Genomic DNA, 57,671 nt, shown 5'->3' with positions numbered 1-57,671 from the left:
GATTGGGTTACAGCCAATCCTAAATAGGCGTTAACGTTGTTACGGTTCAGCTGGATAGCCCGACGGTAGCCTTCTTTTGCCCCAGGCGTGTCGCCCAAATTCGCTTTGATGTAAGCCACGGCGTAGTAAAAATCACTATTGTTAGGGCTGATGGCGATCGCACGACGATAAGATGTTAATGCTGCCTGGTAATTTCCCTGTTGAGCGTATAAATACCCAATACCTGAATGGATTTTAGCATTCTTCGGATCTAGCCTAGCTGCTTGCTGATAAGCTGCGATCGCACCACCATAATCGCCCGTATCCACTAACCTCCGTCCTTCTTCTAGTAATTGCTTTAACTCTGGGTTTTTGCCTTGCGCTACTAATACCTGAGACTGAGCCACAGAAGGTATAGTCAAGGAAAAACATCCTAATAACACCACACTCAGCACAATTGATGTTGACTTGTACACAGTAAATTTCCTGAAATTTTAGAGGACTTTTTTCTTGTACATTAAAACAAAAATATGGCCTTTTGAAAACTGTATTTCTTCGTATTGATTAAGATGTTAATAATTCATTGACTTTTTCTTTTACAATGGCACACATTACAGAGTTTTTACTGAATTATCAAGTGTAAGATATCAAGCTTAGATGAAGTTACTTACATATAAATCAGTAAGCTAGCAAAATAACACTTTTTTTGTCAGTAGTTATACGTGTTACTCAGAATCCAACAGGCCTTTAGCTTAATTTGAGAAAGCGACCCGCCAATTTAAGTTGTTTTATTTAATAATTTACTGAGTCTGTGTCCAATTGCTCACATGATACTACCTTTAGTAACCCTCTATCCAGGTGTTTATATCCTTATGGGACATGACACGGTAAGATAAATTTAACAAGCTAAATGTTTTTTCAAATACTAGTTTTTAGCCAGCAAGTGAAAGCGCAAATGCGAGCGATCGCAATCTAAAATAGTGTGAGAGAATGTTTATCAAGCTTATATCAATACCAACTAGTTTTGTCTGGGTATTTTAATAATAAATATCAACCTATATACCATCTGAGAGGCTAATTTATGATTATAACTACCACTGATGTAATTCAAGGAGCCGTTATTGAGTCCTACTTAGGCGTTGTGACAGCAGAAGTAGTCTACGGCAGCAATTTCTTGCGAGATTTTTTGGCGGGTATTCGAGATATTATTGGTGGACGGACTGGTAGCTATGAGCGTCTATTTGAGCAGGGTCAACGCAAGGCATTAGAAGAATTAGAACAACGAGCGCAACGTTTAGGAGCAAATGCTGTGATTGGGATTGAAATTGATACTGGCACAATCAATCTTGACCAGTCAGGAGTTCTTTTGCTGATTACTGCCACAGGTACTGCTGTGAGGATGCGTTAATTTTTGATTATCCTTACTTTTGAGAATCGTTACAAAATTTTCTCTTAAGTCTAATTCTGTACATAATTAAAGCTAGATTATCATAAAATTTAAGAATTAATTGTGTTTTAATTTTAAACTTTTAAAATTTATTTTATAAAAATTTATTAATATTTTAATAAATACTAAGATGTATAGATTTTTGTTAAATAAATCTGCTTCTTCTCACTAAAGATATACCTATTAACTCTTTCTATTGATAGATATAAAAGCAGATGATTTAGTTATTTAATTTTAAACATAAAGCATAAATATACCTGAAATAAGCTTTGCTGAAACAGCACTGGAGAACATAAGCTATGTCATACGTAAATCGGACAGGTAATGAAGGTATTGCTACTGAGCCTGTGGTAGCAGGCCGAGTAGCTGAATATCATGATCTTGTTCGCTGGGGTCCGATTATTTCTGGTTTGTTGGTTGCTTTAGCTACTCAATTAATTTTGAGCGCTATCATTGGTGCTTTTGCGGCAGGCGCAGTTGAAGGTTCAGGTGCACCCAGATCAATTGCCTCTAACGCTGCGGGTAATGCGGGGCTTTGGTCAACTATCGCTTTACTAATTTCCCTATTTACAGGTGGTTGGGTTACAGCCCGTGCTTGTGGCCCGATGAACCGCAATACAGCTCTTCTTAACGGTGCAATTCTTTGGGCAACGACCTTAGCAGTTAGCTCATGGCTGTTAGCAAGTGGAGTATCTGGTGCTTTTGGTGTTGCTGCTTCTAACGCTGGGGCAGTGATAAACCAGGTACAACAGCAAGGTGGTGTTAATGTACCACAAGCAAACATCAGCGCCCAACAAGCTCGTGATGCAGCAGCTAATTTACGTTCGGGATTGTGGTGGTTTGTGTTTGGTTCTTTGTTGGGTTTAATAGCCTCAATGATTGGAGCCGTAACTGGCGCTCGTAGTCCTCGGGCTAACAATTACAATGCTTAAATAATTGTTTGACAAACAAAATGTTATTAACTTTAAAAGCACCTTGGAAAAGGTGCTTTTTATTTAGGGACTTCCAAGAAATAAATCTAATAAACGAACCTTATTAGACGCAGAGAACGCAGAGAGAAGAAATAGAGAGAGTTTTTGCGTCAGTTTTGGAACATTTTTTTATTTGGAAGTCCCTTATAGCGGTTCCACATACAACCTACGAAGATTCAAAACATACGCAGTATTGAGATGCGCTAAACCTATTTAAGTACAAGAAAGAAGAACGAACCGCAAAGGGCGCATACGAAGTTTAGCACACCAAGAAAGAAGTTAAAAGAGTCTGGCGTAGCCTCACAAAGAAATGGTATAAAGTACAGAAAAAAATAATTAATCACAGATAAACATAGTTATTCGTAGGGATACGGCAATGCTGCGTCTCTCATTGAAATGAGACTTTTTTAGAAGCGAGATATTCTCTATGGCTATTTTATAAAAATCAATGAAATCCAAACTTTACCATTTCAGGTATGAACCTTCAATGCCCTGTTCACGTCGAATTTTACCATCTTTTTCAAACCAGGCAATTACTTGCTGCGCTGTTAAATCTTCAATAGCAACACTGTACTCTTGAGCGATATGTTTCAAAAGCTTATGTGATGAAATTGTCAATCTTGTTAAAAACTTTTCTGGGGAAGACAACAAAGCTGCGTCTACTTTTGCTGATTCTTCGAGAGTTAAAAATTGTGTTGATGGTTGCTGGGTTGGTACATCCATAAATGAAATGCTATCTCAAACTTAGTTGGGGATTGGAGATTGGGGATTGGCAATTCGGTATTAGAAAATGACTAATGACGAATGACTAATGACGAATTTGTACCAAATAGCCACAACGATGTTCGCCATCAATAATCCAGTGGGTGCGTTCTACGGTACAATCTGGTAAGACGGCTGCAAACATTTCTAATTCATGACCACAGATGCTGGGGAAAGACTCGGCAACGTTGGAAATGGCGCAGTTATGCTCCATTAAGATAAAGCGATCGCTCTCAAAGCAGTCATTCACATCAACAGGGTGATACTCCGCCATGAAGCCTTCCGCTTTTCTCAACTCTACTAAGTTGGCTACACGTTCTCGCAGTGAACCGTTACCCACGCGATGGCGGTATTCTTTGGCTTTCCTCTGCCACTGCTTCTCTAAAATCGATTTAAATTGATCGTGTCCTACCGTTTCGGCTAAGGTGTCTAGCAACGAAACCGCAAAATTGCCGCTTGCATCACCAAAGCGATCGCTCATTGTTCGATGCAAGCGATCGCGTCCCTGACGACTCAGTTGATAAAGGTGTTGCGGACGCCCCATTCCCGCCGCCTGTACTGATGTCGCATACAAAACTAGCTCCTCCGTCTCCAAATCTTTGAGATGGCGACGAATCGCTTGGGGGGTAACCTCTAAAAGTTCAGCTAGCTCTAAAGCCGTTGCTTTTTCGTGTTTGTGCAGATATTCTAGAATATCTTGCTTGGTTGAGGACTGGTGGGTAGTCGCCATCTTATGGTTGCTGCAAGACGTTCAGCGAACGTCCCAAAAATTTATTTGAAAATTTGACTGTACCGATTTGGGATTTGGGATTTGGGATTTGGGATTTGGGATTAAAAAAGTTTTTTGGTACATGCCCAGATGCCACTTACTTTATGCCTCTGGTAAACAAGAGGGTGCGCGATCGTCAATCTAAAACCCTTGAGCCAAGTACCCTTTTGGTTTATTTCAATCTAAAATTGCAAATCTAAAATCCAAAATTGTTTGACTTTGACAACATTGTTGTTGTTAATTTAGCGTAAAATGAAGATAGATTAAACAACATAGCTGTTGTTTTACTCTCCACAACTATTCTAGCAGCCGTGTAACCATTCCGTAACGGGAAATGGGAATCGGTTAGCCGCAGCCCGTCTCCCATCCTAAAAGAGTTCAGAACACGAGAGATTATTACTGATGAGTGCCACTGTCAAAACCTTAGTCAACCAACCCTACAAGTACGGCTTTGTTACAGATATTGAAGCCGACACAATTGAGCGTGGACTAGACGAGGACGTTATCCGCTTGATCTCCTCTAAGAAGAACGAGCCGCAGTTCATGCTGGACTTTCGCCTGAGAGCTTATCGCCAGTGGCAAAAAATGACGGAACCAACTTGGCCTAATGTCAAGTATCCGCCAATTAATTATCAGGATATCATTTATTACTCAGCACCAAAACGCAAGAAAGAAAAACTAAACAGTCTGGATGAAGTCGATCCAACCCTTTTAGAAACCTTCGAGAAGTTAGGTATTTCTCTATCTGAACAAAAGCGGCTGGCAAATGTCGCCGTCGATGCAATTTTCGATAGCGTTTCTGTCGCTACTACATTTAAAGAAAAGCTAGCGGAAGACGGCGTTATTTTCTGTTCGTTTTCCGAAGCATTGCAAGAACACCCAGAACTAATCAAAAAATATTTGGGTAGCGTTGTTCCCATCGCGGACAATTATTTTGCCGCATTGAACGCCGCCGTATTTAGCGATGGTTCTTTTGTCTATATTCCTAAAGGCGTAAAATGTCCAATGGAACTGTCTACCTACTTCCGCATCAACTCTGGTGATACGGGACAATTTGAGCGGACTTTAATTGTCGCTGAAGAAGGTAGTTATGTTTCTTACCTCGAAGGTTGCACTGCACCGATGTATGATAGCAACCAGCTACACGCCGCCGTTGTGGAACTTGTCGCCCTCGACAACGCCGAAATTAAATACTCCACTGTGCAAAACTGGTACGCTGGCGATGCTAACGGTAAAGGCGGTATTTACAACTTTGTCACCAAGCGCGGTTTATGTCAGGGCGTAAATTCCAAGATTTCTTGGACTCAAGTAGAAACAGGTTCGGCAATTACTTGGAAGTATCCTAGCTGTGTGTTGGTGGGTGATAACTCTGTGGGTGAGTTCTACTCGGTGGCGCTGACAAATCATCAGCAGCAAGCCGATACTGGCAGTAAGATGATTCACGTAGGTAAGAATACTCGTAGTACAATTATTTCTAAGGGAATCTCCGCAGGTAATTCTAGTAATAGCTATCGGGGTTTGGTGAAAGTCAATCCGACAGCTATTGGGGCGAGAAATTATTCTCAGTGCGACTCGATGCTAATTGGGGATAATGCCCATGCGAATACTTTCCCTTATATTCAGGTGCAAAATAACGGTGCGAAGGTGGAGCATGAAGCTTCTACTTCTAAAATTGGGGAAGATCAGTTATTTTACTTTGCTCAACGGGGTATTTCTTCTGAAGATGCGATTTCGATGATGATTAGCGGCTTCTGTAAGGATGTTTTCAATCAGCTACCGATGGAGTTTGCTGTGGAAGCTGATAAGTTGTTGAGTTTGAAGTTGGAAGGCAGTGTGGGATAAATGGAAGGAAGGATAAACACAGAGACATCGGTGTTCTGTGTTTATCTGGAAGAGTAAGGAACCGCAGAGGCGCAGAGAGCGCAGAGAGAAGAGAGAAGATGATTATTGAAAATAGTGAAGTTGTGCTGTCAGTACGGAATCTGACGGCTAATGTTGATGGGACACCGATTTTGATGGGTGTGAATCTTGATGTGCGATCCGGTGAAATTCATGCGATTATGGGGCCGAATGGTTCTGGTAAGAGTACTTTTTCTAAGGTGTTGGCTGGGCATCCGGCATATGAGGTGACTGGTGGTGAGGTGATTTTTCAGGGGCAAAATTTGTTGGAGTTGGAACCGGAGGAACGGGCTAGAAGTGGTGTGTTTTTGGCGTTTCAGTATCCGTTAGAAATTCCCGGTGTGAGCAATTTGGATTTCTTGCGGGTGGCGTATAATTCCCGGCGTAAGGCGCAAGGTTTGGAGGAAATAGACGCTTTTGATTTTGACGATTTGATTGAGGAAAAGCTGGATGTGGTGAAGATGAATCCCAGTTTTCTCAGTCGGAGTTTGAATGAAGGGTTTTCTGGTGGTGAGAAAAAGCGGAATGAAATTCTGCAAATGGCGCTGCTAGAACCAAAGTTAGGAATTTTGGATGAGACTGATTCGGGTTTGGATATTGACGCGCTCCGAATTGTGGCGAATGGGGTAAATCAATTGGCAACTCCAGAAAATTCGACAATTTTGATTACTCACTATCAACGCTTACTCGATTATATTGTGCCTGATTTTGTACATGTGATGGCACAGGGGCGGATTATCACCAGTGGTGGTAAGGAACTGGCATTAAAATTAGAGTCTGGCGGTTATGATTGGGTACTGGCAGAATTTGCAGCTGCTGAGGTGGGTGTGTAATGAGTATTCAAGTATCTCAAAGTCAGGCTTCCAACACCTTGGTAAATGGAGATCCTTACCTGAGTGAGTTGTTAAATCAATTTCAGGGATTGATTTTGGAGGAACTTCCTCAGCCGGAAACATTTGCTTGGTTACAACAACTGCGCGATCGCGCTGCTAATTTTGTCCGTCACTCAACTATCCCCACTACCCGTGAGGAAGAATGGCGATTTACTGATCTGTCGTCTCTACGGCAAGTAAAATTCAATGTAGAGACACGAGAGTTTTGGTCTATAAAATTTGATATCACACCACTGACTTTACCAGAAGCTGTTGATAGTAGGTTGGTGTTTGTCAACGGAGTTTTTGCGCCGGAACTCTCATCTGTTGCAGATTTGCCTGAAGGTATATGGGTGGAAGATTTACCTATACTTCCTTTAGAATATCGCTCTCGCCTAGAGAATTATTATTCAGTCCAAGAACAGGGTACAGAAGAAGTATTCACTGCGTTGAATACCGCTGCTTTCACAAATGCATCTGTAGTATGGGTGGGAAAAAATGTTGTGGTAGAAACGCCAATTCATTTACTATTCCTGTCTATTCCTGGTAATTCACCGATACTATCACAACCTCGTTCTTTAGTAGTGGCTGAATCTGGTAGTAGTGTTACGCTCATTGAAGATTATCTGTATCAACCAACAAACATAGAAGATCCAGAGCAAATAGAACTTGGGGAAGCAGTTCACTTTACTAACGCAGTTACACAAATCTGGATTGAGGAAAATGCCCAGGTTAACCATACTCGAATCCAACGTGATAGTGCAGAGGCTTTTCATATTGGTAAAACATCTGTCTTGCAAGCTCGTGATAGTCGATATACAAGTCATGCCATAAGTTTAGGGGCAAAGTTGTCGCGGCACAATTTAGAAATTTTGCAAACTGGTGAGCAAACAGAAACTACTCTCAATGGGTTGACGGTGATTTCTGGTAAGCAGTTGTCTGATACTCACAGTGCGATCGCACTTAACTATCCTCACGGTACAAGCGATCAATTGCATAAATGTATTGTAGGCGATCGCGCTCATGCGGTATTCAATGGTAAAGTTTTTGTACCCAAACTAGCGCAGTTGACAAATGCAGCCCAGTTGAATCGCAATTTGCTGTTATCACCTAAAGCCAGAGTTGATACCAAACCCCAATTAGAAATTACTGCGGATAATGTCAAATGCGCTCACGGTGCTACCGTTAGCCAATTGGAAGATGACGAAATATTCTATCTGCAAAGTCGCGGAATTGATGAAAATGATGCTCGGAAGTTGTTAATTAACGCCTTCGCGGCTGAAGTCATCAACCAAATACCAGTTCCTTCTCTGCGAGAAATCCTGTTAAACACAGTCAATAATCTTAAGTCTCTGACTAATGACTAATAACTAATCTACCAATGACTTTTACTCCTACCAAAACCCTTGCTGATAAAGTTCGCGCTGACTTCCCGATATTGCATCAGAAAGTCAACGATAAACCCCTGGTTTATCTCGATAATGCTGCGACATCACAAAAGCCTTTGTTCGTATTAAATACCCTGCAGGATTATTACGAACAATATAATGCTAACGTGCATCGAGGTGCTCATTCTCTGAGTGCTAAAGCAACTGATGCTTATGAAGGTGCTAGAGATAAAGTTGCCAAATTTATTAATGCTGCATCGCGTCAGGAAATCGTCTACACGCGCAACGCAAGTGAGGCGATTAACCTAGTAGCTTATAGCTGGGGAATGAATAATTTGCAGCCGGGAGATGAAATTATTCTCTCGGTGATGGAACACCACAGTAATATTGTGCCTTGGCAATTGGTGGCACAAAAAACGGGTACAGTACTGAAATTTGTAGAATTAACACCAGAAGAAAGTTTTGATTTGGAACAGTTTAAAAAACTGATTTCTGAAAAAACAAAGTTAGTGTCAGTGGTGCATATTTCTAATGCTTTGGGTTGTATTAATCCAGTAGAAGAAATTGGTGCGATCGCTCACAGTTACGGTGCTAAATTCTTAGTTGATGCTTGCCAAAGTGTTCCCCACTTCCCGATTGATGTACAGAAAATAGATTGTGACTGGTTGGTAGCTTCCGGGCATAAAATGTGTGCGCCAACTGGGATAGGATTTCTGTATGGCAAGTTAGAATTATTGGAATCAATGCCACCATTTTTTGGTGGTGGTGAGATGATTGCAGAAGTGTATTTAGACCATTCTACCTACGCAGAATTACCCCATAAATTTGAAGCTGGGACACCTGCAATTGGAGAAGCGATCGCACTTGGTGCTGCAATAGATTATCTTAAGCTAATCGGTATGGATAAAATCCACGCCTACGAAGCAGAATTAACAGCTTATTTGTTCCAACAATTAGAGCAAATTCCCCAAATTAGAATTTACGGCCCCAAACCAAATGCTAAAGGTGAAGGTAGAGCCGCTCTTGCGTCGTTCACAGCCGGAGAAGTTCACGCCAACGACTTATCTACATTATTAGATCAAGAAGGCGTTGCTATCCGTTCTGGACACCACTGCACTCAACCATTACACCGTTACTTAGGTCTTGCTGCAACCGCACGAGCAAGTCTATCTTTCTACAATACCCGCGAGGAAATTGATATTTTCATCAAAGCACTGAAAGAAACTCTGGACTTTTTTGCAGGTTTCCTTGCTTAAAGTTACAAAATATTCAGATAGTGATTGTGCCAATTATCAGCAACATATCTTGCTAATAATTGGCACAATTTAATTATATAGCGTTTTCCAGTCTGTTGAGATACAAGAACCCCAACCCCCTAAGAGCAAGCTCCTTGCTTGCTCTGATGTACCTCATTTGAGCGCGAAAAGCTATAGTAGTCCTATTTTATTCGTGAAAAATATAGATAAGAAACGAACCGCAAACGCGAGTGCGTCTCCAAGAGTTGAACGCCTTGGACGCAAAGGGAAGAAAGAAGAAAGAGATATATAATTTTCACAAAGGACGCAAAAGAAGAGAGATGGCAAGAAAAGAGTTTGATGTGGGTGAGTATGTTGATCAAATGGCGTTGTTATTGAATTTGCAGCTAAGAGATGAGTATCGTGATGGTGTGGTGGCAAATTTTGAGAGAATTAATGCGATCGCTAATCTTGTAAATTCTTTTCCTCTCGCGCAGGATATTGAAGTTGCACCAGTTTTTGAACCATGAATGATGCTGTATCGATAGCTGCTGCTGTACGCGAAGGCAAAGTTAGCGCGGTGGAAGTTACCAAGGCTGCGTTAGCACGAATAGCAGCGTGGGATAATCAACTCAACTGTTTTACGGCTGTCACTGCTGAGACAGCTTTAACAGATGCAGCCCGCATTGACAAGGAAATTGCCCAAGGTAATTATCTTGGAATGCTTGCTGGTGTGCCTTTTGCGGTGAAAAATCTCTTCGATATCGCTGGTTTAACGACTCTGGCGGGATCAAAAATCAATGCAGAAAACCCAGCAGCTAGTCAAGATGCAACCGCAGTAGCAAAGCTGAAACAAGCGGGTGCTGTGCTGGTTGGCGCTTTGAATATGGATGAGTACGCTTATGGGTTTGTGACGGAAAACTCCCATTACGGGGCTACTCACAACCCCCATGATTTACAGCGAGTTGCTGGTGGTTCATCGGGTGGTTCGGCGGCGGCTGTTGCTGCTGGGTTAGTACCGCTAACGCTGGGTTCTGATACTAATGGTTCAATTCGCGTTCCGGCGGCGTTGTGTGGCGTTTTTGGTTTGAAGCCGACTTACGGAAGGTTATCTCGGGCTGGGGTAGCTTTATTTTCTACCAGTTTTGACCATATTGGCCTTTTTGCGCGTTCGGTACAGGATATCGCTACGGTGTTTGATGTGCTTCAAGGAAAAGACGATCGCGATCCAATTTGCACAAAGCGTCCGCCTGAATTGGTTTTATCACAACTCAATCAAGATATCTCTAATATCAGAATTGCTATTGCAGCTGATTATTTCACCAAAGGCGCAGAACCGGAAGCTTTAGCAGCAGTGCAAAAGGTAGCTGATGCAATAGAAGTCACTGAATACGTAATAATACCAGAAGCACACCGCGCCCGGGCTGCGGCGTTTGTGATTACAGCTAGCGAGGGCGCAAATCTGCATTTGGATAAGTTGCGTAGGTGTCCTGAAGATTTTGATCCAGCGACACGCGAACGCTTTTTAGCTGGGGCGTTAATTCCTAGTAGCTGGTATCTGCAAGCCCAACGCTTTAGAAGATGGTACCGCGATCGCGTTCGGGAAGTCTTTCAAAATGTCGATGTAATTCTCGCCCCAACTACACCAATTTCCGCACCGCTAATTGGTCAAAAAACCATGATTTTGGATGGGGAAGAAATTCTTGTCCGTCCTCATTTAGGATTATTTACTCAACCATTATCTTTTATTGGTTTACCAGTTTTATCAGTACCAATTCAGCGTCAAAATGCTTTACCTTTGGGTGTGCAATTAATAGCAGCACCATATAATGAAGCGTTAATTTTAAGGGTTGCGGCTGCGTTAGAGGACAAAGGTGTAGTACAGGTAAACGTCTTATTTAATACATAAATATTATTCTTTTTGAATCAAATTAGTACAATAATACTATCAATAATATTTGATGAAATAATAATGAAACGCAAAAAGACAATCGATAGCTTGTATTACATTACACATCTTTATAATGTACCATCTATCCTAAAAAAAGGAGTTTTATCTCATGCAATTGTTGAACAAGAGAATATCCAACGTACACCTGTATATGACCAACAAATAGTTGCTAACCGTAGTAGCAAAAACACACCAGATGGCAAAAGTTTATGGGAATATGCTAATTTTTATTTTCAGCCAAGAAACCCGATGTTATACAGGGTGATAAATGAAAATAAAGATAATGGAATTGTTGTTTTGTCAATACAACCAAGTATACTCAATCGGAAAGACGCTTTTATAACAACTGGAAATGCGGCTAGCCACTTATCACAAATTCTACCTGCAAGTAGCTGGAAAGAGAAAGAAATTATCGCTAAAATAATCAAAGGTATAGATATTGAATGGTGGAAAGAAGAAGATGGGACAAAAAGAAAAATAATGGCTGAGTGTTTAGTGCCTAAGACAGTGACACCGGATTGTATACAAGCAATTTATGTACCAACAGAAAATACTGCAAAAAAACTAGAAGAAGTTATACAAAATTCTGAGTACAAAAATTTACCCAGACCACCAGTGAGCATAGAGCCAACTATGTTCTTCTTGCCTTACAACAGAATAGCTCTAACAAACACAGTTTCTATTGTAGAAGGTGATATGTTTTTCTCTAGAATGCAAACACTTACAATAAGTGTCAACTGCGTTGGAGTAATGGGAAAAGGACTAGCATCAACAGCTAAATATAGATTCCCAGATATGTATGTTCACTATGAAGATTTATGCAAGAATAAAATTTTACAAATGGGTAAACCAAAATTACATAAACGTGAATCTTCAATATTTAATCAACTAGCAGAAGAAACAACATCTTTGCCGTCTGAAAATGGAGAAACATGGTTTTTGTTATTTCCAACAAAACAGCATTGGAAAAATAATGCTGATATCGATGGAATTGAAGAAGGACTAAAATGGGTTCAAGATAATTACAAAAAAGAAGGTATTAAATCTTTAGCAATGCCTGCTTTAGGATGCGGACTAGGTAATTTGGAATGATCTGATGTTGGCCTACTAATGTGCAAATATTTAAAAAATTTAGATATCCACGTTTCCATATACTTACCGACTGATAGAAAAATTGCCGGAGAATTTCTTACCAAAGAATTCTTACTTTCATAAACTTGAATTATACTCCATGAAAAGCTGATGGGTAAACAACTTTTCCCTTGTACCTTTTTTGATAGCTTTGCAGTGGTTTAACCATGAAGACATCCTCTGGTACTGGAAAAGGAGACTCGATTTCATAAACAATAGAAGGCTGAAAGCTAAAACGATTATAGAAGTGGGGATGACCAAAGACAATCACTATGGCTTCTTTCTTTGCCTCTGCTATTTATAACCCTACTTTTATTAGTGTGCTGCCAATACCTTGTCTTTGAAACTGTGGCTGAATTGCCAAAGGTGCTAAACCGAGTATCTGTAGTTTTTCTTCACCCACTAAATCAATGTAGCTGAATAAAATATGACAGACCACAACATTTTCAAGCTCTGCAACCAGAGAAAGTTCTGGAATATAGTGGTCAAAACGGCGAATTTCCTCCACAAGTTTAGCCTCGTTTTCCTGCCCAAAGGCTAATGTATTCGCATCAGCTATTACTGTTTGGCAGAGTTTCACAACGGATATTGATCATTTTAAAATTACTTAGAATTGATATGTACTAATTAAAACTTAATAGCAAGCTCCGCCCCAAGGGTGAAGGACATTATACATTATAAATTTCTGTCGCAAAGAGTACGGCTTATAGCTAGCGTAAAGTGGACAATTTGACAATCTTTAATACTCAAACCACTTGGCGTATAGTCATAATCTGTCCGCACGCAACAAGAACGCAAGACACTTAGTATATGGTTCGAGAACTCGAAAGAAAACGCCAGAGTGCAAAGTTTCCCGAAACTGCACCGGCTGCTAATCCCGTATTTTTTAGAACCTATAGCCGCCGGACTAAGGCGGGACTAAGGGAAACATGGGATGAGGTATGCGATCGCACTCTACTCGGCTTAGTCGAGTTAGGAAAGCTCACTCCAGAAGAAGCTGTCATACTCGATAAGATGCAGCGCAACTTGAAAGCTATGCCCAGTGGGCGCTGGCTATGGGTAGGTGGTACAGACTGGATAACCAAGCCAAAGAATTTTTCCGGGGCTTATAATTGCACCTCTACCAATCTCCAAGACTGGAGCGCGTTCGGATTAATGATGGATTTGGCAATGATGGGCTGTGGTACTGGAGCCGTCATAGAAGCACAATTTATTAACCAGTTGCCCCCCATCCGTAATCAACTGAATGTCACTGTACAAGGCGAAATTGGCAGCACTCCTGCCCAAAAACGGCGTGAATATACTGAAACTCATATAGAAGGCAACAACGTCACTATTCACGTTGGAGATAGCCGTGAAGGTTGGGTTGAATCATATCAAGCCCTCTTAGAACTTTCCACTGACGAACAATTTGGCAAGGTACAGACGCAAAATTTTGCGTCTGTACAAGTATTAGTTGATATCAGCGATGTCCGAAAAGCAGGAGAAACTCTCAACGGCTTTGGAGGAGTTGCTAATCCTGTTAAATTGCCCGGACTTTATCAGCGTTGTGCTTCCATCCTGAATAAAGCTAGAGGAAGACAATTAAATTCAGTTGAATGCTGTCTATTAATCGACCAAGCTGCTGTCACAATTGTTGCTGGCAACATTCGGCGCTGTCTACCTGAAGATGCTTTAGTTCATACTTCCAAAGGTCTTGTTCCCATTTGCGATGTTCAAGTAGGTGATCTAGTACAAACTCCTTTAGGATTTCGGCGAGTTGTTGATAAATTCGACCAAGGATTTCAGGATGTCTATGAAGTTGAAACTAATGCGACTTACCCTAGAGCAACTTTAAACCACAGACAAGCAGTTCTTGCAGATGCTCAAGGGGGAATTACTTGGAAGTCAATTGCAAATCTAGTTGAGGGCGATCGCCTACTGCACAACACACAAGTTCTACCTGGTACAGTTACCCATCTACCCCCTGATTTTACTCAATCTCGACCCTCAAACAGTCGCACAGCTAAGTCATTTGTAATTCCCGAATTAACAGCTGAGGTTGCTTGGCTAATTGGCTTAACCCACGGTGACGGCTATGTTGCTCTGGGTCGCAATAAGTATGATAAGCCGTATGGCCGCGTTGAATGGACAATGAACAGTTTAGATACGGAACTCACAGCTAGAATTCAAGCCAAAATAGATGCTGCTTTAGCTTTATTTGGATTGACTGCTACTCATGGGATCATCAATGGCGAAAACACTGCCAAATCAATCTGTTCATCTATTCGACTAGCTGAGTACTTCCATAGCTATATCAAGCAACCTAATATTCGCCTAGCAATTCCTAGTTTTATTTTGCAGGGTTCAGTAGATATCAGGACGGCTTACCTAGCTGGATTAATGGACAGTAATGGTGCTGTCAATAACCGACCCCCTCACTTAGTTACCTCAGTCTATCGGTCATTTATTAGACAAGTTAGTGCAGTTTTATCCAGCTTGGGTATCGCTGGCAGAATTAGCATTACTCATCCACAGCAGTCGGGATGGCAAGTTAAGTACAACCTCACAATTCCAGCCTTAAAAGAACGTTATAACGCTCTTATTGCACCTCACTCAGTTAAGCGAGAACTCCGCCAAGGGCTGAAAATGTATGGTTTCACCGTGCCTGGTGCAATCATGCGGGAAGCTTACACCTATAGCGAGATGCGAGATATGGGATTTCAAGGTTCTCGCAGTGTTGATGCTAATTATGAACGCTATATCGTTGAAGCTGATATCTCGTTAGATATTCCAATCAGTGTTAAAGGACTGGGCAGTTATGATCATGTCCAGACTTACGATATTGAAGTCGAAGAAGCTCATTGTTTCTATTGTGATGGCTATCTGACACACAATAGTGCTGGTATGAGGCAAGGTTCTAGCGAAGATAGTTTATTCGCCAATGCCAAAGATAATTTATGGCAGCAAGATGAAAGTGGCAACTGGCGAATCGATCCAGAGCGTGATGCACTCAGGATGGCAAACCACACCAGAGTTTTTCACCGCAAGCCAACTTTAGAAGAATGCATTGATGCTGTCCGCAAACAATATTATAGTGGCGAGGGAGCGATTCAATGGGCTGGTGAAGCCGTGGCGCGATCGAACATTGATTTGCTGCCAACACAAGCTTTGAAAGTTGAGTTTTTACAAGCTTATGAACAAGAAATAGCAAAACAATGGTTACAGGAACGCTATCCTCAGCTTGATGCTAATGAGCTAGAACATCGTTTAGCTCGCTATGGGCTAAATCCGTGTGGTGAAATAGTAGGCGCTAACTTCCATTGTGTGAGCGGTGATACCTTACTGATCACTAGAGATGGAATGCCTAAAATCAAAGATGTTGTTGGAGATGAAATTGAGATTTGGAATGGTCAAAAATGGAGCCAGGTAACACCATTTAAAACTGGTAGCGAACGCAAGCTATATCGAGTAAAATTTGCAGATGGTACTTACTTGGATGTCACCGAATATCATCGCTTCTTTGTGAAAGATAGATTTGATAAAGAATACAAAGAAGTCCAAACAAAGGATTTGATGGATGTTAGTAGATATGACATTCATACTGAGCCTTTTACTATTGGCTATGAAGATGGATTAAACATCGATTCAAGTTATGCCTATACTTTGGGGATAGCTGTAGGAGATGGAACTACAGACCAAAATGGTAATGCCAAAATTAGACTCTATGAACAGAAAGCAACTTTATCTGTAATAGGAAGTAAGTCTCCTGAAAGAAACTATGACTACTCACCGACTTTTACAGATGTAACAGACTTAGGTTTTTCTGGAGAATTTTTAAAGAGCTTAAAAACAAATCCAGAGTCACTGAATGTAATTGCTAGTTGGAATCGCCAAGCAATTTTGCAATTTATCGCTGGTTTAGCGGATACAGATGGCACAAATACACATAGCAATGGCATTAGAATTTACATCTCTAATTACGAACGTGCGTATCGAGTGCAGTTATTGCTAACTAAATGCGGTATCCGTTCTTCTTTAAATCTCTGCGCTCATAAAGGGTCAGTAACTAACTATGGTGTTCGCAGTCAAGATTTATACTACTTGCAAATCATTGACTGTGGACAAATTCCTTGCCAGCGTTTGGATGTGAGCAAAGGATGTGACGCCAAATACAAAGGTAAATGGCAAATAGTTAGAGGTGTGGAAGAATTACCAGGTTTACACGATACTTATTGCTTTAATGAACCGGAACATCACAAAGGAGTATTTGGTAATACCCTAACTGGCAACTGCAATTTGTCAGAGGTTCACCTAAATCAAATTGACCCACATAACTACAAAGAACAGGAGGAAGCTTTCACTGCTGGGGCGCTATCTGTAGCAGCACTTTTAAATCACAAATTCCTGGAACCACGCTATCAATACAGCCGTGAATTAGACCCGATTGTAGGAGTTTCTTTTACAGGTTTATTTGATTTCTTTGTCCATGCTTTTGGTGTTGATTGGCTGCGCTGGTGGGAACAAGGAAGACCGGCAACTGCACAAGGATTAGCTTTTAAGCGTGAGGAAGAAAAATATCTAAGTTCCTGGAAAGATATTGTACATCGGGTAGTTTGGGATTATTGCGATCGCCACAATCTCAAACGTCCAAATCGTTGTACCACAGTCCAACCAAGTGGCACGAAGGCATTATTAACTAATGCTAGTTCAGGATGGCATCCCCCGAAAGCGCAAAGATTTATTCGCCGTATTACCTTCGGCAAAAATGACCCAGTAGCTTTAGCTTGTATTGACTACGGTTACAACGTCATTCCCTCTCAATCAGATAAAGATGAACAGGGCAATTTGCTCAACGATCCCTTTGATTCACGGGTGAGTGAGTGGTTAGTAGAAATTCCTGTTTCTGTATCTTGGGCTGATTTACTAGGGGCTGATGAAATTGATGTTTCTAAGTTTTCAGTCTTAGCCCAATTTGATTTTGTCCTCCAGGTTCAACGTTGGTATGTGACTCACAACACATCAGCTACTTTAGAACTTCGATCTGATGAAATTGAACCTTTAGCACAGAGGATCTACGAAACTATCGAGAATGATGAGGGATATATTTCAGCCGCTCTTTTAGCTCGTTTTGATGATTTGCAATCATTTCCACGTTTGCCATTTGAACCGATAGATAAAGCAACCTACGATCGCTTAAATCAAGAAGTGAAAGCACGGCGTAAAACAGATGATTTCTGTGCAGTCTTAAGCCGCTACGACTTAGGTGAAATGTCAGAGGCTGGCCCTAGTGGTTGCGATTCTGATAAGTGTATGTTTCCCGATCAGCAACCAAGCTCATAAGGCAAAATGACTATCAACTAAGAGTAGTCACTATTTATCTATTACAATAAACAGCAGTAGTTTAATTTCATATTAAACTACTGCTTTTTAATTATAAATTTTTCCCTCCTCATAGCATTTCTTTGTGCTGACAATTCAGGTTATGCAGAAAAGCCACGAAACACCTAACCCCCAACTCGTAGCGGGAGGGGGGAAAATTCTATTTCTCTCTCCTCAAAGGAAGAGAGAAATAGAAGTGAGGTTTTCCAGATGACCTGAATTGTCAGTTCTTTGTGAGGCTGCACCAAACCCTTTTAACTTCTTTCTTTCTTTCTTTCTTTCTTTCTTCTTTCTTTGTGTCCTTTGCGTCCTTTGCGGTTCGTTTTTCTTTTTTCTTTCTTGTACTTAAATATGATTTAGCGCATCTTCATACATAATTGCTACCAATAATTATTTTCGTCTAGAAAAGCAGCACAAAATTTCTCTAACACTATTATCCTTGGCAAAAGGAGTCCGCCAATGAAAGCTTACGAAATTCAAAGCAACGCCGGGATTGATACTCTTGCATTAGTCGATCGCCCTGAACCAAAACCAACTGCGGGACAAGTTCTCATTCAAGTCAAAGCAACATCCCTAAATTACCGCGATCTGCTTCTCATTGAAGCTTCTTACGGTTCTGGACAGAAATATCCCTTAATTCCCCTGTCTGACGGTGCAGGGGAAGTCGTGGCGGTAGGGGAAGGTGTGACACGAGTTAAAATAGGCGATCGCGTTGCTGGTATTTTCTTCCAAGACTGGATTTATGGCTCTTTAACCAAAGAGAAAATGAAATCTGATTTAGGAGGAGGTATCAATGGAATGCTAGCTGAGTATGTCGTATTACACCAAGATGGTTTAGTAATATTACCTGACCACATAACCTACATTGAAGGCGCAACCTTACCCTGTGCGGCAGTCACAGCTTGGCATGGACTAGTCACAAAAGGTAATATTCACGCAGGTGATAGTATTTTATTACTCGGTACAGGAGGAGTTTCGATTTTTGCTCTCCAGTTCGCCAAGATACATGGTGCTAGAGCGATTATTACTTCCAGCAGTGATGAGAAATTGGCACGAGCGAAACAGCTTGGTGCTGACGAAATAATCAACTACAAAACAACACCAGATTGGGAAAAACAAGTTTACCAATTGACTAATCGCACAGGTGTAGATCATGTAGTAGAAGTAGGCGGTGCAGGCACTTTGCCAAAATCACTACAAGCAGTCCGTATTGGAGGACGTATTAGTTTGATTGGCGTATTGTCAGGTAGAGGAAATGAAATTGACCCCATGCCAATACTTTTTAAAAGTTTAACAGTTCAGGGCATTTATGTTGGCAGTCGGGAAATGTTTGAGGCGATGAATCAGGCGATGCAAAAACATCAAATCAAACCGATTATTGATCGAGTTTTCCCCTTCATTGAAGCGCGAGAAGCTTATCATTACCTCAAAAGTGCGGCTCACTTTGGGAAAGTCGTAATTCGTAATTCGTAATACAACTCTTGGAGAGGCTGCGCCAACGGCTACGCTCACTACAAATTCGTAATTCGTTCCTATGCACCGCATAGGAATATCTATCATAAGGCTCGTTCAAACGGACTATAATATTTTCTCAGTCGTCTAAAGACGACTTTTGCTATTAGACTCAGAATGAATTCTGAGGCGGGCTATTTTGCTATGCATGTATTATTTTGCTCTCAAACTTTAGATAGATGCTTTAGCAGGCTATACCAACTTTTTTGATTTACATCAGGATTTATTTGCTACTGTAAATCCCTAATTTAATTATGTTATATTATATATAAGTATAAAAATAGAATCGTTTTATTAAAATCATTTTTAGGGAATACACCTTTTGACATTAGGATGAGATTCTTGATTTTCTCCTTATGCTGCGAGTTGCCTTTTCTAGAGACAGCTACATTCAGGAGAATCCCAATGTCATTAAACAAAAATGCCCTTGAGCAACCAGCAAATAATCTGCTGGCAGCTTTGCCACCCAGTGATTATGAGCGTCTTGTCCCCCATCTAAAGTTAGTTACGCTCCCACTTCGGAAAGTCCTTTACGAAGCAGGCCAACCGATCGCACAGGTATATTTTCCTAATAAGGCAGTGGTTTCTATAATCACCACTATGGAAGATGGCTCGACTGTAGAAGCTGGTTTAGTGAGCAATGAAGGCATGGTGGGTGTCCCAGTAATTTTAGGAGATGACACTACAACCACAACAGCATTTGTGCAGGTTGCAGGCGTTGGAATGCAGATGGATGCGGATATACTCGTCAGCGAGTTCAATCAGGGCGGAGCTATTCAAAGCCTGCTGCTTTGCTACGTGCAAGCTGTATACACGCAAATAGCACAAGGATCTGCCTGCAATCGTCTTCATAAATTAGAGGCGCGGCTGGCTCGGTGGTTGCTGACAGTTTCTGACCGTCTAGAATCAGAGGAATTTCCACTCACGCAAGAATTTATCTCACAGATGCTCGGTGTACGTCGTGCTGGTGTCACCGAAGCAGCTAACATCCTGAGCGAAGCCGGAACCATCAGCTACCACCGTGGTCAGATTAACATTTTGAATCGAGAGGCTTTAGAAAAAACCTCCTGCGAATGTTATCAGATTATAGAAGATGAATTTGTCCGTTTATTGGGCAATAAGCCCAATAAACGGCAAAAATAATTTTTTTGAAGCTTCTATGTACGAAACCGTACAGACTTCTGAGAGTCTGTTCATTTAAGATTCTTTAGATTTTCCCCGTGTTCCTTTAGAGAATACACCTTTCGACATTAGGATTAAATTCCGAAGTTCTTTCCTTGTGCCCTGAGTTAGGTTTTCTAAAGTCACCTACCTTAAGGAGAGTGACTTTTAATGCCATTAGATAAAAGCCTTTTTCAGCAACCACCAAATAAGCTGCTCGCAGCTTTACCAGCGAGTGATTATCAACGTCTTGTCCCCCATCTCAAGCTAGTTCCGCTCCCAGTCCAGCAAATCCTTTACGAAGCAGCCGAACCCATTACAAAAGTCTATTTTCCTGATAAGGCAATGGTTTCTATAGTCACCACTATGGAAGATGGCTCAACGGCGGAAGTTGGAATAGTAAGCAATGAAGGCATGGTGGGTATCCCAGTAATTTTAGGAGATAACACGACAACCACAACATCCTTTGTGCAAATTTCTGGTGCTGCTATGCAGATAAATGCAGATGTCCTGAGAGCCGAGTTCAATCGGAGGGGAGCTATTCAAAGTGTGCTGCTGCGCTATGTACAAGCTGTATACTCTGAACTGGCGCAAGGTGCTGCCTGCAACCGTCTCCATACACTAGAAGAACGACTGGCTCGTTGGTTACTCACAGTATCTGACCGTTTGGAATCAGAAGATTTTCCACTCACGCAAGAATTTATCTCCCAAATGCTCGGTGTACGTCGTTCCGGTGTGACAGTAGCAGCTAGCACCCTGAGCCGAGCCGGAATGATCAGCTACCAACGTGGTCATATTAGCATCCTGAACCGACAGGATTTGGAAGCAACTTCCTGCGAGTGTCATCGAGTCATCCAAAACGAATTTGCTCGGTTACTGGGCATGAAGCCCAGTAACCGAGCCAGAAAATTTTTTTGAGTTATGTGTGCGAAACCGGACAGACTCGCAAAAGTGACTTGATTTAAAGTATTGTGATTGAATTTCTCTTTTAATGTTCAGTGAGCCAAAACACTCTTAAGCCGCAAGTAAATAAGTTACTGGCGGCTTTGCCAACTAGTGATTATGAGCGTCTTGTTCCGCACCTGAAGTTAGTTTCGCTTTCCACTCGGCAAGTCATTTACGAACCAGGAGAACCCATTACACAAGTCTATTTTCCCCAACACGCAGTGGTTTCTATAGTCACTAGTATGAAAGATGGATCGACCGTGGAAGTTGGGATAGTGAGTAATGAAGGCATGGTGGGTATCCCAGTAATTTTAGGAGGCAACACAACAACCACAAAAGCGTTTGTCCAAGTTGCGGGCGCTGGAATGCAAATGGATGCAGATGTTTTGAGAACCGAATTCAATCGGGGCGGAGCTATTCAAAACCTGCTGCTGCGCTATGTCCGAGGTATATATACCGAACTTACACAATCATGTGCCTGCAACCGTCTTCATACACTAGAAGAACGGCTGGCTCGTTGGCTTCTCACAGTATCTGACCGTTTGGAATCAGAAGAATTTCCCCTCACGCAAGAATTTATCGCCCAGATGCTGGGTGTACGGCGTTCTGGTGTGACAGTAGCGGCTAGCGCCCTGAACCGAGCCGGAATGATTCGCTATCAGCGTGGTCAAATTAACATCCTGAACCGGGAAGATTTGGAAGCAACTTCTTGCGAGTGTTATCGAGTTATCCAAAACGAATTTGCTCGGTTGCTGGGGAATCAGCCAAGGCGCGATCGCTAGTGAATAATATTAACTTACAATGTCTGGAACCGGACAGACGCTTGCCAGTTAGTTCCATTAATATTTAGTAAAGTAGGCATCAAATGGCATTTACAAATACATCCCATTTGATGCATTTGCAACTCCAAGTGTTCTAGTTCCACGGCGGTGAGAATAATGTCTAATCAGTCGATATCTTTTAAAGGTCTGCGATTGCTCGTTGTGGATGACGACGCTGATACCAGAACCTTACTTACCTTTTTATTTGAATTAGACGGAGCAGAGATTATTACAGCTGCTTCGGCAAGTGATGCTTTAGAAATAATGTCATTTTTTAAACCAGATATCCTAATTAGTGACATTTATTTACCAGATGAGAACGGCTGCTCACTGCTCACGAAGATCAGAAAATTGGAAGCAAAGCGAGGGAGAAACATTCCAGCTATTGCTCTGACGGCATCTGCTTTCGACGAAGACCGTAATCGTGCCTTATTAGCAGGCTATGATATATACCGTTGCAAGCCGATAGACTTAGACGAATTAGCTGCTATGGTTGCTAGTTTAACTAGACTCGAACAATACGCTTGACGTATTTGCATGCCTAAGGGGGGAGTCTGTAAACAAGAAAGTTTTAACTAAATTTTATTTATTTTGAAAATGTGATGTCTACTACGGATTATGTCAACGCCTGGTGATTTTCATCATAAATCAGTGCCTTGGCGTAGTCCGTGGTAGACATCGCATTTTTGTAGGAATCTTTTAACTGATTTCAATGTGAATTCGACGGCTTATATAGTGTCCGCTTAATTAGCTCAATCAAAAAGACCTCTCCCTGATTTTTCTACGCAAAATCGTCCCTCTCCGAGTCGGAGAGGGACAGCGTTGAACTAAAGTTCAACGCAGGGAGAGGTTTGTCGAACTCACGTTGATTTTATCTTTTCTTAATTGCGCTACCAGCAAAAACCTTTTTAAAACACAGGGATATAAAATATACTAAGAATAAATACAGATAAGACTGAAGTAGTTCTCTGTGAGGACTCATTTTTTCATATATTGGGGTGCATTATGGAATATCTTGCTTATTCTCAAATGTTTATTGCTCAAGAAGAGGCATCTCGAAACACCAAATATAATCCGTCTAAATCTCAATTAGATAGCAAAAAACCTCTTACATCTTCTGACATAGTTATTACTAAAGAAGAGGCATCTGGAATCACCAAAGCTAAATTTAATTGGAAAAAACTTCTTAAATCTTCAGCTTGGTTAGCTTTAGCTGGTATTGGTGTATTACTTATTGCTGCTGCCCAAATTCAAATTAGTTCGGCTGCATTTGTCAAGACTAACGGCAGTTGTTTACGTATCCGTACAGGCCCAAGCTCTAACTACTCCTATGTGGATTGTGTACCAAATGGCGCAACACTTCCAGCAATTGAAAGGTATGAAAACGGTTTTGCTAGACTTTCTACGGGTAGATACGTTTTTGCTCGATGGGTTGGTGATAGACCTAACAATCCTCCTGTAACTAGACCTGGTGGTGTTGGCGGTTCGGTGATTCTTACCCCTGGTTCTAGAGGTCTGCTTGTCAGAGACGTTCAGACAGCTTTAGGTAATCTCAAAGTTGATGGAATTTACGGTCAAGAAACTGTTAACCGAGTCCGAAGCTTTCAGGCAAGTAAAGCTTTACTTGTAGATGGTACGGTGGGGCCAGAAACACGAGCCTCTCTGGGTATTTAGCCAAAAGTCACCTTTTGAAAATCTCGTTTCTAGATTCTACTATAGGACTTATAGCAATTCACGAAAATCCTGATACATATAGAAGATTTATCGTAAGGGCAATTCATGAATTGCCCTTACTTGAATTGTTTGCGTAAGTCCTGTACTATTTTCTTGTGAGATAGAGAGAAATCTAAGCTAAGGAAGTCTTAAATTAAAAAAAACTGGCAGAAAAACCAATTTTATGCACCTTGAAAAACAGAAATTTTGCATTTTGTTTAATCTAAGTTCCTAAGTTGATATTTCTGATGAAAGACCCAGGTAATTTTGTACAATCTGCAAAATGCGCTCTGCTGCATGACCATCCCCAAAGGGATTAATTGCATTTGCCATTGCTTCATAAGCATCTGCATCGCTAAGTAACTCAGCAGCATTTGCAAAAATGTTCTCACTCGTAGTCCCTACAAGTTTGGCTGTACCGGCTGCAACAGCTTCTGGTCTTTCAGTGGTATCTCTTAAAACTAATACTGGTTTTCCCAAACTGGGGGCTTCTTCTTGCAAGCCACCAGAATCAGTCAGCAAAAGATGCGATCGCCCAATTGCACCCACCAATTCTCCATAATCTAGAGGATCTGTCAAGAAAATTCGGGGATGATTCCCTAAAAGTTCTTGTAACGGAACTCGCACTGTCGGATTGCGGTGTAATGGTAATAGCATTGCTGTATCAGGAAACTTGTCTAATATCTGTAAAAAGCCTTGAGCGATCGCTAACAGAGGTTCTCCCCAATTCTCCCGACGATGAACTGTTGCTAACAGAACGCGGTATGAATCCCAGTCTAAGCCTGGTACATTACAAACTGCTTGGGTTGCAGCTACATTCAACAACGCATCAATTACCGTGTTACCCGTCATGTGAATTTCACCCAAAACACCAGAACGGTGCAAATTTTCCACAGCCCAAGGAGTCGGTGCAAAGTGCAACTGAGTAATTTGAGAAATCAACCGCCGATTAGCTTCTTCTGGGTAAGGATTTAAGATATCATCAGTTCTTAAACCTGCTTCTACATGACCGATAGGGATTTTTTGATAAAAAGCTGCCAAAGCTGCGGCAAAAGCCGTAGTAGTGTCTCCCTGCACCACCACCAAATCTGGTTTTTTCTCTTTAAATAACGCTTCTAACCCTTGTAAAGTACGGCAGGTAATATCATTTAGAGATTGCTGAACCTGCATAATTTCCAAGTCATAATCTGCCTTAATGTTGAACAGCTGCATAACTTGCTCAACCATCTCTCGATGCTGTCCAGTTAGAATTAGTTGCGACTCAAAACTTGAAGACTTTTGGAAAACCTGAATCACAGGAGCTAATTTAATCGCTTCTGGACGAGTACCCAAAATAATGCAAACACGTTTTTTATTAGTCATTAGTCATCTGTCATTTGCCAATGGTTATAGTCAATAGTCTATGGTCAATAGTCAATAGTTAGCGAGCAATCATCACACAAACCATAAATATAAAAGCACAAATCCCACAATAAGCATGAAAAAACCCGGCTTAGGAACGCGGATTTAATAAAGTACAAAACCTCACCCCCATCCCCTCTCCGTGAGTTCAAAGAGGGGAGACTTTGACTTTCGTCAAAGGCGGGGTGAGGTTAAAAACCATATTTGGATGTTATTTAATTCACATTCCTTAATCGGGTAGATGCACTGTTTATCGAATTTATCTATATACTACATTTTGATATCATAAGTAAAATCACAAACAGCATGAAAAAACCCGGCTTAACCGGGCAGACGCACTGTTTGTCGAATTCACCTGTAACGATTATTTAATCTCACAAGTTAAAGGGCAAGCAGCGTAAACAGTAGTCTGCATTTGGTCTGATTCTCCATGCAACCAGCTTAACCATTTAACTTCACTGGGATGAACTCCTTTAAGAGTTAGTACACCCGCAGCTAAGACAACTGCCATGACATTAAACATGATTAAAGCGCCTGCTACAAGCAAAACAGCACTAACAGGCATCACAGATTGTAAGATGATCGACAACAGACATCCGACCGTAGCCATCAAGACAACTAGTGGAAAACCGACAACCAACAAACATACTGCTAATGTAAAAGTCCATATTAAAAAGCTTTTAATCATCAACAAGGAGTAGGTCTTTCCTAGATTAGAGCTTTGAGCAGAAACCATGACTTTTCCTCCCAAAAATACACAACGAATTTTAATTTTCAGTGATCTCTCGCTTTTGGCGAGTAAACTGATTTTGTTTCTCTACGTGAAATTCAGTATATAAAAACTATTTGGGAAAATGAGCATTTATTTACTAAACTTTACAGTTAATTTTTTCTAATTATGAATTAAAAGTCAACGTTTATATCTATATCAAACAACTTGTTTTCGGCATCTGCCTTCAGGTATATAAGCTAAAAGGTATGAGCTTTTAACCTTGATCCCCACGATATTACTCCTATTCAACTTAACATTTCTTATAAAAACTAGTATTGGTTCTCATAATTCTTAGATAGTCTGAATAAATTATCTGCTGGTGTTTGTGCTGTTAATTGCTGGCAATTCGTGTCCATGCCTGGGATAAATTTCTCATCTAAAAAGCTCAGAATATTTATGTTTACTCATAAGTATTATAAATTACGAAACAATCTCTGTATTTTTTCTGAAGGAGTTTGAGTCCTTCCGTGTGTTAAACCAGTGTAGATAGGTTAAATAATTTATCTAAATAATCTGACTAGTGGAATTTCACGAAAAAAAGATACAAATTGAGGTCGATGAAATGGATTGAACATGGTTCAAGAGTTTCAATCGCCTCCTATCACCACTAAAGCTGGCGTGCAACCACTCTCCAAAAGTCATCAAAGTAAGTGACTTGACTTCTCGTTAATTCAACTTTTTAACTGCCAAATGTGAAGATATATGACACAATCACAGTCTCCATCAAATTCTAACTCTGCTGCTCCCCGTAACCTGCCACCAATGCCGCCGCCACCACCGCCAACCTCTAGTACCCAGAGGCAGATGACACAAACATTGGATATGTCAGATAGGAGTGCTAACCCGCCGGTTGCAGGTCATCGTCCGGTTAGTCCACCGCCAATACCTACTTCAGTTCTCTCTAAAAACAGCAGTGCCGGGCCTACTTTAGAGAAGTTAATCAGGGAAGCTTACGATGAGGGATATTCTGACTTGCACTTGGGTGTAGGTGAAGTACCCCGTTTCCGCAGCCGAGGAGAAATTCAATCATGGGATTATCCAGAAACAGATAAAGAAGCTTTCATGAATTGGTTGCGGGAGGTGATGAGTGAGGTAGAAATTCAGCGCTTTGAAGAACACTTAGAATTTGACGGAGCAACTCAATATGACTTTGCTCGCGTGCGGATTAATGTTTTTGGTACCCTTAGAGGACCTGCGATGGTGTTGCGGTTGATTCCGCTAAAAATCTTAACTATGGAACAGTTGAGATTACCCCCAATTTTTCGGGATATTTGCCATCATCACAAAGGTTTAATTTTAGTGACTGGGCCGACTGGTTCTGGTAAGTCCACCACAATGGCGGCGATGGTTGACTACATCAATAAGGAGATGGCCAAGCATATCATCACCATTGAAGACCCGATAGAATTTATCCATCAAAGCCGCAAGTCTTTAGTCAAACAACGGGAAGTAGGAATGCATACCCGGAAATTTGACAACGCTTTGAAAGCAGCTTTGCGGGAAGATCCAGATTTGATTCTGGTGGGGGAAATGCGGGATAAGGAAACAGTTAACACCGCCCTAAAAGCCGCTCAGACTGGTCACTTAGTTATGGGAACCCTGCACACCAATAGCGCTGTCAAAACCATTGAGCGGATTCTCAATCTCTACTCTGGTGACGAACAGGATGCAATGCGGGTGGCAATTTCTGAGTCTTTGGTGGCTGTAATTGCCCAAGGTTTGTGCCGCACAACTGACGGAAAGCGGGCTGCTTTCCACGATGTGCTGATTAATACTGAGGCTATTAAAGAATGGATCAAAGACGGTAAGTATGATGAAATTGGCGAGTTGATGAAACAAGCTAGCTTTGACGGCATGATTACTATGAATCAGTCGTTGCTCAATCTCTATCAAGACGGTCGCATCACTGAAGAGACTGCTTTAGAAATGTCGCCAACTCCAAACGAAATGGCACAGTTTCTCCGAGGTCGAGTTTAAGATTAGGCATTGGGCATTGGGCATTGGGCATTGGTTATTAATTATTCTCCTCTGCTCCCCCTGCTCCCCCTGCTCCCTCATCCCCCACTCCCCACTCCCCACTCCCAAATATCTTTCTCATCCTGGTTGAGGTTATAGCTAAGGTAAAAGGTAAAAGAGAGAATTTTTTACTTTTAGCTTCTTAACCTCTGTGAATAATTTGACGACAAACAAACTATCTACACCCCAGTTGTTTAAAGGCATTGCCCTATTTACACCTGGAGGAGATTTGATTTACTGCATCGACCCTAGCAAACAAGGTCGATGGCATTTGCATTTGTGTTCGGCTTTGCAAGAAATCCTAGATTTACCAGAGCTACCGCACTTTTTAGTGCCTTGTTATACTGCGACTATTGACCATTGGTTAGATCCACGTACTCAAAAAGTGCGTACTTTTGCTGAAGCTTATCCGGCTGTCATTAGACATCAAGCTTTACTTAATGCCATTTTTGGCACAGGGGAGTTAGTATGGCAAGCAGCTCCTTGGCAAGAGGGGTTGTGCGATCGCATGGTATTAACAAGTTATCGTTCGTCATTCCCGCAGCTTTGGGAGGATCACGATTTAATTGTCCGTCTAGACCTTTCTGAACCTGTGCCAAAATACCACCAGCCAGTAATTGTACAAAAAAAGGAAGCCATCACACAAGGTTATGTTCTGCGATTGTTTGTTGCTGGACATAGCAGTACCACCGAACGCATTCTGCAAAATTTACACGAATTGTTGGAGCGATCGCTGGGACATCCTTATACTCTAAAAGTGATTGATGTTTTAACTCATCCAGAACAAGCAGAACTCAATCAGGTTTCTGCAACTCCTACCCTTGTCAAAGTTTGGCCACACCCAATTCGGCGAATCGTTGGAGAGTTGGATCATGTAGAAAAAATTTTACAGATGTTAGCTGCTAAGGAAAAATTTTAAGTTTTATCACGAATTAAGGGTTAAAAGTGAAACGCAGAGGTTTAATAGATGGCAATTGCTTTCGCTAGAAATCAAAGAAAGTCTGTACTAAGCTCATGGATAAAAAACCGCTTTTCAATCAGACTAGTTTTTTGGATCAGTGCGCGAATGGGTAGGTGTTGGTGAAGAGGTGACTACAAAAATGCCTGAATTGCCGTGTATGCAACATTTGACGGCTGTAGAATCTTTAAACTATCCGCGCACCTTATGTGGACTGCCTTTCAGCTATTTTCGTTTAGCACAATTGCCACTTCTCATGTTATAATTTTCCTATTCGCGCTATTGAACCTTGAAAACCAAATAACACAGGGCTTTCAGACGCCAGCGATTGCAATCAACTAAAATCCCTATTAGGGATTGAAACCATGAAAAGGCAGGAATTGTCCATACTAAAGGAAATTGCAATCAACTAAAATCCCTATTAGGGATTGAAACTGGACAGTACAAAGAAGCAATGACAATTCAAATGGACTGAGTTAGCAAATTGATCAACTCAAGCGATCGCTTGCACTACAGTCAAATATTTTATGATAACTTTATGGCGATTTTGTTAAATTATAAAACTTGTCAGAACGCATCTGAGTGCCATTTCGCCAAACTTCCACTTTTTCAGGGGTAACTAAATAATAAAAACTACCATTATCTGCTCGATATCTGCCTTTGCCAATATTTAAAGCTGCAATTTTTATAGGCTTGGTAGGGTCTTGTTTCAACTGTCCAATATAAAATAACTGACCATTTTCTTCACAGACTTTTACACGAATACTTGCAGTCTCACCCTGAATAATGGTAACTCCATTGCATTTATTATCACTGCTAACAGGTGCAAAACCTATTGGAATTGGCTGTGAAGGTGAAACTTGTTTTGCTAGTAGGGGTGTTGAGACTGGGTGGTTCTGGTTATCCACTTGCTGTTTAGCAGCAGATGCAACACTTGCAGTTAAAGATGTTAGCATCCGAAGGGGGTCAACTGCTATTAGACCATTTGCATGAACTTCAAAGTGCAGATGAGGCGCTGTACTATTGCCTGTAGATCCCATCTCAGCAATAATTTGACCTTGAATGACCTCTTGACCTTTCCTCACCAACAAACGGCGATTGTGACCATAAACAGTGATACTGCCGTCAAGATGTTTAATAGTTATAGCATTGCCTAATCCCCAATTATCCCAACCGGCTTTGATGACTGTACCAGATGCAGCAGCAACAATTGGAGTACCAGATGCCCCTGCTATATCAATTCCTTCATGTTGATATTTGCGGAAGCCTTGAGAAATAAACCCTTGAGTCGGCCAGATTAAGTTAGAAGCAGGGATAGGAGTTTGCTTAATTGGAGAATCGTCTGCTAACTGTGTTAAGGCAGGTGTACTTGTACTTAATACGGCGGTTAAGGATATTAACCCAATTAGTCCATAAGTGCGGTATCGATAAAGGGTAACTTTTTTCATAGGAATACACGGGATGCGGGAAACTCAGCAATTCATGATTATTTGCTGTTTCAAGCTGACTCGGTAAATATCAGGAAATTTAGCAGATATAACACCTTGGCGCTACAAGTATAATCTTTTTACTGTATGCCAGCCACCGACGCATCGAACGCTGGCATACGTTTATTGTGATTCTTCCCTTCTGGCTCAGGACTTAGTGTAATTATTGATTACTTTGGCTAATTCTGGCACTGCTTCTTCTACGTGCTTTTTGGCTGAACCGCGAAGTTTTTCATAGGTTCCTCGCACGATTTGACGCTTGGCGTTCTTGACTCTAGCATCGGTGACACCCAGTAGCGCGTCTGCCGTCTGAGAACGATTTGCATTCAGGTATTCAATTGGATCGCCTTTCTGTACGCCTTGACTCCAGATGGGATCAAGTGCTGTGAAGCACTGCGGTAAAATCTGCTCAACCACGTAGGGGATATACCCTGGCTTAACCCCTTTCAGGGCGGCGAAGGCAGTTTTTAAAGCGATGCCACTGATGCCTGACTTGGATGCAAGCTGTCCTTCAATCATGTTGCAACAGTCATCTATGACCATAGCCTTTTTGGTCGGGTTCAAAAGTCCCTCACTCAGTCCCATTTCACTTTTCCTTATCTAAGTACTTAATTTCTATTCGACTAATTTTTTTAGCAAGCAGGAAATTACAGAAAATCGTATCAGAGTTAGAGGATGTTATGAATATAAGCTGTCTGTCTGGGTGTACATAGGTCAATTGGGGTCAATTTAAGTTTGCTGGGTAAGCAAGTTCGTAGTGAGTTAGTCGCTCAAAGGGGTTTCCCCCATGAGCGACTAACGAACCTGTTGGGTAACGACTTTAAGTCTTTATTTTCTAAGCACTAAAGTCGTTACTACAAACTTTTCAAAACTAGGCAGTTTGCTAGAGAGATTTAGGTAGGGACAAAAATTAGGTTATCCCATCTTGCTGAGACCTGAACTGTGTCTCTGGGTGACTTGAGCCAGCAGGCAAAATATGTTCAGATCCCGAAGCTCCATTTGGAGAATCTGGAGGTTTTGAGCCACCCGATCGCTTCGGATAAAATATAGCCTCAGCCAAGCTCTTAACCAAAATATACAAAATTGGCACTAAGAACAAACTTAAGAACGTTGAAAGCATCAGCCCCCCAAAGAGCGCTGTTCCTAAAGACCAACGACTGCTGGCTCCAGCCCCTTGAGAGATCACCAAGGGCAAAAATCCTAACAGCGCTGCAAAGGAAGTCATTAAGATGGGTCGCAGACGTTCTTGCCCCGCTTTCACCGCCGCCCGTGTGTAGCTCATGCCTTGCTCATGCTGCTGATTGGCAAATTCCACGACTAAAATCGCGTTCTTTGCGGCTAGACCAATCAAAGTCACTAGACCTACCTGGCAATAAATATCATCCACCACTTTGGGGAAGAGGCTACCTGCCATGAAAATATTAGAACGTACCCAAATCGCCGTCATTGCTCCCAATACTGCGAGGGGAACTGTCAGCAAAATAATGATCGGGTCAATGTAGCTTTCATACTGAGCCGCTAGCACCAGAAAGACAATAACGAAGGCGAAGGCAAAAATTAAGCCGGTAGATCCCCCAGATGTCTTTTCCTGGAGATAAGTCCCAGTCCACTCATAACCAAACCCTTGAGGTAAGACCTCTGCTGCTAGTTTCTCCATTGCTTGAATCGCCTGTCCAGAACTAGCGCCAGGAGCCGGAGAACCCTGGACTTTGATTGACCTGTATAAGTTGTAATGGGAGATAGTTTTCGGCCCTACAAAGGGAGTAACTTTCACCAGATTGCTCAATGGAATCATCGCCCCACTTGCAGAGCGAACGTACAGCTTGCCAATATCATCTGGATTAGAGCGGAAAATTCCATCTGCTTGGACATATACTCGATACTGTCGCTGTCCCTGCACAAAGTCATTCACATATTGCGACCCCAAGTAACTTTGCAATGCCCCAAAGATGTCGTTGAGTTCAACGCCGAGAGCTTTGGCTTGGTTGCGGTTCACTTGGATGTCAAACTGAGGAGTGTCTGCGGTGAACTGAGTGAAGACTCGTTGCAGAGCAGGGTTTTTATTGGCCGCCCCAATAAATTTTTGAGCAGTATCAAGCAGGGTTTGAATCGGCGCACTTCCGGTTTTATCTTGAATGATAAACTCAAAACCACCTGTACTACTTAATCCTCTAACTGGAGGAGCATTCACAGCGATCGCTCTAGCATCTGTAATTGTAGAGAGCTTTTTGTTCATCCTCTGAAGGATTCCATAGACAGACTGAGATTCTTCAGTTCTCTCTTTCCAGGGTTTCAGGTTAGCAAAGGCAATGCCTAAATTGGAAGCATTGCCATCGAAACCAAAGCCACTGATCATAAAACTAACTTTAACTTCGGGAATCGATGTTACTTCTTTGGCAACCCGCTCCATCACAGATTCGGTGTATTTCAAAGAAACCCCATCAGGCCCTTGGACAACTACAAAGAAGTACCCCTGATCTTCCTCTGGAATAAACCCAGTCGGAACTGCTTTGTACATGAAAACCGTTGCTACTAAACCAGCAATGAAAACCCCAATTACAATCGGCTTGATATGGGTAAGGTAACTAACAAACCCAACATAGCGGCGTGTAAACCAGCTAAATCCCCGATTAAACAGCCCAAAAAACCACCCCAAAGGCCCGCGTGGAGTCTGAGCAGGGCGCATGAGGATGGCTGCCATACTCGGAGAGAAAGTTAAAGCATTGAAGGTCGAAATGGCAATAGAGCAAGCAACCGTTAACCCAAATTGCTTGTAGACAATCCCAGTTGTACCGGGAATGAATGTAACTGGAATGAATACTGCCATGAGTACAAGTGAAGTAGCAATGACTGCCCCAGTTAACTCTTTCATGGCTTCCATCGCAGCCTCCAAGGGCCTCAACCCCTGCTCCAGTTTGACTGCAACTGCCTCTACCACAATAATGGCATCATCGACAACAAGACCGATCGCCAGCACAAAACCAAATAAAGTTAGTGTATTAATCTGAAATCCTAAAACCAACAGAGCCGCACACGTCCCTACCAGGGAAACGGGGATCGCTACAGTGGGAATGATCGTGGTACGCCAGTCTTGCAAAAAGACAAAAATTACCAAGACCACCAGGATAATCGCTTCAACCAGAGTCTGGAGAACTTCTTCTAAAGAAATTTCTACAAATGGAGTCGTATCAAATGCCACTTGTCCTTTGAGTCCAGGTGGAAAATTCTTCTCTAGTATTTTGATTTGGTCTTCAACAGCATGGGCAACATCCAGGGCATTACTACCGGGAAGTTGATATATCCCCAAACCGACGGCTGGCTTGGGAGCATTTCCTGGAATGGTAAATTTGGCATCAGCCAGATAGCTCTCGGCTCCTAGTTCAACTCGACCGATATCTCTGAGCTTAACTAGGGTGCTATTGGTGCTATTGGTGCTATTGGTGCTATTAGTAGTGCCATTAGTGCCACCTTGACTCACCTTCAGCACCATATCCTCAAATTCAGCCGCATCTTTAAATCGACTGGTTGCCCGTAAAGCAAATTCAAAGCTTTGATTATCTGGTGCTGGTTCCTTACCAATAGCCCCTGCACCCACCTGTATATTTTGTTCTTGCAGGGCAGTTGTCACATCTTGAGGAGTTAGTTGATGTTGGGCAAGCTTGTTAGGATCAAGCCAAAGACGCATCGCATATTTGCGCTCCCCAAAAATCGTAGCTTTTCCTACACCAGGAAGCCGTTTAACCTGATCGAGAATATACAGATCGACATAGTTGCTGATAAAAATGTTGTCATACTCATTATTATCTGAGTAAAACCCATAGACCAGAAGCAGACTGCTTGATGCCGTTTCAACGGTGACACCTGTTCGCTGAATAGTATCTGGCAATTGAGGTGAAGCAAGTCCTTCTTTATTTTGAACGTTTACTTGAGCAATATCGCTATTGACATCAGTTGGGAAGGAGACAGTTATATTGCTGGAACCATCATTACCCGTATTAGAAGATATATAGGATACATTTTTAACACCATTAATTTGTCGCTCAATAATGTTGGTGACAGTGCTTTCTGTTGTTTGAGCATCCGCACCAGTATTGTTGGAGCTAACGGTGATTTGCACTGGGGCGAGGTCTGGTAGCTGAGAAATGGGAAGGATCGGAATACAAATGCTTCCCAGCAGCAAAATGATGAACGTGCAGACCGTCGTTAGTACTGGCCGTCTGATGAAGGTATTGACAAACATAAATCAAGCAATAAAGGAAAAGGTCAAAACTCGTCATTGAGGTAGTAGCTTGTTATTAATATAAGAATTTATTAAGGTTTAGTGTTGGCGATCGCCCAAAATTGGGCATGGGGCATGGGGCAAACTCCTCATTTTCCTCAAGCGACTCGATACGGAAATCACCTTACATCTTCGCCCTCATCACGCGCCGGGACAATCTGCTGAAACTGTGATATCGCTATAGAGAGGATGAAAAATTCAGCTTAATAAAAGTTTGGACTTGCAGGAATCACGGTTTAGTATGTGACAAGCGAGCAATTTTTAGGATGTATGATTGAGCAGGTTATCCACTGAATAAATTTATCAAGCACTTGGCAATATTTCCTCTCAATTTAAAAATCTTGAATGTGACAAATGTGCCATAGCATTGAAGTCATGGAGCGATTCTAATGGAATGGAGGGAAAAATTATAAAGCTCAGAACTAAAAAGCGAAATGATTTTTTTATAATTAGTAATCGTTACAGTGATAGTGAGTCAATTACTGATAATGGCATTCATTACGGTGTAGAAGTTTACGGACTGGTTTTTGATAATCTTTCACCTCAAGGATTACCCCGTGATGAATGGATAAATGATTTTGACTGTCGAAGTGGGGAATTTTATTTAGAAGAGTTAGATAATTTATAAAATATCAAGCCAGACGAGAAGGAGAAAATATTATGAGCGGAGTGTATGAAATTTTAGCAAAAATTCAAGCCAAACCAGGGATGTATATTGGTCGTCCTTCTGTGAGCGATTTATTTATGTTTTTGGTTGGGTATGAATGTTCTCGGAGTGAATTGGAAATTGAAAATACTGAGGATGAAGAAGATTTTTATGGAGAGTTTCAGCCTTGGTTACAGAAAAAGCTGGGAATAACAACGGTAAGCTCTTGGGCGAAAATGATTATGCTTTACTGTCACGATGAAAGGGCTGGTTTTGAAAAGTTCTTTAATTTGTTGAATGAGTTTAAACAACGAAATCAGAATTTAGATGCAAATGAGGTTAATAATATATCTGAAGTAGTGGCGACTCCTGTAAAACATTGAAAATTATTAAGCATCACAATCAATCGGCTGACCGTTGAAATGGTTGTAAATATCCTCTGGGTTAAACCAGCTTGGCAGTGAGTGTGCGCTCTGCATCCAAATATCCCTCGCCATTATCATCAAACAAGCCACGAACAATCTTAACTCTGGACAGTGGTGTTTTACCGTTAGCCAAATTTTGAAAGTCTTTTGTAATCTCGTAGGGTGGATCACAGCTTGCCGTAATCCACCCTATATTTATAAGTTACAGATTAACAATATCTTTATTTCTAATTAGATTTCCCATTTCCGTGAAAATTTAACACCTGATCGTCATTCACCCAAATCGCTTGTTGAGGCACAGAAATGGAAATTTCGGCTTCATCTAGAGCAACTTTCAGGCGGCGGCGAAATTCCCGCGCTACATCCCATTGTTTCAGAGGTTGTGTTTTAATCCAGACACGAATAATTAAACCGCGATCGCCAAATTGATCTATTCCCAAAACTTGTGGCGGTTCCAAAATTTTATGCTGCCATTCTATTTCTTGATTCATCATCTCGCAAACAGTTTCAATCAATTTCAAAGCCTCTTCTGTATTCGCTTGGTAGGCAATGGGAACCGTTAAATCGGCTCGTGACCAACGACTAGAAAGATTAGCAACAACTTTAATTTCACCATTGGGAATCGTGATCAACCGCCCTTCTGAATCCCGCACTTGGGTCATCCGCAGATTCAGATTTTCTACTAAGCCTCCCACGTCTCCTACAGTAATCACATCGCCTAAAGCATACTGGTCTTCTAGAATGATCAAAAAACCGTTAATTGCATCTTTAATTAAGTTTTGCGAGGCCAGAGAAACCGCAACACCAACTAAGCTCGCACCCGCTAGCAAGGGAACGATATCTATCCCCAAGGACACCAGTGCTAGCAAGATTCCAACTCCCACCCAGATAAGAGTAGCAATACTTTTAGTCACACCAGAAAATGTGGAAACTCGCAGTTGCAGCCGTTCAGAACTTTCTGGGGTTAAGAAAGCACCACTAATGATCAGAGTGGTGGTAAAGCGGTCAACTAAGGCGTAAGTAAAACGGATCACTACATAGGTTCCCAGGAACACGACACCTAATCGCAAAGGAAATTGGGCGGCAGTGATAATTCCTAGCTGAAACCCTCGTGTATAAGGAAATAGACCCAAAATAAAGAAGCTTCCACTTGCCCAAATTCCAGCTTGACTTAGCTGAAATAATCGTCTTTTGACTTCTTGAAGATGGTGCTTTTGCTGTTTATTCAGTTGTGTTGTAATTGGTTGAGCTGCTGCTGGTGAAATTGGGGAGTTTAGGTGGTCTGTGGCGGATTGGGAGGCAATGGGATCTACTAAATCCTTTTTGGAACGCTGCTCCCATTTATATACCCCCAAACTCATGATAATCATTGCCAGTCCGATACCCGCAGCAATTTTACCTTGGTCGATTAAAAATGGAGTTTGTCTTTCTTGCTTTGCTTGTTCCAAGTCTTCTTGTAAGGCTTCGGCGACTTGATTTGCCGATGTCGATATATCTACCTGTCGCAGTGCAGCATCCTCAGAAGTGATGGTCATCAAATATTGACCATTGACATAAATTACTGGTAATTCATTTACTTTCCTAACTTGTACTTTAACTGCTGTTTTTGCTGGTGAGTGAAAGTAATTTTGACCAATTTTTTGCAACTTCTTTTGAATATTTTCTGAACGCTCAGGAAAGTTGGCTTTTGATGCCGCTATCTGAAATAATCGACGACCATCTAAATAAATCCAACCGGAAACAACTCGATTATTTGACTCATTACTCACACTGCTGGGAGCTTGCAGTTGCGGTAAAAAAGGAATTTGGGCTGTGGCTTTTGGCACTGAGACAACGGCTATGGCCATTGAACTAGCGATCGCCAAAAATTGAAATCGCACTCATACACCTCCTTGAGTAAAATCTACTATTGACGACTTCTCTAATCATCCTCTGCAATTACTTTGGGTAGATGTACTTATCTTAAGTTAAGGTTTTACCTTTAACTAATTTTGAGATTTTTTGATTATTTATATCTTTAGACAGATGACAATATCCTGAAAATTCGGTATCAAAGCTGAAAATAGTCTGATTCTGACGAAAAGATAAAACAAAGAAGAAGAACTAGGAGATGAAGTTGACATAATGCCGATCAAACGTCAAGCTAGTTTTGAGGGCTATTGCTAGTAGTTTGCTTTATTTTAAGCAAAAATTGCCAGTCGTAGAATAACCTAGTAGAGTGCGTAAAATTTACGTAGCTTTTTTAATATTTTGAGGTAACTTTTGATGACCGCAACTTCTCCCCGATTAAAGCACGAGGTTAAAGACCTCGCCCTAGCAGCCTTGGGAAGACAGCGCATTGAATGGGCTGGACGCGAAATGCCAGTTTTGCGGCAAATCCGCGATCGCTTCGCCATCGAGAAACCCTTCGCTGGTTTACGCCTTGTAGCTTGCGCCCACATTACAACAGAAACAGCACATTTGGCGATCGCTCTGAAAGCCGGTGGTGCAGATGCGCTTTTAATTGCTAGCAATCCCTTATCAACGCAAGATGACGTAGCCGCTAGCCTCGTCTTGGATCATGAAATTCCCGTCTTTGCTCAAAAAGGCGAAGATAACGAAACTTATAACCGCCACGTTCAAATAGCTTTAGATCATCGCCCCAACATTATTGTTGATGACGGTAGCGATGTGGTTGCAACTCTGATACAAGAACGCCAACACCAAATCGCTGATTTGATTGGTAGCACCGAAGAAACCACCACCGGGATCGTGCGACTACGCGCCATGTTTAGAGAAGGCGTTCTCACCTTCCCCGCAGTCAACGTCAACGACGCTGATACCAAGCACTTCTTTGATAATCGCTATGGTACTGGGCAATCAACCCTAGATGGCATTATCCGCGCCACAAATATTTTGTTGGCTGGTAAAAATATTGTCGTCGTCGGTTATGGCTGGTGTGGTAAAGGTACAGCCCTCCGCGCCCGTGGCATGGGTGCTAACGTCATCGTCACCGAAATCGACCCCATCAAGGCAATTGAAGCCGTAATGGATGGTTTCCGCGTCCTGCCAATGGCTAAAGCTGCACCTGAAGGTGATATCTTTATCACTGTGACTGGTAACAAGCACGTCGTTCGTGGTGAACACTTCGATGTCATGAAAGATGGTGCGATCGTTTGTAACTCTGGTCACTTCGACTTAGAACTTGATTTGAAATACTTGGCTGCACAAGCGAAGGAAGTTAAAGAAGTTCGTCCTTTCACTGAAGAGTATAAATTGAAAAATGGTAAATCAGTTGTCGTTCTTGGACAAGGACGCTTGATTAACCTAGCTGCGGCTGAAGGACACCCAAGCGCAGTTATGGATATGAGTTTTGCAAACCAAGCTTTGGCTTGTGAATACCTGGTGAAGAATAAAGGAAAGTTGGAACCAGGTTTGCACTCAATTCCTGTTGAAGTCGATCAAGAAATTGCTCGGTTGAAGTTGGAAGCTATTGGAATCAAAATTGATAGCTTGACAGCAGATCAAATTGAGTACATCAATTCTTGGACAAGTGGAACTTGATACATTGATTAATTGATTTTTTAGGGGATAGGCTTTTGGGCTTATCCCTTTTTTTATAATTTATTTAGTGTTACTTCAGTATAAACAAAACATCAGCATAACTTTGGTATTCATTGTTATTAAATGACCAAGTTAATAAGAGTTTATCTTTATTAAAAGAACGTGTATTTAGATATTCCTCAATTTTCTGTTTTAACAGAGTATAATCTCTTTTGAGCTTCCAACTATCTTCTAAAGAATTAGTATAGTATCGACAACAATTAAAAATAAGCGATTACTTGCATCAAATCTCTGACTACCTTGTTGCTCATATAGCCAACGTAAAAGCTCATCAGGTTGTTCTACTGTTTCATTTATAATATCTTTTCTGATTTTAACAAAATTATTGTAAAAATCTTGTATATCTTGATTTGAGCTTTCCGTAAAAGCTGTAATCAAATCAATTAATAGATCATTTTCGTTTCGAGTTTTATCAAAAGGAATACCAAATTTTTTTGCTCCCTCTTTTAAATCAGATATTTCTTTTATTTTTAACTGTCTTGCCCTTCTTTTATTTTCCATGAAACCTTTAGGAAAATAAGTTACTTTTAGGTCAAAAGGTATATTGTCAATAAAAAAATCAACTTGTTTAATTTGCCCCACAGTGATCAGTTAATATAAGTGAAATGGTTCCATCAGGGCAATTATTGAGAATTTTTCGATTATCACCTTGAATAATCGCTACTTCAGTTTTGTTATAAATAACATCTTCTAGTCTTTTAGATACCTGATAATTTTTTTCAAATTCATCTTGTTCAATGGATTTTAATAAGCTATTTGCACGTTTAATAAAACAATTCCAAACATTGATTTCAAAATGTAGTGTTGGTCTCCAATATCCTATAACCCAACTACCAACTTCTATTTTATTTGTTGGCTGAGATTTTGTTTTACCTCTTCCTGTAATTGCAAAAACCATATTAGACATTTGACCTGAAGCAGATGTTAATGAGAGCAATAATGCAGATTTGATTGTATCTGGTTGTTTATGAATTGCATCAAGTAGTAAATCTATATTATATAATGCGCGACCTGTGAATAAATCTTTCAGTGTTAAAGAATCATTTGTATTTATTCGGCTATTTTGAAAAAACTTAATTGGACGAGGTATTTGAGGTTGATATGCTTCAAATTCTTTCAATAGTTGATAGTCAGAGTTAGTTGGTAACCTTTTATCACCTTCATTTCTTTTTCGTGATAAATGCCAGACTGAATTTAGTTTATTTCCATTCCATAAATAGTGAGTCGCAAATTTTCCATCTTCTAGTAAGTAAGTTTTATAGATTTGTGATTTAACACTTATTTCTAATTCATGAATTGCTTCTTTTAAAAGATTTGGACTTGGTAAAGCAATTAATAAATTCGATAATTCTATTGCTATAGGATTAATATCAATACCTATAAACCGTCTTTTCCTAATTGCTGCTTCACGAGCTACTAAACCTGAGCCTAAAAAAGGATCTAAAACTATGTCACCCTTTTTTGTTAAATTTTCAATTATAAATGCTAGGGATTCAATTGGTTTCTTCCCCCAATATTTATGAAAAGCAGCTAATCCTTTGTAGCCTTTTGGTAATACTATTGTTTCAGGACTTGTATGAGTCAGTTCTGCTTCAAATAAGTTTAATTGTTTAAAACTAGATTTCATGATTTATGTAATAATTTAAAGTATGTGGTATTTCAAATATATAACTTAACAAGTTTGTATTTGATAAAGTTTTCACAAGATTTAGATTAATTAACTATTATTTGTTAATAAAATTTAACAAATAATACAATGCAATGCAATGGATACCTTAGATAATTATCGCCAAATCCTTCAAAAAATATTAAACGAATATGCCCAACTCCCCTACGCTTACGGAGAACTAGAAAGACAACTAATTATAGACCAAACCGCCAACCATTACCTACTACTAACATTAGGCTGGGAAAATAATCAACGGGTGCATGGTTGTTTAGTCCATATTGACATTATCAATGATAAAATCTGGATTCAAAGAGACGGTACAGAATACGGTATAGCCAACGAACTTGTTAACGCTGGTATTCCTAAAAATCAAATTGTTCTCGCCTTCCAACCAGCCGATATCAGACAGCATACTGAATTTGCCGTTACTTAATTAAGTCTAAATTTTATGGTCTAGGATAATTTGCTTTAATTCAGGTTTAATTTAGATATTCATGATTTATCTTTCATTAACGGTATTTTATGAGTCTGCTCATTAAAAGCTGTTGCTAAATTTTGAATAGGCATTGTCATAACTTCAAACTTTCAAATTGATATACTAAAAATATTCTTAGATAAAAATCTCATGTTAACCGTAACAATTGATGAAATTCAGCAAAATTTAACTAGCTATCTTCACCAAGTAGCAGTAGGAGAAAGTATTATTATCACGCAAGCAGGTAAACCTATTGCAGAAATTAAACCAGTTTCAGCCACTTCTCAACAAATCAGACCTTATGGTTTATGTGCTGGAGAGTTCATTGTTCCAGATGATTTTGATAGTCCCTTACCTGAATAAATTTTGAATAGTTTTGAAGGTAGATGAAACTATTATTAGATACCCATATTTTCTTATGGTTTATTAGTGGCGATCAAAAATTACCAATTCACTTACAAAATAGCATTCTTGATTTAAATAACGAGGTATATTTAAGTTGCATTTCTGTTTGGGAAGCAACTGTTAAATATCAGCTAGGTAAATTACCATTACCAGAATCACCTGAAATCTACCTTCCTAAACAGCGTCAGCAGCATCTAATTAGCAGTCTCAACTTAGATGAAGAAAGTATTGCTCAACTATTGAATTTACCATTATTACATCGCGATCCTTTTGATAGAATGCTGATTTTTCAAGCTTTACAACATAATTTAACAATTGTAACTTTAGACCCGGCAATTCGTTCTTACTCCGTCAGTGTTTTATGTTAGAGTAATAATTACTTTTTTCACTTGAAAAGTGCATAAAAGTATGCTTTCTTGAACATTAAATAATCAGTATTTGTTTGGAGCGATGCCTGCGGCGGGCTACGCCTACGCAAACTACACTCTGTAGAGCCAATTGATTAATTGCCCCTACCTGAAAATAAGAATTTCGGCTATTATTTTGGTAAATCCTGTTCACTTTTCGCTGTCTGGCTGAAGACTCGATAGTATAATGACGTACTAATTTCCTTTAAGGGAAACAGCAGATAAGTAAGGGGATTTATTGCCACAATAATATTGCGGAAGTCTCGCCGAGCCAAAAATAAAATAGCACGAGCAACTTGCTGTGCAGACATCACACCGTAGGGATTAAGTTGACTTTTAAACGGGCCAAGAATTAACTTGCGAATTACACAATCCCCATCCAAACGCTTGAGAGTAACTATATCACCAAGCGATCGCTTGCTGAGTTCATAAACCGGACTCAAAGCTGGAGAAACCTCAGCTTCAGAAGTGTTTACCCAAATTTCTTTGGTTGCTTTTGCTTGTGGTCCTGTAACAGTTGTCACAAATATATCCATCAACCGTAATGCTGAAAAGGTATTCACCTCATACGAGGAATTGATCGCCTCTGGTGTGCGGCTGGCGTAGACATTGATGCCGTGGTTGATAATTAAAATATCTACTTTCTCTAAACTATCCCTCAAATTGGCTTCATTACCCAACTGCCAGGGAACCACTTTTACCCCAACTTGCTCTACTAATTTTTCGGGATTAGTGGTTAAGGCCACAATTTTAGCATTATTCTTGACAAGTTCAGCCGCTAATGCTTGCCCTAACGCTCCTGATGCACCCGTTAAAGCGACGGTTTTACCCTTGAGAGACAGTCCTGTGCCAAGAATTTTATCCACTACAGGAAAGACACCACTGTAGTAAGCGTTGACATCATCAAAATGATGCCGCCAATGGTAAGACCGATTCACCCACCAAATGGATGGTATTGTCTCTAAAGGGCCGGGTAGATGGTTGTAGTCTGTATCAATTTTTCCCTGGAAATATCGCACAGACGCGCCATACAAGAACGTGCAACCATAAGCTACTCCCAGCCATAAACCCAGTTGCTGGACAATTAAGGCAATGACTACCAATACCACTAGCAGTAGAGTCGATTCTAAAATGTCGTGATAGAGCTGGGATTCTTGGTAAACTTTCAGGGAAACTATTGATAAATCGCGGCGATAGGCGCTATGGTGCTTGTTGTGCCATTTAGCAAGCCAATTGACTTGGTGACACAAAGCATGGTAGCTGTCTCTCAACACCTCAGCGAGTAAAAGTGAAAAAAGTCCCCAACTAACAAACTGCAAGCTGGCATTTAACCAAACCCAATTAATTTGTAATATTGTCTTAATTCCCATCAAGTTTTCAGCTAGCATTTTTATCATGTTTGTTTATACTGGTTTCACTTAATCATTCTTCATGGAATAAAAAATTAACTATAGTATCAACATTTTCAGCTTTTACTTCCCCTAAAATGCTCATCTAATGCTCAAATAAGCTATTTGCAGTGATTTGATAGATATTTTGAGCATTATTTTATACCTGTCTATCAGGCTCAATTGATGCTGATAATTCACCACTTATATCACCCTAAGCCTAATGTGTGAAGTTGTTAAACAAGTTATTAAACAACTTTTTAAATAACTTTTTTAAAACTGGAAAGTCTAACTCTTGCATAGCTCGTTCAATTCGTTGAGTAACATTCCCTGTGCGGTAGCGAAAGAACATCAGTTTCACCGTCCGAATTCAGCTATAATATCCCACTTCAATAGAGCAAAACCAAGGCTGATAAACTCAATTGAGGCTCCATTGAGATAGCGATCGCAGCAGTATAAATACTTAATTGCTAACGTGTGGAGCAAATAACTTCGGTTCGTGCTGGTTCTTCTTCAAAGTTAAAATCCATAGCATATTTTAACTTACTAAGGTACAGAAGTTAGTCTTCAAAACCAGAATAAGTTTGTTTTAAGGACTAACTCCTGCTTTCTTCAAATAGCTCTTTGGCGCAGATGTTGCCCATTAAGCCCTTGCTTAATCCAACTCAGACATTCATATTCGGATTTGAATAATTTTGGAGCTGCAATATTATTCAATAAGTCTGGTAAATAATGGTCATAAAAATATTTGTCTCCTTCTTGGAAAATGATGATCAAATTATTTCGGTAAATGTAGCGAGACTTAAAACTATCTCTCTTACTAACAAACGTTGAATTTTGATCAATATGTTCTTTAGCAATATCAATGATATTACTAACGCTACTTCCATAGATTTTTGCTGGATTTTCTGCTTTATGAAATTGGCTTGTGTGTCCAACCTCCGATAGCAATTTATACGAATAAATCTGGTAATTATCAAGCTTCCCAAAAACAAATGGAATGATGAGATATCCTTTGTATGAGACTGAATTTTCATAAAGAAGACGACTCATCTCAACCTCCTTTGGTATAACTGCTCTCAAAAAATTCGCTTAAATCACATTTACATTAAAAATCAATACTTTTCTATTAAATATATTCCTTATCGCCTAAACCCTCATCGCATTTCACAAAGAGGCTATTACCCCTTTTGTCAAGCAAAAAGGAATATCAAGCTTTAGCAAAAAAGTATCGTAACACTCACTAATTATCGCTCTTTTTGTAATTACTAAACATTAGATATTTTATAAAAGTTAAAAAATTAGAAATCTCATTCTGTGGGATTACTCCCCCTATTCCTTGCGTCCCGCCTTTCAAGACCATAAACTGAGTTGATTGGGGGGATGCTCAAGGTTATTCTAAGGTAGGGGTGGATACAATAACTGCCCTGCGGTAGTAGCAGCCTTCAGATTTATTGCCACTTTATTTTATATAAGCAACGGTAACACCACTGCCGCCGTCTGCTTGTTCTGCTGGTTCATAGTTATTGACTCTGGGATGCTGTTGCAAAAAGGCGTGAACTCCTTGTCGTAGCTTACCAGTGCCGTACCCATGAATAATCCAGACTGGGCTTGTAGCTTCCGAGATGGCTTTATCTAAAATGTATTCGGCATCAGCTACCCGTTTACCACGCAAATCGATGGTATTTTGGGAAGTCCGAATTTCTGGGACATTTTGCGGTGGCGGGGTTACTGCTGCGGGGGCTGGCTTGGGTTTGACGACTGGTTCGGCTTTTTGACCAGTTCCGCTTGCTGCAACAAACTTTGGGCTTCGGCTGCTTTCGTTTCCTGACGGCGGCGTTGCGCTTCTAACCCAGCAATTACCTGGTTAACTTCATCTGTGGCCTCTCCCACTTGGCTTTTCGCCTGTTGTACCACTTCTGGCTTTAATCGTAAGCGTAGAGCAATAGTTAAGGCGTTACAACGTCCGGGGATGCCCCACAGCAGGCGGTAAGTAGGCGAGAGAGTACTTTCGTCAAATTCTACAGAGGCATTTTCAAACCGATCATCTTCGTATTTCAGGGCTTTTAATTCCCCGAAGCTAACAATACTTTTATACCACTATCCACAACCTTTTGGAGTAGCTAATTCTAACAATTTGAACTAAACCTGGCTACTAATTTGCTGCCTTATCCACGCACGAAAGACTTTTATTGTTGCATTTCTGCCATTGGTTTTACTCAGCATTAAATATTCGGGAATTACTTGCTGAATTGGAAAAGTGGGGAAAATAGAACTGATATTTGATTCTAGATATTTACCATTAAACAGCACGTTTATTTTCAGTTTTATTCCATTCCATCGCCACAGTTCCGGTACTCTCAAATCTTGATAATTATTGAAACGAGTCCGGGAGGTGATATCAATTTCAATAGCCAAATCTGGAGGCGGATCGGTTTCTAAATTGATTCTATCTTTGCCCCTAATTCTAGCTTCATTTTGGATATAGAAACAATCATCGGGTTCTACCCCAGCATCCATACTTTCCTTATCAAAAGTCGTAGAACCCAAACTCCAAAATTCCAGATCAAGTTCTTCTAATAAAACTTTTACCAAGTCCCCAATAATAACTTTAGCTACTTCATGCTCTGGTAATGGAGCCATTATTTCCAGCATCCTTTGACTGTAACCTATGCGAGAACTGCGATTGTCTCCCAATTCTGCTAAAATTCCTTTGTATGCCGACCAAGAGACATCTTTAATCAACAACTGATGACCCGCTCTAACAATTAGTTGATTGAGTTCAAGTAACATGGGAAATTACCTCCTCTTTATTAATGGCAATGTATTAAATTCTTAAATACCGTATAGCATAAGATATGCTATACGGTAGCTGGATTTACGCTGTGCTGTACTAGTTATATTTATTGCGATTTTATTTGATGTGAGCAACGGTAACACCACTGCCGCCGTCTGCTTGTTCTGCTGGTTCGTAGTTGTTCACTCTGGGATGCTGTTGCAAAAAGGCGTGAACACCTTGTCGCAGTTTGCCAGTACCGTAACCGTGAATAATCCAAACTGGGCCTGTAGCTTCCGAGATGGCTTTATCTAAAATGTATTCGGCATCAGCTACCCGTTTACCACGCAAATCGATGGTGTTTTGGGAAGTCCGAATTTCTGGGACACTTTGCGGTGGCCGGATTACTGCTGCTGGGGCTGGCTTGGGTTTGACAACTGGTTCGGCTTTTTGACCATCTAAAGATTCTACATCTTGCAACTTCACAGTCATCTTCATTAGCCCAAATCGAACGCTTAACTCGCCATCTTCATCAGGGGCGGCGATCACATCCGCGATCTGTCCCAATTTTGGAATGCGGACGCGATCGCCTACTTTGGGCATAAACCCAGCTTTTGGTTTTGCTGGCGTTGCTGGCTGATAAAGTTGGCCAATTTGATTCAAAGCATTGGTTGCTTGCTGGGCCTCTTGGGCTGTGGGCGTACCTTTTTGCAAACGGCGAATCACTTGGGCAATTTCACCTTTTGCTTGAGCGATCGCTTCTTTGACAGCTATTTCCTGTGAAGCCCGTAAACTGCTTTCCCTTTCCTCCAAACTTGCGGCTTTTGCGGATACTTGTTTGTATAAACGTTCCGCTTGCTGCACCAAACTTTGGGCTTCGGCTGCTTTCGTTTCCTGACGGCGGCGTTGCGCTTCTAACCCCGCAATTACCTGGTTAACTTCATCTGTGGCCTCTCCCACTTGGCTTTTCGCCTGTTGTACCACCTCTGGTTTTAATCCTAAGCGGAGGGCAATAGTTAAGGCGTTAGAACGTCCGGGGATGCCCCACAGCAGACGGTAAGTAGGCGAGAGAGTAGTTTCGTCAAATTCTACAGAGGCATTTTCAAACCGATCATCTTCGTATTTCAGGGCTTTTAATTCCCCGAAGTGAGTAGTGGCGATCGTTAGTTGGGCGTGGTTAGCGAGATATTGCAACAAGGCGATCGCTAAGGCACTACCCTCAACTGGATCGGTTCCTGCTCCGACTTCATCGAGTAAAACTAGAGAATTGGGCATGGGGCATGGGGCATTGGACTCTCCCTCATCTCCCTCAACTTCCCGATTCCCTAATGCTTCCAAAATCCGACTAATGCGGCGGATGTGTCCAGAGAATGTGGATAAACTTTGCTGTAAGGATTGTTCATCGCCAATATCTGCCAACACCTTATCAAACCAAGGTATTTCTACTGGTTCACGGGCGGGGACAAATAAACCCACTTTGGCCATCAATGCTGCCAATCCCAAGGTTTTTAAGGTTACAGTTTTACCGCCAGTATTTGGGCCAGTAATTGTCACTACCCGAATTTGCGGACTGATCAGTAAATCTACAGGAACTACTGGTTGCCCTTGTTCGTGCTGTTGCTGCCACACTAACAAAGGATGTCGCAAATTCCGCAAGGTAATGATTTCTCTATCTTCACGCTGGATAAATCGCGGCGGATTCGCTCCTAGCCAGTAACTATACCGCGATCTAGCGGTTGCCAGATCCAAAGTGGTAGCGATCGCTAACAACCTTTCTAAATCTGGTTTGACTGCGGCTACAAGTTCTGTCAAAGCACGGCGAACTGCTTCTTCTTCGGCTTGCTCTTTTCTAATTATCTGCCGCAGTTGGTTGCCCAAAGGCACTACTGAATTCGGTTCCACGTACAGGGTAGCACCGCTAGTAGAGGTATCGTGGACAATACCAGGGATGGCATCTTTTTGGGGTGCTTTTACGGGGATGACAAAGCGATCGCCCCGTTGTGTAATTAGCTGTTCTTGAACTGCTCCAGATTTTGCTTGTAAGATATTTTGCAGCTTTTGAGTAATCTGAGTGCGTAATCGCCGCAAATCTGTGCGAATTTCTCCCAGTTTTTGACTCGCGCGGTCAGTTACCTGGGCCCGTTCATCAATACATCGATGAATTTCTTGCTCTAATTCTGGATAAGTCCGCAAATCGGCAACCAAATGAGTCAGTATGGGCAAATCTTCCTGATTGTCAATTACACGGCGCAAATTTCTGGCACCAGCGAGGGTGGTGGCGATCGCTAACAGTTCATCTCCGGCCAAAACTCCACTGCGTTCTGCCCGTTCTAAGGAATCGCCAATATCTTGAATTCCCTCAAATGACAGTCCCGTGGTTAGGCTTTCCAGTTGGTAGACTTCTTTGGTTTGCTCTAACAACTCTTGGCTTTGGATCTGAGAATCGGGTATTTTCAGATGACGCGCAGCTGTCGCCCCCAGCTTAGTTGCCGCAAAGGTGGCAAGGTGCTGGCAGAGCCGATGCCATTCTAATAGTTCTAAGGTTTCAGATTGGATCAAGGTTTCAACATCTAATCTGAAATTATCGTAACAATTCTAGCTCCTAGATGGCTAAATATTAGAGGAGAAAATTTTGCTTTAGTCAAGAGTCAATCAATTTTGGATTTTAGCCGCTATTTCTTGTGCCAAAACGTAAGGCTGGACAATGAGAGTATTAAATCGTTTAGTGCGATCGCCATTCCATTCTCCCACCTGTACTATCGTGGGTTTGGCAATCAATTGTTTATCAATCCACTGTTCTACTGATGGTATATTATCACTGGCGATCGCTACTCCAACATCCACCAAGTTTAGCTCAAGTGCCACCAAAATTACTGCATCTCGTTGTACATGAGGAATTAGCCACTCCCACTCTGCCTCATCCAAAATTTCTGTTAATTCCGCTCTTAAATCCGACATCATTCCTCAATTTGTAATAAAACCAAACTATGTAACTAAAAGTAAAATCTCTGTATTTGGCTCGTAGTTGCGCCCTCTTGCGCTTTAGCGGTTATCGATTGAGTGAGATACAAGAACTCCACCCCCAACCCCCTAAGAGCAAGCGAGGAAGGGGCTATGATGTACCTCATCTGATTAAGAAACGCTATAAAGCGCAACTACGAGCCAGTGATGATTATTTGCGCCCACTTCCACTTACTTAAACTATTTTACATTTACCTTTCTAAAGCATATATCTGTAGTTTCTTTTAATTCATCTTCCTAAATCATGCATTTCGTTAATTACTTTGGTACACTTTTGTGTTAAAGCTTCCAATTCTTCTTTATTAGTGGAACTTGGAGCATCAATCAAGTTACCAATTCTCACGGTGATGGGAACTGCACGAGGTAGGGAAGATCCTTTTTGTAAAATCTCCTCAGTACCCCAGACACTTACCGGTAATATTGGGGCTTTTGCTTTCGCCGCTAGTAGCAGTGCGCCTCTTTTGGGGTCTGTAATTCGACCATCTGGGGTGCGAGTGCCTTGCAAGAAAACACCGACAGCCCAACCGTTATTGAGATATTCTAGGGCAGAACGGATGGCATTGCGATCGGCATTTCCTCGACTCACCGGGTAAGCGCCGTACAATTTAATCGCTTGCGCCAAAACTGGGATTTTAAATAACTCTTCTTTCGCCATGTACGCCACTGGACGACGTACACAGTTAGAGACAATTGGCGGGTCAAAATAACTAGCGTGATTACTCACTACCAACAACGGCCCTGATTGGGGGACATTTTCCGTACCATAAATCTGGCCCCGAAAGTAAGCGTGAAGCATGGGGCTAACGACTGACCATTTGAAAGCGTGGTAAAGTGCCAGACTGATAAACGGTTCGCGGTTTGTGTCCACAGAAGATAATTCCAATCAGACTGAATTTAGCATACGCGATCGCCAGACCCACAAACGCAAAAAAACTGTAAAGATGAATTGCTTCACTCATCTGGAAATACTAAGTCCAGAAAATATTAGGATTTAGCAGTATGAATAACACTATGGCAATCAAGCCAAACAATTTTGGATTTTAGATTTTAGATTGGCCGCAGCAATCAAGTCAGGGGTAAGTCATTTAATTTTAGATTTTGGATTTTAGATTTGTTTGCGCGTTTAAATTCGGGGGCTTGTAACCCTTTTTTAATTTTGGATTTTTAATCTTCAATTCCATTATCCAAAATTTAAAATCGAAAATTCGGTCATCAAGAATTAATCAGGCAAATCAGCAGCACTCTGGATATTTTTTAATATTAACTCAGGGCTACTACGTTTAATTAAACCAGTTAGAACTTTACCAGGGCCAATTTCTATTACTTGCTGAATGCCGTTGGCTGGTAATTGCAGAGAAATTTCTCGCCATCTTACAGAACCAGTCATTTGTTTGTTCAGGCGCTGCTTTAAAGTCTCGGCATCAATAGACGCAATTGGTTCTACATTAGACAACACTGGCACAATAGCTGGCTGAAATTTAACAGATTGTAGAATATCTTGGAATTTTGCAGATGCTGGTGCTATTAAATGTGAGTGAAATGCTCCAGAAACCTTTAAGGGAATCGCCCGCTTTGCTTTGACTTGAGTCATTACCGCTTGTACAGCCTCAGTAGTGCCTGAAATTACCACCTGAGCCGAACTATTATCATTTGCTATCACCACATCAGGCGTTTCGGCAATGACTTTTTCTAACTGTTCTTGGTCAAAGTTCATCAAAGCTGCCATCATACCACCGACGGCATTATCCATGAGTTCTGCACGACGCTTTACTAGATATAAACCAGCCGACCATTCAAAGACACCCGCTACATAAAGGGCAGAATATTCTCCCAAACTATGACCAGCCACTAAATCTGGCTGGTGTCCTCGTTCTCGGAGAAGATCGGCAAGAATAGTTTCTATCACATAAAGACTTGGCTGAGTGTATAGCGTCTGTGATAACTTTTCTTCTTGGTTTTGACAGATTTCGGTTACACACCAGCCCAAAATTTCCTCAGCCTGGGCAAGCTTATCTTTAGCCGATGGTATATCTAATAAATCTATTCCCATTCCCAGCGCTTGGGAACCTTGTCCGGGAAACACCCATGCAGTTTTTGTCATTGGTCATTGGTCATTAGTCAGTGGTCATTAGTCAGGGGTCATTAGTCATTAACAAATGACTAATCACAAAAAACTAAATATTTACCTTCCCCATTGAAAAATTGCTGCACCCCAGGTAAGACCAGCACCAAAGCCGGATGCAGCAATGATGTCATTGGGTTTAATTTTACCTTCCCGCACTGCTTCATCTAAAGCTAAGGGAATGGAAGCAGCAGAGGTATTGCCGTAGTGGGCGAGATTACTTATAATTTTATGTTCTGGCACATTCAGTCGTTGGGCAACAGCATCAATAATTCGCTGATTGGCTTGATGCAATAGCAGCCAATCTATTTTGTCAATACTGAGGTTCGCTTGAAATAAGGCTTTATCAATAATCTCTGGCACTTTTTGCACAGCAAAGCGGTAGACTTCTTTGCCGTTCATAGTAATCGGTTGGTAACCGCCTTTAGTGATATTTACATTCGGGAGGAGTTCTTGGGAAGCGCCTGTGTATGCAAGGTTGAGGTGATGGTTTTGAGTGCCATCACTTTTAAGGGCAAATCCCAACAAGCGATCGCTTTTAGAAGCCTGTAATACTACTGCCCCTGCACCATCACCGAATAATACACAACTGCGCCGATCTTCCCAATCTACCCAGCGAGAGAGGATATCTGCCCCGATCAAAAGTACGTTTTTATAGACACCTGTTCTAATGTATTGGGCTGCTGTAACCAAACCAAACACAAAGCCAGAGCAGGCTGCGGTCAAGTCAAAAGCTACTGCGTTGGTGGCTCCCAATTGCGCCTGTACTTGACAAGCACTACCAAACAAATCATCCGGGGTGGAAGTCGCCAGCAGAATCAGGTCTAGGTCTTCTGCTTTAATTCCCGAAGCTGCGATCGCCTGAGTGCTGGCGGCAGTAGCTAGCACACTCAAGGACTCAGATGGCAGGGCTAATCGCCGTTGACGAATTCCGGTTCTACTGGCAATCCACTCATCTGATGTTTCAACTACTTCACTCAATGTCTGGTTGTGTAAGGAAGTTGCTGGTACTGCCGAGCCGCTTCCGGTAATTGCTACGCCTAAGTTTTGCACTCCTAATCTCCCAAGCTATCAGCTTTTTGTCTCTTGTCTTTTGTCCTTTGTCCTTTGTCATTTGTCCTTTGCCATTTGTCCAAAGTCCAATTGCAAATGACTAATGACTAATGACCCTTCGGGTTCACCAGTTGCTCATGGGGGAAACCCTCAAGACCGCACTGGCTCACCAATGACTAATGACTAACCGCTTTCGCGCTCTAGGATATATTGGGACTGAATTCGTTGTATCACCTGGTTGTCAACAGCTTCTTTCGCCATGCGAATTGCATTAAATATTGAAGGAGCTTGTGAGCTACCGTGACCGATAAAACAGACTCCTGCCACGCCTAGCAGCAAAGCGCCACCGTGTTCTGCGTGATCCATGCGCTGCTTAATCCGCTTCAGGTTTGGTTTTAAGAGTGCTGAACCGATTTGACCGTGTAATCCTTGGGGTAATTCTTCCCGCAGAATTTGCAGAATCACTTCTCCGACGGCTTCGGCAAATTTTAATAATACATTGCCCACAAAGCCGTCACAGACAATCACATCAAAGCGACCGGAAAGCACATCACGCCCTTCGGCATTGCCAATAAAATTAATTTGAGAATTTTCGCGGAGCATTTGGTGGGCGCGGACGGCTGCATCATTGCCCTTAGACTCTTCTTCACCGATATTCAACAAACCCACCTTCGGTTCAGTTGTACCTAAAACATATTGACTGTAAGCCGATCCCATGACGCCAAACTGCTCTAAAAACTTCGGACGACAATCTACATTTGCGCCGACATCAAGTACCAACACTGGCTTACCAGCAATAATCGTGGGAAAAACAGTCCCTATGGCTGGGCGGTCAATTCCCGGCAATCGTCCTAATCGGAGCAAAGCAGATGCCATAGCTGCCCCAGAGTGACCGGCAGAAAATACGGCATCTGCTTTTTGCTGCTTGACTAAATCCATCGCCACATTGATAGAAGCCTTGCGTTTGCGTCTAACTGCATTTAAAGGCTCCTCATCCATAGCGATCGCTTCCTGTGCAGTCACGATCTCCACCTGCCCTAAATTCGTTTTTGGCGGCAAGGCAGCTTCTATTTGTTGAGGATCACCAACTAGTAATATATCTACACCCAATTCTTCCCTTGCTCGCAATGCGCCAGCAACGATTTCACCGGGTGCGTGATCCCCCCCCATTGCGTCAATTGCGATCCTTACGCGAGTCGATCCCATTGCTCACAGCTTCTAGAAACCTTACAAATTTTACCAGATGGCTTTGCCGAAAAAGCTTAACTTTCTGACCGCCAAATTATTTCTGTTACTATCGCAACAATTTTTGCTGGCAAGCTCAAGATAGCACGAATTTGGGCATAGGGGATTGGGGATTGGGGATTGGGGATTGGAAAGAGGCAGAGGGGCGGGGTGCGGGTGGCAGAGGGAAAAACTCGGCTCCCTGCCTCCCCTGCCTCCCCTGCCTCCCCTACTCCCTACTCCCCACTCCCTTCTACCCAATTAACTAGTGTCCGAACACCGTAGCCTGTTGCCCCTGCGCCGTTGTAGCCATTTTCTTTATCTGTCCACACAGGTCCTGCAATATCTATGTGCGCCCAAGGGGTTTCTTTAACAAATTCCTTGAGGAAAAGGGCAGCAGTAATGGCACCACCTGGACGCGGCCCGGTATTTTTCATGTCCGCAATCCCAGACTTTAGCCCTTCAAAATATTTTTCTTCCATTGGCATCCGCCAAATCTTTTCTCCTGAAGTTTGGGCAGCTTTTTCGATCTGGGAAGCTACAGCATCGTTGGGAGTGTACAAACCAGCAATATCCTCACCCAAGGCAACGACGTTGGCACCGGTTAGGGTGGCTAAATCCACGATCGCATCTAATCCCAATTTGTCGGCATACACTAAGGCATCTGCTAGGGTTAAACGTCCTTCAGCGTCGGTGTTGTTAACTTCGATTGTTTTGCCGTTTGATGCTGTGAGAATGTCTCCAGGGTGCATAGCGCGACCGCTAATCATGTTTTCAGCCACCGCCGAGATGAAGTGAACCTCAACATCTGGCTTAATTTGACCAATTGCTTTTGCCGCGCCCAAGATAGCAGCTGCACCGCCCATATCAATTTTCATGGTTTCGATGCCGCTACCAGCACCTTTAATGTTGAGTCCGCCGGAATCGAAGGTTACACCTTTGCCAATAATTGCTAGTTTCCTTTTGGGTGTACCTTCTGGCTTGTAAGTCAGGTGAATGAATTTAGGTGGCAATTCGGAAGCTTGCGCTACTCCCAAAAAAGCACCCATACCCAACTTTTCACAGTCTTCTCGTTCTAGAATTTGTACTTGTAAACCATGATCCTTTGCGATCGCTTGAGCAGTTTCTGCCAAAGTAATTGGTGTTACTGCATTAGCTGGTGCTGCTACTAACTCCCGGGCTAAGTTTACCCCTGACACAATTTGATTGGCGCGGGCGATCGCTGCTTCTTGTCCACCGAATCCTAGTAAATCTACCGTTTCTATTTGTGAACCTTTTTCTTCTGGTTCTGATTTAAAGCGAATATCTTGGTAAAGCGCTAATTCTACACCTTCTGCGATCGCTTGGGCGCTTGCGGCTGGATCGTTATTCCACAATGGGAAACTAAATCCCAATATTTTGCTTTTTTGCTTTTTTCCTACCCTGGCTACAGCAGCAGCAGCGCGTCGCAAAGTGTCGAGTTTTAGTTCATCTGGTTTACCTAAACCTACCAGAATCAATTTACGCACTGGGCTACCAGGATTCACACGAGTGAAAATGGTACTGTTGGCTTTACCTTTAAATTCTTCTTCAGCAATTAATTCTTTTAATACCCCGGAAAACTTTTGATCTAAAGTTGCCAATTCTCCAGTTAACTCTACTGCATCTTCAAATAATCCAATTGCCAAACTATCGCCTGCCCACTCTAGCAAAGGCTTATCACTAGGTTGAATTGTCATGTTGGGATTTTGTGTAAATATTCCTTCTTGTACCAGTATTGCTCAAAATTCTTGTTTCAGTATAAGGCAACTGGGGAATGGGGAATGGAGGAGATGAGGGAGCAGGGGTCAGTAGCTATAATGTTAGTGCTAAGAGTGTCAATCGATAATACGCTTGAAAATGCATGAAGTTTTAACCATAATAAATTAGTGGAATGGCAAGTTGAGTTTCATGATGATTTCGAGTCTGAGTTCGATACTCTACCTCAATAAGTAAAAAATGAGTTGCTTGCTACGGCTTAGTTTTTAGAAAAGTTTGGGCTACAAGGAAAACGTCCTCATCTTGATACACTCAAAGGGTCGAAGTACGGAAACATGAAAGAGTTACGATTCTCAGCTTTTGGTGGTGTTTGGCGTGTGGCGTTTGCTTTTGATCCATTGAGACAAGCCATTTTATTAGTTATAGGTGACAAATGCGGTGTTAGCCAAAAACTTTTTTATAAACACTTAATTCAAAAGGCTGATGCACGCTATAAGAGTCATCTTAAAAAATTAAAAAACGAAGGGTAAGAATAATGGGTAAAAGCCTAAGAGAAAAAATTAAAGAACAGCCAATAGAAAGCCAAATTAAAATTGAAAGCTGCGCTCAGGAATTAACTAGGCAAAAACTCTTACTAGATAAACAACAACTTATTTGAGTTAGAAAAGGAAAAGGTTTTAAAAAAAGAGAGGTAGTTATATTTGGAAAGATTAATGATAGAACATGAATTTAGTAAAACACTAGAAAAGCCTGCCAAGCCGTTGGAGTTTAGCAGGCTTTAAAGTTATTAAAAATGGCTAGTTCTGTGTATGATACTCGTGAACTTTGCTGATAACTCCACTTTTTTACCTCCTCTGCCCAATGCCTTATGTTCTATGCCCCAATTCCATTTGTATCAATATCAAATTTGCTGGCGATCGCCTCTATTATTTCTTGCTCGCGTGGGGTAGTCTTATTGTCAAGCTGGGCAATTTTCTTACACTGAGCAAGCAACGGCATGGCAAAATCACGATTTAGCTGATTGAGCAGTATATTTAAAGATTTAGGTGATTTGATATTTTGGGCAATCGCATCTAACGAGGTAGGACTGAGTTTTACAGCTTGTAATTCTGGCAAAATTTCTTCCAAAGTCTTGTCTGGATTACTAGCAAGGATCATGTGAACTAAAATTTGATCCATGACGGCTTCTTGAGCGATCGCACTTTCTAAATACTTTTCACTCTCTGCTTTTAATGTTGCCAGAGTCTGTGGCGATGAGAGCGAACTTGATTCATCTAGCTTGGCTTCATAAAATCGACAAGCAGCATACCCCAATGAATAGATCATCGTCGCATTTGAACTAGCTCCAATTACCGCACCCGCCAAGGGTATATTTCGCAGCAACCCTAATCCCGCAGCTTTTAAAAGACGCTCTCCACCCAAAGCCAAACCAAAAATTGCCAAAACTTCACCTTTACGGGCAGGATCTTTTAAATTCAACCCGTAGACAGATGCAATTTGATAAAGCATTTCTGATTGCAATTTTGTTGTTGCTGTTAAATCAATTGCGAACAATGCAACTGCGATTCCTGGTAAAAAACTTGTTGCTAATCCAACTGTCCCTGCTTGAGTTGCTTTTTCCACCATAATTCTGTGAGCAATCTGGCTGGGTGATTCATTAGGATATTTTTGCTTGAGCTTGTTTACCGCAACTTCTGCTTTTTCCAAATCAACAGCGTTAGTAGTACCAATTAGCCAATTTAGATTTAATACTCCAGATAGTTTTCTAATCAGCCAATTTTCGCTCAGGCTATTGACAACTTGACCACTACTTTGAGTTGTTTGCTCAAGAAACTTGTGTGTTTCTTTTGCTGTGGCTTCTCCCACCCCTACTGCTGTGCCTAAAACTGC

At 41.4% G+C, this 57,671-nt stretch carries 46 protein-coding genes and 3 pseudogenes (2 of these 49 cut by a window edge); 25 read left to right on the top strand and 24 right to left on the bottom strand.

Annotation, left to right across the window (positions count from 1 at the left end):
- Window positions 1-455, bottom strand: the 5' portion of a protein-coding gene (locus V7K32_RS13325; protein WP_334993879.1) for a tetratricopeptide repeat protein. It extends 226 nt beyond the left edge of the window; only the first 455 of its 681 coding nucleotides appear in the window; it begins with the start codon at window positions 453-455; its stop codon lies off the left edge, out of view.
- A 605-nt stretch (window positions 456-1,060) separates the two neighbouring features.
- Here V7K32_RS13325 and V7K32_RS13320 point away from each other — a divergent pair.
- Together V7K32_RS13320 and V7K32_RS13315 are read left to right on the top strand one after the other, a co-directional pair.
- Window positions 1,061-1,387 carry a YbjQ family protein gene (locus V7K32_RS13320; protein ID WP_322647774.1) on the top strand — a complete coding sequence of 109 codons (327 nt, stop codon included), beginning with the start codon at window positions 1,061-1,063 and terminating at the stop codon, window positions 1,385-1,387.
- A gap of 338 nt (window positions 1,388-1,725) precedes the next feature.
- Window positions 1,726-2,358, top strand: a complete 633-nt coding sequence (locus tag V7K32_RS13315) for a hypothetical protein (RefSeq protein ID WP_334993875.1) — start codon at window positions 1,726-1,728, stop codon at window positions 2,356-2,358.
- Window positions 2,359-2,859: 501 nt separating this feature from the next.
- Here the strand turns inward: V7K32_RS13315 and V7K32_RS13310 are convergent.
- On the bottom strand, window positions 2,860-3,120 hold the full coding sequence (locus tag V7K32_RS13310) for a hypothetical protein (protein WP_334993873.1): 261 nt from the start codon (window positions 3,118-3,120) through the stop codon (window positions 2,860-2,862).
- Window positions 3,121-3,205: 85 nt separating this feature from the next.
- Entirely contained in the window at window positions 3,206-3,889 is a 684-nt protein-coding gene (sufR, locus tag V7K32_RS13305; RefSeq protein ID WP_334993871.1) for an iron-sulfur cluster biosynthesis transcriptional regulator SufR, read from the bottom strand.
- Between the two features lie 441 nt (window positions 3,890-4,330).
- Between sufR and sufB the strand changes: the two genes are divergently transcribed.
- The 7 genes from sufB (at window position 4,331) to V7K32_RS13270 (ending at window position 12,365) form a co-directional block, all read left to right on the top strand.
- Window positions 4,331-5,770 (top strand): Fe-S cluster assembly protein SufB, encoded by a 1,440-nt coding sequence (gene sufB, locus V7K32_RS13300; protein WP_334881995.1) that lies wholly within the window; start codon window positions 4,331-4,333, stop codon window positions 5,768-5,770.
- 98 nt (window positions 5,771-5,868) lie between these two features.
- Complete coding sequence (gene sufC / locus V7K32_RS13295) at window positions 5,869-6,660, top strand: Fe-S cluster assembly ATPase SufC (RefSeq protein WP_334993869.1); 792 nt, start codon at window positions 5,869-5,871, stop codon at window positions 6,658-6,660.
- The gene (sufD, locus tag V7K32_RS13290) at window positions 6,660-8,066 is read left to right on the top strand and encodes a Fe-S cluster assembly protein SufD (RefSeq protein WP_334993867.1); all 1,407 of its coding nucleotides are present in this window, start codon (window positions 6,660-6,662) and stop codon (window positions 8,064-8,066) included. The genes sufC and sufD overlap by 1 nt, the downstream gene beginning before the upstream one ends.
- A gap of 14 nt (window positions 8,067-8,080) precedes the next feature.
- Window positions 8,081-9,343, top strand: a complete 1,263-nt coding sequence (locus V7K32_RS13285; RefSeq protein ID WP_334993865.1) for a cysteine desulfurase — start codon at window positions 8,081-8,083, stop codon at window positions 9,341-9,343.
- 320 nt (window positions 9,344-9,663) lie between these two features.
- Complete coding sequence (locus V7K32_RS13280; protein ID WP_334993863.1) at window positions 9,664-9,852, top strand: DUF4089 domain-containing protein; 189 nt, start codon at window positions 9,664-9,666, stop codon at window positions 9,850-9,852.
- A complete protein-coding gene (locus V7K32_RS13275) occupies window positions 9,849-11,231 on the top strand; it encodes an AtzE family amidohydrolase (protein WP_334993861.1) in 1,383 nt (460 codons plus the stop codon). The genes V7K32_RS13280 and V7K32_RS13275 overlap by 4 nt, the downstream gene beginning before the upstream one ends.
- Window positions 11,232-11,243: 12 nt before the next feature.
- Window positions 11,244-12,365 (top strand): DarT ssDNA thymidine ADP-ribosyltransferase family protein, encoded by a 1,122-nt coding sequence (locus tag V7K32_RS13270; RefSeq protein ID WP_334993859.1) that lies wholly within the window; start codon window positions 11,244-11,246, stop codon window positions 12,363-12,365.
- A gap of 130 nt (window positions 12,366-12,495) precedes the next feature.
- Here V7K32_RS13270 and V7K32_RS13265 read toward each other — a convergent pair.
- Window positions 12,496-13,000, bottom strand: a pseudogene (locus tag V7K32_RS13265) (GNAT family N-acetyltransferase).
- Window positions 13,001-13,214: 214 nt separating this feature from the next.
- Between V7K32_RS13265 and nrdJ the strand changes: the two are divergent.
- The 7 genes from nrdJ (at window position 13,215) to V7K32_RS13230 (ending at window position 23,878) form a co-directional block, all read left to right on the top strand.
- Window positions 13,215-17,726: a ribonucleoside-triphosphate reductase, adenosylcobalamin-dependent gene (gene nrdJ, locus V7K32_RS13260; RefSeq protein ID WP_334993857.1), complete on the top strand. Its 4,512-nt coding sequence runs from the start codon at window positions 13,215-13,217 to the stop codon at window positions 17,724-17,726.
- A 498-nt stretch (window positions 17,727-18,224) separates the two neighbouring features.
- Window positions 18,225-19,238, top strand: coding sequence for a zinc-dependent alcohol dehydrogenase family protein (locus V7K32_RS13255; RefSeq protein ID WP_334993855.1), 1,014 nt, complete (start codon window positions 18,225-18,227; stop codon window positions 19,236-19,238).
- 444 nt (window positions 19,239-19,682) lie between these two features.
- On the top strand, window positions 19,683-20,420 hold the full coding sequence (locus V7K32_RS13250) for a Crp/Fnr family transcriptional regulator (RefSeq protein WP_334993853.1): 738 nt from the start codon (window positions 19,683-19,685) through the stop codon (window positions 20,418-20,420).
- A gap of 189 nt (window positions 20,421-20,609) precedes the next feature.
- Window positions 20,610-21,356 carry a Crp/Fnr family transcriptional regulator gene (locus V7K32_RS13245; RefSeq protein ID WP_334993851.1) on the top strand — a complete coding sequence of 249 codons (747 nt, stop codon included), beginning with the start codon at window positions 20,610-20,612 and terminating at the stop codon, window positions 21,354-21,356.
- An 80-nt stretch (window positions 21,357-21,436) separates the two neighbouring features.
- Window positions 21,437-22,165, top strand: coding sequence for a Crp/Fnr family transcriptional regulator (locus V7K32_RS13240; protein WP_334993849.1), 729 nt, complete (start codon window positions 21,437-21,439; stop codon window positions 22,163-22,165).
- Between the two features lie 156 nt (window positions 22,166-22,321).
- Window positions 22,322-22,732 carry a response regulator gene (locus tag V7K32_RS13235; protein ID WP_334993847.1) on the top strand — a complete coding sequence of 137 codons (411 nt, stop codon included), beginning with the start codon at window positions 22,322-22,324 and terminating at the stop codon, window positions 22,730-22,732.
- Between the two features lie 477 nt (window positions 22,733-23,209).
- Window positions 23,210-23,878 carry a peptidoglycan-binding protein gene (locus V7K32_RS13230; protein ID WP_334993845.1) on the top strand — a complete coding sequence of 223 codons (669 nt, stop codon included), beginning with the start codon at window positions 23,210-23,212 and terminating at the stop codon, window positions 23,876-23,878.
- A gap of 270 nt (window positions 23,879-24,148) precedes the next feature.
- On the opposite strand, the gene wecB is transcribed toward V7K32_RS13230, so the two are convergent.
- Both wecB and V7K32_RS13220 read right to left on the bottom strand, forming a co-directional pair.
- Entirely contained in the window at window positions 24,149-25,279 is a 1,131-nt protein-coding gene (wecB, locus tag V7K32_RS13225) for a non-hydrolyzing UDP-N-acetylglucosamine 2-epimerase (protein WP_334993843.1), read from the bottom strand.
- 403 nt (window positions 25,280-25,682) lie between these two features.
- Window positions 25,683-26,054, bottom strand: coding sequence for a hypothetical protein (locus V7K32_RS13220; protein WP_334993842.1), 372 nt, complete (start codon window positions 26,052-26,054; stop codon window positions 25,683-25,685).
- Between the two features lie 738 nt (window positions 26,055-26,792).
- On the opposite strand from V7K32_RS13220, the gene V7K32_RS13215 reads away from it, so the two are divergent.
- Complete coding sequence (locus V7K32_RS13215; RefSeq protein ID WP_334993840.1) at window positions 26,793-28,067, top strand: type IV pilus twitching motility protein PilT; 1,275 nt, start codon at window positions 26,793-26,795, stop codon at window positions 28,065-28,067.
- A gap of 190 nt (window positions 28,068-28,257) precedes the next feature.
- On the top strand, window positions 28,258-29,025 hold the full coding sequence (locus V7K32_RS13210; RefSeq protein ID WP_334993838.1) for a circadian clock KaiB family protein: 768 nt from the start codon (window positions 28,258-28,260) through the stop codon (window positions 29,023-29,025).
- A 575-nt stretch (window positions 29,026-29,600) separates the two neighbouring features.
- Here the strand turns inward: V7K32_RS13210 and V7K32_RS13205 are convergent.
- From V7K32_RS13205 to V7K32_RS13195, 3 genes are all read right to left on the bottom strand, one after another.
- Window positions 29,601-30,512, bottom strand: a complete 912-nt coding sequence (locus tag V7K32_RS13205; RefSeq protein ID WP_334993836.1) for a M23 family metallopeptidase — start codon at window positions 30,510-30,512, stop codon at window positions 29,601-29,603.
- Window positions 30,513-30,698: 186 nt separating this feature from the next.
- Window positions 30,699-31,136, bottom strand: a complete 438-nt coding sequence (locus V7K32_RS13200; RefSeq protein ID WP_334993834.1) for a DUF6918 family protein — start codon at window positions 31,134-31,136, stop codon at window positions 30,699-30,701.
- 325 nt (window positions 31,137-31,461) lie between these two features.
- Window positions 31,462-34,791, bottom strand: coding sequence for an efflux RND transporter permease subunit (locus V7K32_RS13195; protein WP_334993832.1), 3,330 nt, complete (start codon window positions 34,789-34,791; stop codon window positions 31,462-31,464).
- A gap of 337 nt (window positions 34,792-35,128) precedes the next feature.
- On the opposite strand from V7K32_RS13195, the gene V7K32_RS13190 reads away from it, so the two are divergent.
- Together V7K32_RS13190 and V7K32_RS13185 are read left to right on the top strand one after the other, a co-directional pair.
- Window positions 35,129-35,458: a papain fold toxin domain-containing protein gene (locus tag V7K32_RS13190; RefSeq protein ID WP_334993954.1), complete on the top strand. Its 330-nt coding sequence runs from the start codon at window positions 35,129-35,131 to the stop codon at window positions 35,456-35,458.
- 32 nt (window positions 35,459-35,490) lie between these two features.
- Window positions 35,491-35,859 (top strand): hypothetical protein, encoded by a 369-nt coding sequence (locus tag V7K32_RS13185; RefSeq protein ID WP_334993830.1) that lies wholly within the window; start codon window positions 35,491-35,493, stop codon window positions 35,857-35,859.
- 269 nt (window positions 35,860-36,128) lie between these two features.
- Here the strand turns inward: V7K32_RS13185 and V7K32_RS13180 are convergent, their stop codons facing one another.
- A complete protein-coding gene (locus tag V7K32_RS13180) occupies window positions 36,129-37,781 on the bottom strand; it encodes a mechanosensitive ion channel family protein (protein WP_334993828.1) in 1,653 nt (550 codons plus the stop codon).
- 385 nt (window positions 37,782-38,166) lie between these two features.
- On the opposite strand from V7K32_RS13180, the gene ahcY reads away from it, so the two are divergent.
- Entirely contained in the window at window positions 38,167-39,444 is a 1,278-nt protein-coding gene (ahcY, locus tag V7K32_RS13175; protein ID WP_334993826.1) for an adenosylhomocysteinase, read from the top strand.
- 231 nt (window positions 39,445-39,675) lie between these two features.
- Here ahcY and V7K32_RS13170 read toward each other — a convergent pair whose 3' ends face one another.
- Both V7K32_RS13170 and V7K32_RS13165 read right to left on the bottom strand, forming a co-directional pair.
- Window positions 39,676-40,086: a hypothetical protein gene (locus V7K32_RS13170; RefSeq protein ID WP_334993824.1), complete on the bottom strand. Its 411-nt coding sequence runs from the start codon at window positions 40,084-40,086 to the stop codon at window positions 39,676-39,678.
- A complete protein-coding gene (locus tag V7K32_RS13165; RefSeq protein WP_334993822.1) occupies window positions 40,073-41,131 on the bottom strand; it encodes a DNA methyltransferase in 1,059 nt (352 codons plus the stop codon). Before V7K32_RS13165 ends, V7K32_RS13170 begins: the two co-directional genes overlap by 14 nt.
- Window positions 41,132-41,270: 139 nt before the next feature.
- Here V7K32_RS13165 and V7K32_RS13160 point away from each other — a divergent pair, with 139 nt between their 5' ends.
- From V7K32_RS13160 to V7K32_RS13150, 3 genes are all read left to right on the top strand, one after another.
- Window positions 41,271-41,606 (top strand): XisI protein, encoded by a 336-nt coding sequence (locus tag V7K32_RS13160; RefSeq protein ID WP_334993820.1) that lies wholly within the window; start codon window positions 41,271-41,273, stop codon window positions 41,604-41,606.
- Between the two features lie 192 nt (window positions 41,607-41,798).
- On the top strand, window positions 41,799-42,011 hold the full coding sequence (locus V7K32_RS13155; RefSeq protein WP_334993818.1) for a type II toxin-antitoxin system Phd/YefM family antitoxin: 213 nt from the start codon (window positions 41,799-41,801) through the stop codon (window positions 42,009-42,011).
- A 23-nt stretch (window positions 42,012-42,034) separates the two neighbouring features.
- A complete protein-coding gene (locus V7K32_RS13150) occupies window positions 42,035-42,421 on the top strand; it encodes a type II toxin-antitoxin system VapC family toxin (protein ID WP_334993816.1) in 387 nt (128 codons plus the stop codon).
- 170 nt (window positions 42,422-42,591) lie between these two features.
- Here V7K32_RS13150 and V7K32_RS13145 read toward each other — a convergent pair whose 3' ends face one another.
- From V7K32_RS13145 to V7K32_RS13095, 11 genes and pseudogenes are all read right to left on the bottom strand, one after another.
- Window positions 42,592-43,857, bottom strand: a complete 1,266-nt coding sequence (locus tag V7K32_RS13145; RefSeq protein WP_334993814.1) for a bifunctional sterol desaturase/short chain dehydrogenase — start codon at window positions 43,855-43,857, stop codon at window positions 42,592-42,594.
- 603 nt (window positions 43,858-44,460) lie between these two features.
- Window positions 44,461-44,901, bottom strand: coding sequence for a hypothetical protein (locus tag V7K32_RS13140; protein ID WP_334993812.1), 441 nt, complete (start codon window positions 44,899-44,901; stop codon window positions 44,461-44,463).
- Between the two features lie 409 nt (window positions 44,902-45,310).
- Window positions 45,311-45,927: pseudogene (locus V7K32_RS13135) on the bottom strand (Smr/MutS family protein); the annotation flags it as partial.
- A 63-nt stretch (window positions 45,928-45,990) separates the two neighbouring features.
- Window positions 45,991-46,641 (bottom strand): Uma2 family endonuclease, encoded by a 651-nt coding sequence (locus tag V7K32_RS13130; RefSeq protein WP_334993810.1) that lies wholly within the window; start codon window positions 46,639-46,641, stop codon window positions 45,991-45,993.
- A gap of 121 nt (window positions 46,642-46,762) precedes the next feature.
- Window positions 46,763-49,183, bottom strand: a complete 2,421-nt coding sequence (locus V7K32_RS13125) for an endonuclease MutS2 (protein WP_334993808.1) — start codon at window positions 49,181-49,183, stop codon at window positions 46,763-46,765.
- A 93-nt stretch (window positions 49,184-49,276) separates the two neighbouring features.
- Window positions 49,277-49,582, bottom strand: a complete 306-nt coding sequence (locus V7K32_RS13120; RefSeq protein ID WP_334993952.1) for a DUF2288 domain-containing protein — start codon at window positions 49,580-49,582, stop codon at window positions 49,277-49,279.
- A gap of 292 nt (window positions 49,583-49,874) precedes the next feature.
- Window positions 49,875-50,513 carry a lysophospholipid acyltransferase family protein gene (locus V7K32_RS13115; protein WP_334993806.1) on the bottom strand — a complete coding sequence of 213 codons (639 nt, stop codon included), beginning with the start codon at window positions 50,511-50,513 and terminating at the stop codon, window positions 49,875-49,877.
- A gap of 351 nt (window positions 50,514-50,864) precedes the next feature.
- On the bottom strand, window positions 50,865-51,746 hold the full coding sequence (gene fabD, locus V7K32_RS13110; RefSeq protein WP_334993804.1) for an ACP S-malonyltransferase: 882 nt from the start codon (window positions 51,744-51,746) through the stop codon (window positions 50,865-50,867).
- 81 nt (window positions 51,747-51,827) lie between these two features.
- Complete coding sequence (locus V7K32_RS13105) at window positions 51,828-52,820, bottom strand: beta-ketoacyl-ACP synthase III (protein WP_334993802.1); 993 nt, start codon at window positions 52,818-52,820, stop codon at window positions 51,828-51,830.
- A 183-nt stretch (window positions 52,821-53,003) separates the two neighbouring features.
- Window positions 53,004-54,026 carry a phosphate acyltransferase PlsX gene (plsX, locus tag V7K32_RS13100; protein WP_334993800.1) on the bottom strand — a complete coding sequence of 341 codons (1,023 nt, stop codon included), beginning with the start codon at window positions 54,024-54,026 and terminating at the stop codon, window positions 53,004-53,006.
- A gap of 254 nt (window positions 54,027-54,280) precedes the next feature.
- Window positions 54,281-55,762, bottom strand: a complete 1,482-nt coding sequence (locus V7K32_RS13095; protein WP_334993798.1) for a leucyl aminopeptidase — start codon at window positions 55,760-55,762, stop codon at window positions 54,281-54,283.
- 264 nt (window positions 55,763-56,026) lie between these two features.
- On the opposite strand from V7K32_RS13095, the pseudogene V7K32_RS13090 reads away from it, so the two are divergent.
- A pseudogene (locus V7K32_RS13090) lies at window positions 56,027-56,311 on the top strand (type II toxin-antitoxin system RelE/ParE family toxin).
- A 343-nt stretch (window positions 56,312-56,654) separates the two neighbouring features.
- On the opposite strand, the gene V7K32_RS13085 reads toward V7K32_RS13090, so the two are convergent.
- Window positions 56,655-57,671, bottom strand: the 3' portion of a protein-coding gene (locus V7K32_RS13085; protein ID WP_334993796.1) for an EcsC family protein. It continues 150 nt past the right edge of the window; 1,017 of the gene's 1,167 nt are visible here — the last part of the coding sequence; its start codon lies beyond the right edge, outside the window; the stop codon is at window positions 56,655-56,657.

Source organism: Nostoc sp., assembly GCF_036917635.1.
GTDB lineage: Bacteria > Cyanobacteriota > Cyanobacteriia > Cyanobacteriales > Nostocaceae > Nostoc.
Note: the sequence above shows the minus strand (reverse complement) of the source record. Positions and strands in the feature narration are given on the sequence as shown.

Excerpts from the sequence above, each read along its gene's own strand:
- fabD (WP_334993804.1), bottom strand. The coding sequence starts at position 51,746 with ATGACAAAAACTGCATGGGTGTTTCCCGGACAAGGTTCCCAAGCGCTG.
- sufB (WP_334881995.1), top strand. The coding sequence starts at position 4,331 with ATGAGTGCCACTGTCAAAACCTTAGTCAACCAACCCTACAAGTACGGC.
- nrdJ (WP_334993857.1), top strand. The coding sequence starts at position 13,215 with ATGGTTCGAGAACTCGAAAGAAAACGCCAGAGTGCAAAGTTTCCCGAA.
- V7K32_RS13310 (WP_334993873.1), bottom strand. The coding sequence starts at position 3,120 with ATGGATGTACCAACCCAGCAACCATCAACACAATTTTTAACTCTCGAA.
- V7K32_RS13250 (WP_334993853.1), top strand. The coding sequence starts at position 19,683 with ATGTCATTAAACAAAAATGCCCTTGAGCAACCAGCAAATAATCTGCTG.
- V7K32_RS13165 (WP_334993822.1), bottom strand. The coding sequence starts at position 41,131 with ATGAAATCTAGTTTTAAACAATTAAACTTATTTGAAGCAGAACTGACT.
- V7K32_RS13255 (WP_334993855.1), top strand. The coding sequence starts at position 18,225 with ATGAAAGCTTACGAAATTCAAAGCAACGCCGGGATTGATACTCTTGCA.
- V7K32_RS13185 (WP_334993830.1), top strand. The coding sequence starts at position 35,491 with ATGAGCGGAGTGTATGAAATTTTAGCAAAAATTCAAGCCAAACCAGGG.
- V7K32_RS13200 (WP_334993834.1), bottom strand. The coding sequence starts at position 31,136 with ATGGGACTGAGTGAGGGACTTTTGAACCCGACCAAAAAGGCTATGGTC.
- sufD (WP_334993867.1), top strand. The coding sequence starts at position 6,660 with ATGAGTATTCAAGTATCTCAAAGTCAGGCTTCCAACACCTTGGTAAAT.
- V7K32_RS13315 (WP_334993875.1), top strand. The coding sequence starts at position 1,726 with ATGTCATACGTAAATCGGACAGGTAATGAAGGTATTGCTACTGAGCCT.
- wecB (WP_334993843.1), bottom strand. The coding sequence starts at position 25,279 with ATGACTAATAAAAAACGTGTTTGCATTATTTTGGGTACTCGTCCAGAA.
- V7K32_RS13320 (WP_322647774.1), top strand. The coding sequence starts at position 1,061 with ATGATTATAACTACCACTGATGTAATTCAAGGAGCCGTTATTGAGTCC.
- V7K32_RS13155 (WP_334993818.1), top strand. The coding sequence starts at position 41,799 with ATGTTAACCGTAACAATTGATGAAATTCAGCAAAATTTAACTAGCTAT.
- V7K32_RS13245 (WP_334993851.1), top strand. The coding sequence starts at position 20,610 with ATGCCATTAGATAAAAGCCTTTTTCAGCAACCACCAAATAAGCTGCTC.
- V7K32_RS13235 (WP_334993847.1), top strand. The coding sequence starts at position 22,322 with ATGTCTAATCAGTCGATATCTTTTAAAGGTCTGCGATTGCTCGTTGTG.
- V7K32_RS13220 (WP_334993842.1), bottom strand. The coding sequence starts at position 26,054 with ATGGTTTCTGCTCAAAGCTCTAATCTAGGAAAGACCTACTCCTTGTTG.
- plsX (WP_334993800.1), bottom strand. The coding sequence starts at position 54,026 with ATGGGATCGACTCGCGTAAGGATCGCAATTGACGCAATGGGGGGGGAT.
- V7K32_RS13195 (WP_334993832.1), bottom strand. The coding sequence starts at position 34,791 with ATGTTTGTCAATACCTTCATCAGACGGCCAGTACTAACGACGGTCTGC.
- sufR (WP_334993871.1), bottom strand. The coding sequence starts at position 3,889 with ATGGCGACTACCCACCAGTCCTCAACCAAGCAAGATATTCTAGAATAT.
- V7K32_RS13145 (WP_334993814.1), bottom strand. The coding sequence starts at position 43,857 with ATGATAAAAATGCTAGCTGAAAACTTGATGGGAATTAAGACAATATTA.
- V7K32_RS13275 (WP_334993861.1), top strand. The coding sequence starts at position 9,849 with ATGAATGATGCTGTATCGATAGCTGCTGCTGTACGCGAAGGCAAAGTT.
- V7K32_RS13130 (WP_334993810.1), bottom strand. The coding sequence starts at position 46,641 with ATGTTACTTGAACTCAATCAACTAATTGTTAGAGCGGGTCATCAGTTG.
- V7K32_RS13095 (WP_334993798.1), bottom strand. The coding sequence starts at position 55,762 with ATGACAATTCAACCTAGTGATAAGCCTTTGCTAGAGTGGGCAGGCGAT.
- V7K32_RS13120 (WP_334993952.1), bottom strand. The coding sequence starts at position 49,582 with ATGTCGGATTTAAGAGCGGAATTAACAGAAATTTTGGATGAGGCAGAG.
- V7K32_RS13285 (WP_334993865.1), top strand. The coding sequence starts at position 8,081 with ATGACTTTTACTCCTACCAAAACCCTTGCTGATAAAGTTCGCGCTGAC.
- V7K32_RS13150 (WP_334993816.1), top strand. The coding sequence starts at position 42,035 with ATGAAACTATTATTAGATACCCATATTTTCTTATGGTTTATTAGTGGC.
- V7K32_RS13280 (WP_334993863.1), top strand. The coding sequence starts at position 9,664 with ATGGCAAGAAAAGAGTTTGATGTGGGTGAGTATGTTGATCAAATGGCG.
- sufC (WP_334993869.1), top strand. The coding sequence starts at position 5,869 with ATGATTATTGAAAATAGTGAAGTTGTGCTGTCAGTACGGAATCTGACG.
- V7K32_RS13230 (WP_334993845.1), top strand. The coding sequence starts at position 23,210 with ATGGAATATCTTGCTTATTCTCAAATGTTTATTGCTCAAGAAGAGGCA.
- V7K32_RS13205 (WP_334993836.1), bottom strand. The coding sequence starts at position 30,512 with ATGAAAAAAGTTACCCTTTATCGATACCGCACTTATGGACTAATTGGG.
- V7K32_RS13140 (WP_334993812.1), bottom strand. The coding sequence starts at position 44,901 with ATGAGTCGTCTTCTTTATGAAAATTCAGTCTCATACAAAGGATATCTC.
- ahcY (WP_334993826.1), top strand. The coding sequence starts at position 38,167 with ATGACCGCAACTTCTCCCCGATTAAAGCACGAGGTTAAAGACCTCGCC.
- V7K32_RS13215 (WP_334993840.1), top strand. The coding sequence starts at position 26,793 with ATGACACAATCACAGTCTCCATCAAATTCTAACTCTGCTGCTCCCCGT.
- V7K32_RS13160 (WP_334993820.1), top strand. The coding sequence starts at position 41,271 with ATGGATACCTTAGATAATTATCGCCAAATCCTTCAAAAAATATTAAAC.